Below are 57671 nucleotides of genomic sequence, written 5' to 3' on the forward strand. Positions count from 1 at the left end.
TACTCGCTTACAACTTAATACGTATAATCATGCTTGATGCAACTAAAGAAGAAGATATCTTGCCTACTCAATTAAGCTTTAGCCAATCTATGCGGCAGGTAATCGCTTTCTTCATGTTTACGCCAATACATAGTGCAAGTAAGTTACCTGTTCATTATGATGAGTTACTGAAAACACTTAGGTTGTTTATCTTACCCGATAGGCTACCAGACAGGCATTATCCAAGGGTGATAAGAAGGAAACCAAATAAGTATCCTTACAAAAGAAAATGCCAGTCAGCTCTTAACTGACTGGCATTACGCCAACGGGCGTGCTTTTTACTGCCTTATTAATACACGCTTATTTTTGGCAATTTGCACAAAACACGGTACTTCTTTGGCCTAATCTAATTTCTTTTAACGGCTCTTTACAGGTAACGCACGGCTCACCTTTGCGGCCATACACCAATAATTGCTGAGCAAAATAACCCGGTTTACCATCACTTTGCGCAAAATCTTTTAACGTCGTGCCGCCTTGAGTAATCGCCGCAGCTAGTGTGTCTTTAATTATAGGCACTAATTGTTGATAACGTTTTAAGGATACCTTTCCCGCTTCACGTTTGGGGTGGATCCCCGCTTTAAATAGCGACTCATTGGCGTAGATATTCCCCACACCAACAACCACGGCATTATCCATAATAAATTGCTTAACCGGTACTTTCTTGTTTCTTGATTGCTCGTAAACACGCTCAGCAAAAAAATCATCAGTAAGAGGTTCTGGGCCTAGCTTGGTCAGTAAAGCATGGCATTCGCCAGGTGCTTGCCATAAACATGCCCCAAAGCGGCGCGCATCATTTAGCCTAAGCGCTTTTCCAGACTCTAAAACAAACTCGATATGGTCATGTTTTTTAAGTGGTTCATCGGCATTCACAACGCGTAAATTGCCTGACATTCCCAAATGTAATATGACACTTCCACGCTCACAACCCAGTAATAAATACTTTGCTCTACGTTCAATCGAGGTAACTTTAAGACCTTGTAACTGATATACATCATCAGGCACTGGCCAGCGCATGCTGGCATTATGAATATTCACTTTAGTCACTACGTGGTCGAGCACATGCGGAGTAATCCCCAACCGACTTACTTCAACTTCTGGTAATTCAGGCATCTGTCATTCTCTTAAACGGATATAACGGAAATAACTGAGCGGCATCGGCGTGTTCAAGCGCAAATACACGCTGTAACCGCTTATCGAGTAGGTAGTAATTTCCTTCAATGGTATAAAGTTGATACACCGCAGGTAATTGCTCACCCGCTAACCACACTGAAGCAACATAGTTCGCTGATGTCTTCGAAAGCTTACTTACAGGTATACTTGCAAGATTGAGCTGTTGATGCTGCCACAGCTCAACTAATTGCTCTAACGCTTGTTCATCCCCGTGCCATGTTGTTTCTTGTAAGGTTTGACTACGCCAAGAAGTGCCAATTCGCTCAATTTTAAGTTCGGGAAATGCCATCGCCAAAATAAAACTTTGTTCAGGTAGCAGCGCGTGCATGCCGTCCTCTGCAGGTTGAGTATTGAGCTTTTTATGTAAACCATTGAAGAAAAAAATCATCAATAGCATTGAAATAATGACCACATTATTCCACGCTTTTCTGCTCAATCGCATGTGTATCTTCCTCTACTTTCAATACGTTAAAGTGTAACTAAAATTCTGGTTAATTGGCAGTTGTAATTGATCAACAAAATTTCATGTCTGTTATGTATCAATCTGTAGAGACTTTGCTAAAATATCTGCCAAATTTAAAGGAGTTCCGTCAATGTCAATGTATGTAGTGGGCCATAAGATCCCTGATTCAGATTCAATTTGCGGTGCAATTGCGCTTGCTTACTTAAAAAACCAAATCAATGAACCGGCCATTCCAACGCGTTTAGGTGAAATATCACCTGAAACACAATTTATCTTAGATAAATTTGGCTTCGAAGCACCTGAGCTTAAACTTAGCTACGCAGGTGAAGACGTTTATATCGTTGACCATACAGAAAAAACACAAGCACCTGATGACATCGATGAAGCACGCGTTGTAGGTGTAGTCGATCACCACAAATTAGGCGACTTAACATCATCAACACCTCTTGAGTGTTGGATTCGTCCGGTGGGTTGCTCAAATACCATTATTAAAATGATGTATGATTTTTACAATGTAGAAATCCCGAAAGACATCGCGGGCATCATGTTATGCGCTATTTTAAGCGACACCGTTATCTTTAAATCACCAACATGCACCACTGCTGATATTAAGTGTGTTGAAGCACTTGCTGACATTGCCGGTATCGAAGATTTCAAAGAACTTGGCATGGAAATGTTCAAAGTAAAATCTGCAGTAGAAGGCACGCCAGCTCGCGACCTAGTTATGCGTGATTTTAAAGACTTCAACATGAACGGCAAGCTAGTCGGTATTGGTCAACTAGAAGTCATTGACCTTGCTGTTTTTGATGAGATCAAAGCAGACCTTGAAGCTGACATCGTGAAGCTAAAAGAAGAAGGCGGCCGTCACTCAGTATTACTACTATTAACAGATATCATGAAAGAAGGCTCACAGATGCTGATAAGCTCTGATGACGTTGCTGTTATTGAAGCGGCATATGATGTTAAATCTGAGAATGGCAAAGTATGGTTAGATGGTGTATTAAGCCGTAAAAAGCAAGTTGTACCGCCACTACAAGACGCATTCGCAAAAATCTAATTGTCATTCGCGGTGCCGAATATAGATATGCAAAAGCCGATATTATATCGGCTTTTTTATTGTCGAACGCAAAGATTAAAGCTGCGTCGCATTACGCTGACGTAATACCTCAAATAAGCAAATACCGGTCGCAACCGATACATTTAAACTTGATACCGTGCCTGCCATGGGTATTTTAACGAGTAGGTCGCAGTGCTCGCGAGTTAGACGACGCATACCGTCACCTTCGGCTCCCATCACTATGGCCATTGGGCCTGTTAAGTTAGCATCAAATAATTCGGTGTCAGTTTCACCCGCTGTGCCAACAACCCACACACCTGCGTCTTTAATTTCACGTAATGTGCGTGCAAGGTTTGTCACTTGTACTAAAGGCACTGTTTCCGCGGCACCACAGGCTACCTTACGTGCTGTGCCATTAAGCTTTGCAGACTTATCTTTAGGCACAATAATCGCGTGTACGCCTGCTGCATCCGCACTGCGTAAACACGCACCTAAATTATGCGGATCGGTTATGCCATCTAACACTAACAAGAAAGGCGTATCTTCGCGGGCAATGATTTCGTCGAGATCTTTTTCATTGTACATTCGCGCTGCTTTCACGTTAGCAATGATCCCTTGGTGCTGTTCACCATTGGCTTTGTTATCAAGTGCTTTGCGCTGCATAAATTGCACTGAAATACCGAACTTACGAGCTTCATCAATAATCGGGTTTAAACGCTTATCTTCACGCCCTTTTAGCGCATAAATTTCTAAAAAGCGCTCAGGCTCTTTTGCTAAAATAGCTTCAACAGAGTGAAAACCAAAAATTAATTCATTACTCACGTATTATTTGCTCCTCAGCTAGTACGTTTTCGGGCGTTCTTGCCCGGTCTTTTTGCCTTTTTGGTGGCTTTTTTCTTGCTCTTCTTCTTACCTGCTTTTACAACATCCGCTTGTTTGCTGTTAGGTTTTTTACGCCCTTTTGCATGAGAAGACTTGCCACGCTTTGCATTATCTTTCTCTGAAGATTTAGGGTCTGAGCGACTATCATCCCCTTTTTTGCCAGGGATTTTCCCCGCTTTTAACTGCGCACGAATACTCGGTTTTGCAGGTGCACTTTGCGCACGGCGTCGCGCATAGCGGTCTTGCGGCACATCACCAGCAAACACTAAATTAATTCGACGCTCATCTAAGCTGACAGACGATACCTGAACCGTCACTTTATCGCCTAAGCGATGAACCGTATGAGTTTGCTCACCAATGAGACAGTGTTTTGCATTGTCATAATGGAAGTATTCATTGCCAAGGTTCGTTACGTGGATCATGCCATCTATTTGTAAGTCGTCTATGCGAACAAATAAACCAAAGTTAGTGACCGATGAAATAACCCCGCCAAATTCATCGCCAACATGGTCTTGCATAAACTCACATTTAAGCCAATCGGCGACTTCACGGGTCGCATCATCTGCGCGACGTTCAGTGGTTGAACATTGCTCGCCTAAAATATCAACTTCATCATTACTGTAAGCATACTCGCCCGACGTTTGTTGGCCTTGTGCTTTTAAAACAGCTTTAATCGCACGGTGCACAACTAAATCAGGGTAACGGCGAATTGGCGATGTAAAATGCGCGTAAGCAGGCAACGCCAAACCAAAGTGCCCAATGTTGTCTGGTTGATACACAGCCTGTTTCATCGAACGTAATAACATGGTTTGAATTAACTCGGCTTCAGGACGGTCACCTAGTTTTGCAAGTACATGTGTTATTTCTTTTGGTGTTGGCTCATCTGACAATGTTGACTCAATGCCCAGTTCAGATAAAAAGTTTCTGAAGAAACCAAGCTTTTCAGCATCAGGTTCATCATGCACACGATAAAGTGCACTGGCCTCATGTTTTTCTAATAAACGAGCTGCCGATACATTCGCCAAAATCATGCATTCTTCAATGAGCTTATGCGCATCATTACGCACCACAGGAACGATTGATTCAATTTTTCGGTGAGCATCAAACACAAAACGCGTTTCTAGCGTTTCAAACTCAATTGCACCACGCTCTTGGCGAGCTGCTTTCAGTGCCATGTACATTTGATGTAAATCAGTTAAATGCGGCACCATTGGCGCGTATTCTTCGCACAGCCTTTCATCACCTTGCAAAATTGCATGCACTTTAGTGTAAGTAAAACGGGCATGTGAATTCATCACCGCTTCGTAAAACTTATAATTCTCTAAGGTGCCCTGCTCAGATACGGTCATCTCGGCAACCATACATAAGCGATCAACATTGGGGTTTAATGAACACAAACCATTTGACAACACCTTCGGCAACATGGGGATCACTTGCTCAGGAAAGTACACTGAATTACCGCGTTCTATCGCTTCTTTATTCAGTGGCGTGTTCATACCAACATAATGTGATACATCAGCAATCGCGACCCATAAACGCCAACCACCTGATGGTTTTCGCTCACAGTAAACGGCGTCATCAAAGTCTCGTGCATCTTCACCATCAATTGTTACTAATGGTAAATCACGTAAATCGACTCGGCCTTGCTTTGCTTGCTCATCAACAAATTCACCTAAATGGGCAACTTGCTTTTCAACGGCTTCAGGCCATACATGCGGAATATCATGGTTTCGAAGTGCTACTTCAATTTCCATACCGGGGGCTAAATGCTCACCCAATACTTCCGTTACTTTACCCACTGCATTCATGTGACGACTTGGGTTTTGCGTGATCTGAACTTGAACCATTTGATTATGGCGCGCGCCATTCTCACTGCCAGGCAGTATCATAATATCTTGCGTGATTCGCGGGTCTTCGGCAACAACCACCGCAATGCCATGCTCAACAAAATAACGACCAACAATCGGGGCGCGCTCATTCGTTAACACTTTAATGATACGCGCGTCGCATTTACCACTGCCGCCTTTGCGATTGCCTTTAGCAAGCACAATGTCGCCATGCAGCACCATGTTCATCTGGTGTTTTGCGATAAACCAATCTTTATTTTCGCCTTCAACTTCTAAAAAGCCGAACCCATCACGATGGCCAACTACTTTGCCTTTCACAAGGCCTGATTCATCAATCAACGCGTAGCATTTAAATTTATTGAAATACAACTGACCGTCACGCTCCATAGCGCGCAAACGACGTTTAAACGCAATTTGGCGTTCAGTGTCATCCACGTGTAATTCGTCACAAAGTTGTGTGAAGTTTGCTGGTTTAGCGCGAGATTCTAAGTGAGTAAGTATAAACTCACGGCTAGGGACTGGGTTTTCGTACTTTTCTTGTTCTCGACTGAAATTGGGATCCTGTTTTGTCATTCACTATCTTGTTAGTTGGTTATGTTGTTATTTTAACCCATAACCACGCAATGAGACAGGCAAATGCTATGAAACTTTTAAGAAATTAACTAAATATGCCAAAAATAACACGTTGATATTCTTCGCAGTAAAGAGTCTGTGGTAATATTTTCTGAAAATAACAACAACCTAACAAATTTATATGGATATTAATTTAACCCACTACCTTGCAGCAATGGCGTACAACAGCGCATACATCGCTCTTTTTATCGCGATAATTGCACTCGCTAAGCTGTCGTATAACTTAGCAACCCCCTACAACACCACAAATCAGTTAACAGATAATGCCAATACAGCATTAGGTTTATCAATTGGTGGCTATTTGGGCGCTATTACGATTATTTATGGGTTTGTACTAGCTGGACCAAGCATAGGTCTACTGACCGACTTAATTAATGTATCGCTGTATAGTGTACTCGGCATGGTGTTATTAACATGCTCACGCTTTCTAAATGATAAGTTACTGCTGCGTTTATTCTGCAACCAAGAACAGTTAATTAATCGACAAAATGAAGCCGTTGGCTTAGTACAAGCTGCTAATTACATGGCTGCAGCCTTAATCATTGGTGGCGCTTTAACGGGTGAAGGGATGTGGTTATCAGCCATTGTATTTTACGCACTCGGACAGCTTTTGCTGATCATGTTTGCTAAAGGCTATGATCACCTCACTGCTTTTGACCTGCATGAACAGCTTGAAAAAGGCAATAAAGCTGTAGCGATGAGCTTCTCAGGCACCATGTTAGCGTTAGCAATCATTCTGTGCCATGCCCTGCTTGGTGGCTTTCATACTTGGCAACAAAGTCTTAGTTTATTTTTTATTGATGCGTTGTTTGGCTTCTTAATCTTGCCGATCGTACGTTACTTGGTTGATAAAATTATCTTCAGTAAAATCTCTCTTGACCAAGCTATGCATGACAATAATACCGCTGTTGCCGTTATCGAAAGCAGCATCGCAATAAGTGTTGCAGTGATTATCACGATCGCTATTTAAGCTTATTGGAGTAAGGATGAGCATCTATAAGCTTTTTACTATCGCGTCGATTGCTTTTTTAAGCTGTTTTTTGATACGCGCAGACCTTCAAGAGCCTCTGCAAAATGGCCAATATGGCAACTTCAAAGAATATGATGGCCAAGATAAGCCCTATTTATTTAATGTTCCTGAAGATGGCCAAATGATGCGTTTCGAGATCAAAGGCCGCTTACCTTTGAACTCATGGAAAGCCATCGATATTGAAATTTTTGATCCTGAAGGTAATTACCTATTCAGTTATTCTGATGAACTATGGGCTGAAACGGGTCGAGATTCAGAAGGTAAATGGACCGAGTACCGAGAGAAAGTTCATCACGAGGTGCATTTTCCTAAGAAAGGCCAATACAGTGCTTATGTTAGTAGCAGTTTTGGCCCAAACACACGTGCAGAGCATTTTAGTTATTCGTTTCGCATCATTCCGATTAAAGGCAATAGCAACATATTATTACCCTTTATGTGGCTATCAGGAATAGTAGCGGGCATGTGCATTTTTGTGGTTCTACATCGCTTTGAAGCAGAGCGTGAAGGCTCTGATATTACATATAAGCCAATTAATAAATTAAACCCCGAAGCCATAAAAGCCATGGAAACCCGTGTCGCCGTTTGGCCTATCGTGCTGCTTTTTTTCACCCCCATTGGTCTTGCCTCTATGTATGCTTACAGCAAAAATAATGATGAACGTGATTGGCTTATGTATTCTCTTTATCACAGCAACATCACGGTAGATAAACAATTACGAGAACAGAGTATTGGCAGCCCAGGTTTTCGCTCTCGAGGCGGTTCTGGTGGAAAGTAAAACAATCCGTGAAAGCCATATTTTACTGTTTAGTATTTTTGTTGCGGGTCTGTGCTCTATTATTTATGAGCTATTAATTGCCACAACAGGGGCTTATTTTTTGGGTGACAGCATCACCCAATTTTCTCTCACTATCGGCGTTTATATGGCGGCGATGGGCATCGGGTCGTATTTTTCGCGCTTTGTCCCTGATAACCCCTTATTGGTGTATTTTATAGCCTTTGAACTAGTGCTCGCATTGTTAGGCGGGCTTAGTGTTCCCCTTCTCTACTTTGCTTACGCATACTCTTTGCCGTTACAGGCAATCAGTGTCATATTAACCACATTAATCGGGGTGTTAATTGGTTTAGAAATTCCGCTTTTAAGCCGTTTGATGGAAAAGCACTACGCGTTAAAAGCCAATCTTGCCAATGTATTATCAATAGACTACTTTGGCGCCCTACTGGCGACCTTGTTATTTCCTTTTCTATTTTTGCCGTGGTTAGGTGTATTTAAAACGTCACTTAGCTTTGGCTTAATGAATCTCAGTATTGCACTGTTATTACTGTGGTATTTTGTAGACCATATAAGCCGCAACCGACGGAAAATACTCAGACTAACGCTTGTATTAGTCAGCGCAGTATTAGGATTGAGTTTATATGCCAGTCAACAACTCACACATCATTGGCAGAGCCAAATTTATGATGATCGCGTGGTTCACTCAGCACAAACGCCCTATCAGCAAATCGTTCTAACGCGCCACAAAGATGACATTCGCCTCTATTTGAATGGCGGTTTACAATTTTCTTCGATAGATGAATACCGTTATCACGAAGCGCTTATTCACCCAGCGATGGTGAGGCACGGTAATGCAAAACGCATTTTAATTTTAGGGGGCGGTGATGGTCTTGCTGCCAGAGAGCTGCTTAAATACCCACAACTAGAATCCATTACCCTTGTTGATTTAGACCCTAGCGTCGCAGAGCTTGCTCGATCTAACTACAATCTTACAGAGCTTAATCAACACTCGCTCAGTAACCCTAAAGTCACGGTGGTTCATCAGGATGCATATGTATTTATAGAACAAGATAAAACGTTGTTTGATATTGTTTTTATTGATTTGCCAGATCCTAAAGCAATCAATTTAGCTCGATTATATAGCCAACAATTTTACCAACGAGTAAAACGTCGCTTACCCGACAATGGAATCGTCGTAACGCAAGCTACCAGCCCGTTTTTCGCAAAACGCGCATTCTGGTCAATTAATAATACGATGAGTGCAGCAGGCTTTGCCCATACTTTGCCTTATCACTTGAACGTTCCTTCATTTGGTGAGTGGGGGTTTGTTATGGCATGTAAACTTCAATGTGCTAATCATCAAACACTCAATGTAGATACTCGTTACTATCGGCCAGAAAATGATGCACAGCTATTTATTTTTACGCCAGATATCAGTGCAAATAACGAAAAAGTCTCGACCCTCGATGAGCCCAATGTGCTGCACTATTATTTAAAAGGCTGGAAACACTGGAACTAAACCAATGGATTAGCCCATAGGATGGTTTACAAAGCAAAGGATTACCGTTAAAAAGAGAGTTAAGTATAATAATAACAAGGGTCGCAATGCAGGCGCACAAACAAAGTCTTATGTACTTACACATTGCAGTGTTGCTATTTGGTGGAACTGCGTTGTTTGCCAAGCTCATTAACTTAAGTGCATTAGACATTACCGTATACAGAACAGGTATTGCCGGTTGTGCCTTATTGATCTTACTTTCTATCCAAAAAAAGGCGATTAAACTCCACTCTCGCCGTGATTATCTTATTGCTCTATTACTCGGGGTGACAGTCGGTATTCATTGGTTAACCTACTTTGCAGGAATGCAATTAGCCGGTATTGCTGTTGGCATGATTGCCTTTTTTACTTACCCCGTGATCACTGTATTTTTAGAGCCTCTTTTTCATGGTCGTAAACCGCAACTGAAAGATATTATTAGCGCTGTAGTGGTGATGTTCGGTATTTACTTACTCATCCCAGATGCAAGCCTTGGGAATGATGTTACGCTTGGCATTGCGATCGGTATTTTATCAGCCTTCTTTTTTGCTTTTAGAAATATTATTCATAAGCGTTACTTTAGCCAATACGGTGGCCCACAGACCATGCTTTATCAAACGTGGATTGCCTGTATTATGCTGTGCACCTTCCTTGAAGTACCGCCATTACAAGTTGATACAATTAATTGGCTGCTATTGATCACCGCTGGGGTTATTTTTACAGCAGCGCCGCATTCACTTTTTGCTGCAAGTTTACAACACTTATCAGCCTCAACGGCTGGATTAATTTCTTGCTTGCAACCGCTATACGGCACGTTTTTGGCTTTTTTAATTTTGCATGAGCAACCAACAATAAGCACAATTATGGGGGGCGTTTTGGTTATAAGCGCCGCTTTTTATGAAACATGGTCAGTGACTCGGAAACACACGCAATGATAAAAGTATTCGCTCACAGAGGTGCCAGTGGTACCTACCCAGAAAATACCAAAAGTGCCATATTAGCCGCTGTAGATTTGGCTGTTGACGGTATTGAAATCGACGTACAAAGCTGCCTTGATGATTATATGATTATTCATGACACATGGCTTGACCGGACCACATCAGGTCGCGGTAAAGTGAATGCCTGCAGCAAAGCCCAAATTCAACAGTTCGATGCAGGTAATGGCGAAATAGTGCCAACGCTACAGCAAGCGATTGATTGGGTTAATGATAAAACACTGCTCAATTTAGAACTCAAACATACCTTTTCACTTGATAAGTTTGTAGAGCTTATTGAATCAAACATTAGCACTGGAAAGTTATCAAGAGATAATCTTTTAGTCTCATCCTTTGATCATCATCAACTCATGTGGCTCAAGCAAAAGTTACCCTGGGTGAAGATTGGCGCGTTAACCGCATCAATTCCTATCAATTACAGTGAGTTTGCGCAAAAGCTGCATGCCTACAGCATTCATATTGATAAAAACTTTATAAACCATGAGTTTGTTGCCGATGCCAAACAACGTGGACTTAAAGTCTATGCGTATACGGTCGATAAGGTAGAAGATATCGAGTTAATGCTTGATTATGGCGTGGATGGAATTTTTACTAATTTCCCATGCCATACACAAATGACACTGCAGTCGCTGTGACTCAAAAAGAATAAGCTATACTGTGTCGAATAACGTGGAATTAAATAAGACTAAGAAACGCCCGACATGAATCAACATAACACCTCAATGAGTAGCTATATGCGCATTTATAATTTTATCGAACAAACTTTCTTTTACACCTTAACGCGTAAAATTGTCGGTAACTTGGGGTTTGTGTTTGCCTTTCAGGTCATTACTTTAATTTGGCTTTACAGTAGCTTATCTGAACAGCAAGCAAGCACAGGGCTATTCTGGCTCATGACACTCGTTATTGTTGGCAGTTTTATTTTCACACTTTTTTATATGCGTTTTTTAATTGTGCGGCCCGTACAGGCTATGCGCGATACTTTAGCGCAAATTAATCGTCATGATGCTGACTTATCGGCAAAACTCCCACACTTTACCTTTGATGAATTTCGCGATTTAAGCGAGCAATACAATACTTTTACATCTCATCTAAGCCAGCTACTGGCCACCACATACCAAAGTGCGCAAGCCAGTGCCGATAGTAGTTCAAAAATGACAGAATCGATGCAGCAAACAGCGAAGCTTAGCCATCAACAAATTACGTTTAGCCATACAATTACCGATGCAAGTAATCAAATTACGACAAGTTTAGAGCATATCTCTGCAAACACCGACAGTGTTCATACGGTTAACAGTGAGCATCTAAGTTTTGTACAACATTCAGCTGCGGAACTATCTACTCTGGTAAAAAAAGTGGCCATGATCAGCCAAATTCTTGGCAACTTTTCTGCGACCGTGTCGGGGTTAAAAGAAAACAGTGAAAATATTCGTGCTATTTTAAAAATGGTTGAAGAGTTTTCTGATCAAACAAATTTGTTAGCCTTAAATGCCGCCATTGAAGCTGCACGTGCCGGTGAAGCTGGCCGAGGGTTTGCGGTTGTTGCTGATGAGGTTAGAACTCTTTCTGTAAAAGTGAACGATGCAACCCGTCAAATTAGCGACTTTATTAATCAAATGAATAGCTTGGTAAACGAAACAAATAAAGAGTCTGAGTTATTAATTAGCCATTCAAGTGAAGCTGAAACAGCCATTAGCAATACCTCGGCAGGGTTTAGCAACATGCTGAATGAGTTTGAGCAAAATCAACAGCAGCTGCAACAGATTGTTAGTGCTGTTCATTTACTAGAACAAACACAAACTCAAACACACCAAAGTGTCGAGCAAATTGTGGCGTTAGGTGAGCAAGCGAAACAGCAAATAGATGAATCCCTTGCTGATTGTGAGCAATCACATTTACTTAGCCAACAAACCCAACAACAGCTAAAACGGTTTGTTTAATGGGCGTTGAAACGCTTTTAATTCTAAGCTTTCTTTAACTATGATAAAGTAGCCATTCCTTGGCTACTTTTTTATTCACCGTGACAACACCTATCGATTACCAGCAACTCGCGCAGCAAATTAAGCAATGGGGTAAAGACCTTGGTTTTGCAGAAGTCGGGATCACCGATATTGATCTCACTCAGCACGAAGCCCAGCTTCAACGTTGGTTAGATTTGGGTTACCACGGCGACATGGAATACATGGCTGCGCATGGGATGAAACGTGCCCGTCCAGCAGAATTAGTGCCGGGTACTCAGCGTGTTATCTCGGTTAAAATGAACTACCTTCCACCCGATGCCAGTTTTGCTAAAAACCTCAAGCAAACCGAAAAAGCGTACATAAGTCGCTATGCGCTAGGTCGCGACTACCATAAGCTCATTCGTAATCGCCTCAAAAAATTAGGCCAAAAAATAGAACAACAAGTAGGTCAGCTAGGATTTCGCCCATTTGTGGACTCTGCGCCAGTCCTTGAACGGCAATTAGCAGAAAAAGCAGGGTTAGGCTGGCGTGGAAAACACAGCCTTCTGATAAATAAAGAAGCGGGGTCGTGGTTTTTCTTAGGCGAGTTATTTGTTGATATTCCACTGCCTATCGATAACGAAAATACCTTTGAAGGCTGTGGCAAATGTGTGGCGTGTATGACTCTGTGCCCGACAGGTGCGATTGTTGAGCCGTATGTAGTCGATGCCCGTAAATGTATCTCTTATCTCACGATTGAGCTGCAAGGCCCTATTCCTGAAGAGTACCGTTCATTACTTGGTAACCGAGTGTATGGCTGCGATGACTGTCAACTCGTGTGTCCGTGGAATCGTTATGGACAAATAACCGATGAAGCCGACTTCCATCCTCGAACGCAATTAAAAGATCAAGACTTACTCACACTCTTTGCATGGGATGAAGCTACATTCCTAAAAAACACTGAAGGCAGCCCGATTCGTCGTATTGGCCATGAGCGTTGGCAAAGAAATCTAGCGGTTGGACTTGGTAATGCTGACTATAGCGACACAATTATTATCGCGCTTAAAAAGGCGCTTCAAAGTGCAACGCCACTGGTCGCAGAGCACATAGAGTGGGCGCTTTCACAACAACAGAACAAGCGTCAGCTTAAATTACGTAAAACCGCACGTTTGATTCGTATTGTTGAAAAAGGCTTACCACGAGATGCTTAAAGCGCGGCCAGTACCGCGCGTACTCAATGAGTGTGTCATTGCTTTAATAAGACCGATAAATCGTTTTCAATCTCTTTAAATGCGGCCTTTACTCCCTGCACTGACTCTTCACGTGCTACTGAGTTTTGAATGGTTTCATCGACTTTTTGATAAATAAAGATCTCTTGATCTTCGTCTAATCCCATTGTGGGTATTCGTTGTTCCAAATCCTCTTGTAACTGTTTAAACACCGCTTCGTTATTAATACGATTGTCATTCAAAAGCTCTATGAGCCCCTTAAACTTACTGTGTACTTTAGACACTGCGTCATTCAGTTGCTGTTGCTGTTTAACCAGTTCTTTTTTTGTAATTATCGCTTTAAGCTGCTGCTCGGTCACACTCACTAAAAAGCAAATGTGGTCACGAATACGGCCATGTTTATCGGGATCTTGCTCTGGCATATTCAAAATGAGTAAGCTAATCATTTCATAATTTACTAAAATTCGACTCGAAAACTCATGTAAACGGCCTTTGTTTTTAAGCATTTCAAATAGCTCAACAACAATGGGCGAACAAACACCTGACACTGAAAAGTGCTCGAGACCCGATGCTAAGCGAAATTCAACATTACTTTGTAAGTCAAATGCGCTTAAACAATGAAGTAAAGCTTTACCCAACTCTTTTTCATCATCAATTAAACCGATATGCTCGATATAATTAACAATTTGGCCCATTTCACTACTATTAGCCATTGCATTAAAGGCTGTTGACGTGGCGTCTTCCACTTGTTGTTCAAGCATTTCTTTTTCGATCAGTACTTGGTTTAAGTGTTGTAGCTTGAGCTTTAATTCATCATGCCCAAAAGGTTTTACAATATAATCTTCAGCCCCTACAGAATACCCTTCCATACGCTCTTCAACCGTGCCTCTGGCCGACACAAACATAACGATGATTTTTTCAGTATTCGGGTTTTCTTTTAACTTTCGGCATACTTCATAACCACTCATTTGTGGCATGCTAACATCCAGCAAGATAACTTGTGGATCAAACGCTTCAACAACATCTAAACATTCTGGACCGCTGTTGACCATTTTCAGCTCAAAATCGAGTTCTTCGAGGATCTCTTCAATTATTTCTAAGTTAAATGGTTCATCATCGACGGCTAAAATTCGCTTCAAGGCCATGTCTAGTTCTTCCGTTTTGTTAATTAAGCTTCATAGTTTGCTCTTCAGTCGCTAAATGCTGAGGCAAATCTATATTCAAAGGTAATCGCACTAAAATTGTAGCGCCCCCATATTCGTTGCTATGTGCGGAGATAGTGCCTTGATGTAAGCTCACAAACTCCCGACAAATAGCTAACCCAAGGCCTGTGCCTCCTGCGCCACTATTGGTTTTGCTACTTTGTTCAAACTTGGCAAATACTTTTTCAAGTTCACACTCTGGAATACCAATACCACGGTCAACAACCGCTACTTCAGCGATATTATTTTGCACTGATAACTGAATATCTATCTCGCTGAACGGTTCACTGAATTTCAGCGCGTTTCCGAATAAATTGCGCATAATTTGATTGATCTGTTCTTCATCACAATCCAGAACGATATCTTGCCCAGTTTCCAGTAGACGAATCATTATATTTCGCTCAAGTGCTGTGCCAGACACATCATCAATACTGGTTTTTATAATGTTGATCAGATTGTGTTTTTGAGGGTTAAATGGAAACTTGCCAACATCCAATTTAGATAAGTCGAGTAGGTTATTAAGCAGCGATAACAACCGCTCTCCACTTTGCTCTATCCGCGATAAATACTTGTTTAACTTATCTTTATTTAGATCGTCATTCGCAACTTTTTCAAGCCCAAAGCGTGCAAAACTTAAAATAGAATGCATGGGAGTTCTTAACTCATGAGACATATTAGCTAAAAACTCTGATTTACTCAGATTTGCGGCCTCTGCAACGTTTTTAGCATGCTCAAGTTGTGCTGTACGCGCTTTAACTTCTTCTTCTAGCATGTCTTTTGCTTCAAGCAGCAAGTCTTCTTTTTCTTTCAGGTGGGTAACATTTTTAAAGATAACCGCCAACGCAATTTCACCATGGTGATCTATTTCGTTAAACGAGCCTACCAGAGGAACCTCATTGCCGTTTTCTTTAAGCAGTCTTAAGTCACAGCTAAATTGACGATTTTTATTCAGGGTGCTTATTTTATCTTTAATACGGTTTATTGAAGGTGTATCAAAAAAGTCAAACACCGAGCAGTTTTCAAACTCTTTAAGCGGTTTTTCAAATAACAGTTCACAGGCATCATTGGTTTCAATAATTTTACCCGTGCGATCAAACAATATAATCGCATCAGGAGTGTGTTTAAAAATAACCCTTAACAGGCTGTCTTTTTCTATGAGGGCATCAACGGTATTTTGTAAACGCTCAACTAACTCTGCGTTGTGGCGTTTGAGTAGCTCCGTTTGCCATAATTTATGAACCGACTGTAATAGGCTATTATCATCAATGGGCTTAACCAGCACATCTTCCACCCCCTGGCGAATCGCTTCAATCATCGAAACCTGTTCAGGCTTTGAGGTATACAGTAAACAACGGCTGTTAGGCTGCGTCCCTTTTAGCTTGTTAAACAACTCAAGTCCAGTGCCATCTTCAAAGGTAAAGTCGCTTATTAATAAATCAATGCTGTGTTGATTTATTATTTCAATAGCTGAAAGCTTACTCCCAGCTTGAAAGGTTTTGATGTGCGCGCCTTTTAAGTTTTGAGTAATTTTTTCTAATCGTTCTGGGAGATGGTCAACAACCAATACCGTGGGCAGCTTTAAGATGTTGTCACTACCCAGCTCTAACACCCCTTCTAATAAAGTGCTAATTTCTTTGTTTGCAAAAAATGGGTAAATAACCACTGAATTAGGCAGCAAGCGATTGATTTCACTGAAGTGCTCGAGTAAATCACTACGCTGTGCTTTGGGTGCAAGCAATAAAAAATTTTCTTGCGAAAACACCCCACTCAGCTTCTTTATAGTTTCTGTCGGCACACCATGAGAAGCCGCAACTAAATCAAATTCTTGAGTTAAAACAGTGTCATCTATCATCGAAAAGTGCAATAACTCGACTTTACAGCCAATCAGTTCCAATAACACTTTTACGCGCATTGCTAAAACACTATTACTATCGACAATTAATATTCTTCGCACAGTACACTAGGCTCAAATTAATGATAATTACCTAATTAGAGTAGTCGAAAAAAAACAAAGTCACTAAATTTACACTGCTTTTTTTATTACTTTAAGATCTAAGTGCTTACCTAAAATAACGAGGCTATATGCTTTATCATCCATAATTGCAACTTCAGGCAGTTCTCCCCAAACCTGATAATCAAAACGATTAAACAGTTTAATGCTCGGCAGGTTATGACTAAAAATAAACGCTAGCAAAACTTTTATATTAAGCGTTTTGGCATGCTCCTCTGCAAACGAAAGCAACATTTTGCCTAACCCCTGCCCCTGAGCGTTTGAGGTAATATATATACTAATTTCGACTGTGCCATCATACGCTGGACGCCCATAAAAAGATTTATAGCTGAGCCATGCAAGTACTTTCGAGTTTTGCTCATACACAAAAATCGGCCTTTGTTCTGTATGGGCTGCGAACCATGCTTGTCGCTCAGCCACCGTTACCTCTTCGGTATCTGCGGTTACCATACGCCCAGGAATTGTTTCGTTATAAATAGCGACAATCTGTGTTAAGTCGTGTTCTGTTGCTGTTCGAATAGTCATAAATAACTGAAATTAAATGATCACTTTCTCGCATATTAGCGTATATTCATCACAAATAACTAGCAGGAAATCATTATGAATAAATATGCTTTGTTACTCTGTGCAAGCCTTATGTCTACTCATCTTGCAGCAGAATCTCCCCCGTCAATTCAAGACCCAGTCGCAGAAACTCAATGTGATGACTTTACCAATGTAACGCTGCGTAAATTACGCTCAAAAGAAAGTGTTAATCTTTGCGAATTTAAAGGTAAGCCATTGCTCATAGTGAATACCGCAAGTAACTGTGGATTTACGCCACAGTTTGAGGGTTTAGAAGCAATTCATAAAGAATACAAAGACCGTGGTCTCGTTGTTCTTGGTTTCCCTTCTGATGACTTTTTCCAAGAAGAAGATGACGAAAAAGACACCGCAAAAGTATGCTACATTAATTACGGTGTTACCTTTACCATGTTCGCTACCAGCGCGGTGCGTGGTAGTGACGCAAACCCAATTTTTAAGCACCTAAACGAAGCAACAAGTTCACCTAATTGGAACTTTTACAAATATATTGTTTCGGCAGACCGTAAAACGGTTGAGCGTTTTAACAGTAAAACCAAACCAGAATCAAAAGCTATGCGTGACGCGATTGAAGCGCAGTTAGCTGCAAAATAAATTTAACCTTTCGTTCAGCAAATATTGAACTAAACTCATTATTTAATTTAGAAAAACACACAATGGGGAGTTATTATGGCAGTAGCCAGCGCAAGACATATACTCGTAGACAGTGAAGCACAATGTCTAGACCTTAAACAACAAATTGAACAAGGCGCAGACTTTGCAGAACTCGCGCGTACTCACTCAAATTGTCCTTCAGGCCAAGATGGCGGTGCGTTAGGTGAATTTGGTCCGGGCATGATGGTTCCAGAATTCGATAAAGTTGTTTTTTCAGCGCCAATAAATCAAGTGCAAGGGCCTGTGCAAACTCAATTTGGTTATCATCTACTTGAAGTAACTAGCCGAACAGACTAACTTCATAATGAATCGTTAAAAGCCGCTTTCGCGGCTTTTTTTTTGATAGGAAACTAATCTATGAAACTGCTTGGTTCAACAACTTCACCGTATGTCCGCCGGATACGAATTTGGGCACTGAACAATGATATTGCGCTTGAGTTTATTAATTTAGATATTTTTTCACAGCAAGATAGACACACTATGATTGCACACAATCCCGCTCGAAAAATTCCGGTATTAATTGATAATGGTTTTAGTGTATGCGATTCAAACTCAATTATTCGCTACTTATTAGAAAAGTCAGATCAACCTTTATTGAGCTGGCAGCAAGAAAACCTTTTAACCATTATTAACGCCTGCAATGATTCGCTCGTTGAAATGCTACTGTGCCAGCGCTCAGGATTTGATACAAAAGACGATAAATTGTTCTTTAATTTACAAAATGAACGAATTGCTGAAACATTGCGCTATTTAAATAGTCATTTATCTGAGCCTGCATTTAAAAGCTGTGAATACCTCAACATCAGTTTATACTGCTTGCTAGATTGGATTTGCTTTCGTGAATTAACTGATTGGAGTCAACTCGAGAATTTAGCGGACTTTTATCAACAATTCTCAGCAAAAGCAGCTGTAAAACACACAGATCCACGAAATTAATGATAAGGGTTAAGCAAATGAGCGATATCGAAATAGAATCAGAATTAGTTAACTTTGTTGAAAAAGTACGTTTAAACGAGTCTATGTGGGCACTTGGTGCCGAAGATGGTGGTTTTGTTGTGTGTGAATCAAACCAATTTAGCGACACCGACGTGTTGTTGCTATGGGGCACAGAAGACGCTGCAAAAGCACAATGTAAAGACGAGTGGAATGACTATACACCGGTAGAAATTGGTTTAGACGAATTTTTAGATGAGTGGGTTGAAGACTTAAACGAGGATGATGCGCTCGTTGGTCTAAATTGGAACGACGACCAAGTATGCGTCGAAATAGAGCCTGTAGGTCTTGCTAAGGCCCTTTGCGACTAACTATATTGACAGCAAATGGTACTGTGGTTATAGAGTGCCATTTGCTGGAAACTTTACATTTCTCAGGTATACTCTTCAAGACATCTTTATTATCAAGGTATTAGGTTGAAGTCCCATCTCGGTCGTAGGCCCTTTTCGGCCATGGAGTTACATACCCTGTATACTGGTTACATCTTTAGTGATCAGCTTTTGCCCCGTGAACAAGCAAAACACTGGCATTTTTGGCTTCCTCTTTTTGCTTATTATACTGGCGCTTACAGTGATGAAATTGGCCATCTCACCCTTGATGATATTGTCACATTGTCAGATGTGCGTTGCTTTCACTTTCATACCCACGGCAAGATAAAGTCACGCTTTGTGCCGATTCATGATGCCTTATTCGCAGCAGGGCTTGACCCATACCTAGACTTTTTAAAAGCACAAGGGCATACCCGCTTAATGTTTGACTTACCTTCTAAGTCAGGACGTTACAGTGAAAAAGTCCGTATTTGGTTTTCTGGTGAAGGTGAACGAGCTGGTTATCTACAAAAATGTGCCATTCCCAATGTTGATCAACAAGGGATGAAAACGGCTATCAGCAGTTTAAGACTCAACTTTGAACAACAAGTGCGTATTCATGCAATACAAGCTAACAGTAAAGATGCGTTTAACTATTTAATGGGCTTTAAAGAGTTTTCAGGCTCTTTATTTAACGATATGTCGTTGCTTAACGGCATTCTACAAAATGTGAGACAAATTAATCCACAGTTGCACTGGCAACGCTTCATTGAACGCCATCATTAAATTGACAAACTTTGTTACTAACTAATTATTACTGTTCAATTTAAAACCTGATAGCATGGAAGACAGCACTCAAAGTCAGTGCCTTTCTAACAACAAAAAATCAGGGATACTTATGTTCTTAAAAAGCCTATTAACTGTGAGTGTTGCACTTGCGGTTAGCTCAGCCCATGCCAATGAATATGTAATAGAAAAACTAGCAAAACCTAGCTCACAACAGGTGGAGCTGACACTTGATCCTGCGAAAGACACTTTTTCTGGCCACACTGAAATTGCCATCGAAGTACTCAAAGCAACGAACTATATTGAATTAAACGGTATTGATTACGCGGTCAGTATGGCAAAAATTCTAGGTGACGAAAATTGTGACCTAAGTGCAGACATGCTGAAAACAGGCAAAGTAAAATTTTCATGTGATGAAAAAATCCAACCTGGAAAGTATACGCTAACGGTTGATTTTACTGCGCCTTATAACCGCCAAAGTGTGGGCTTATATAAAACGCTTGATCAAGGTACTCCCTATTTATTTACTCAATTTGAAATGAGTGATGCACGCCGTGCCTTCCCTGTTTTTGACGAACCGAGTTATAAAATTCCGTTTCAGTTAACGATTACTGCACCGACAACACAAAAAGTGTACGCCAACACGCCGGTATTAAAAACCACGGTCAATGGCGATATGACAACACACTATTTTGATAAAACGCCTCCTATTCCCTCTTATCTTGTAGCAATGGCGGTCGGTCCTTTTGAAGAGCTAGAAATTAAAGGCATGCCAATTCCTGGCAGAGTATTAACGCCACAAGGTAAGATTCATCTTGCGGATTACGCCAAAGAAAATATGCCTCGCGTTCTCAAAGCACTGGAAGATTACTTTGGTATCCCTTACGTTTATAAAAAATTAGACTCTGTTGCAGTGCCTGAGTTTCCATTCGGTGCAATGGAAAATGCTGGTCTTGTAACTTATCGTGAAGACATTCTATTAGTTGACTTAGCGACCGCGACTCGTAGCAAAAAAGAACGTAATGTATCAATCATTGCACACGAACTTGCACACCAATGGTACGGTAACCTTGTTACCATGAAGTGGTGGAATGATTTATGGCTAAATGAAGCATTTGCAAGCTGGATGGCGGCAAAAATTACAGCACAAATTAATCCTGAATTTGAATCACACTTAAATTTACCACAAAACTATGTGATGGCATTAGATGCACGCTTAAGCACGAAACCCATTCGTAAACCGATTAAAACTGAAGCTGATATCATGGATGGCCTTGGCCTTGCTTACAGTAAAGGGAGCGCGGTACTGTCTATGGTTGAAAACTGGATAGGCGAAGATGCTTTCCAGCAAGGTATTCAAGCCTACTTGAAAAAATTCTCGTATAAAAATGCTGAAGCAGCTGACCTGTGGCAAGCATTAGGTGAAGCTTCAAATAAAGATGTGGCGAGTGTATTAAAGTCATTTATTGAGCAATCCTCTTTTCCACTTATCAAAGTAACCCAAGACGGTAAGAAAATTACCATCAGCCAGAGCCGTTTTGTGAATGCAGGTGTTGAAGCCCCTGCTCAACTGTGGAACGTCCCTGTTGCTATAAAATATGGTGCAGGTGACAAAGTAAAAACAGCTAACTTGCTGCTAAACAAAGAAACACAACAGCTAACACTTGATTTTGAACCTGAGTGGATTTACCCAGATCAAGGAGCTATGGGCTATTACCGTTGGTTACTAGACGATGCGCAGTTTAATGCCCTGCTAGATAACGCAGCTGACAAATTAACAGTCCGTGAGCGTTTGGCACTCCTTTCTGCCGCTGACTCTTTACTTGATGCAGGTGTTATTTCAGCGGCCCGCTTAATGCAAACCCTAGAAACATTTGTGAGCGATGCACACCCACTTGTAGCGAATACAGCATTGGGTTACTTAGCTTCGCAAAAACGTGTTTTTGAAGATGATAGCAACCGCGACTTATGGCCAAAGTTTATCCGTAAGAGCATTGCTCCTGCCGCGAAGCAATATGGCTTAACAGCCAAAGCTGATGAAGATGCTGCAGTATCTCAGCTACGAGCGCAAGTGATCAGCCGACTAGGTTTTGATGGTGAAGATCGCAAAGTCATTGATACGGCTAAAGCACAAGCTGCACTTTACTTAAACAATCCTGAAAATGTTGACCCATATTTAGCCTCAACCTACTTAAACCTTGCAGCTTATCATGGTGATGAAAAACTACTCGCGAAGTACAAAGAAACGTTCAAAACCACAAAAGATCCGCAAGTACGCACAAAAATGCTTGCTGCAATGGGTTATTTTGGTAAACCAGAGCTACAAAAAGCAGTCCTTGAGTACAGCCTAACTGATGAAGTAACGGCCTCAGATATGCGTACTTTATTAGGGGGTCTAAGTTATGGTAAAGAACGCCAAGCGTTGTTCATTGATTGGATTTATAACAACTACGATGCCATCACTAAAAACTTACCGCCATTTTTTGTACCGAACTTACCGTTTTTCACAACGGCAAGTTGTGATGCTCAAAGCTTAGCCACAACAAAAACCTTCTTCACTGATAAAATCTCTGAAGTACCAGGGTATGAGCGCTCACTCAGCAAGCTTGAAGAAAGCGTCAATGACTGCCTTTCGCTTAAAAAGCGCGAGCTGGCCTCGGTGAATAGTTTTCTTAAACGTTAACAGCACAATGTAAAAAAGGGTCACACTGTGACCCTTTTTTATTACCATTACTCTTAACGAGTCCGCACTTATAGCCGTGTCTGTCATTAACTTATAATGCAATTAACCAACTTGCGTTCATTAAAATAGCGACACTATTATTGCGTTAAAATTATTGCGCTAAAATTATTGCGCTAAAATTATTGCGCTAAAATTATTGCGCTAAAATTTTATTAAATTGCTTAATAAACTGTTCTGCCGCTAACACTGAAGTAACTTTAAATGCGAGCCCATAATGAATAGGCTGGGCACTTTTATAAATACGTGTAGGAAAACGTGTCATTTCACTGCTATGGAAATAATCTTTAATGCGAGAGATGCCGTCCAATGCTTCAAAGTCGTCACTAAACACCTCAAAAACAGGCCTAATGACTAATTTAGCCTGCCCGCTTTGTTCATGCACATAAAATGCTTCTTTGGAATTAGCGGGCATAAACTCATTAATATTTTTTATTTTAAAGTTACTACGACAGCCAAGTTTTATCAGTTGTTCCGTAAGTTGTTCTGCAGAGAAAGACAAATGCGCGCCTAATTTAAAACGAGAAGTAGTAGCCACATTACAGTAATCCCTTAAAAAGCGTTACTTATTTATCACAAACAAAGGCAAGTTTTTTATTATGGTAACTCAAACGTGTTATCTTGGTTTCACAATAAGACGTTAAATCTAACCATTGAGAAACCGGCTCTGGATTCATTAAATCTCGCTTATAAACGCGATTATTAATCGCATAAATAACCGTCTGCTCATCCAACAAGGTGAAATCTTGTAATTGTGCCGGTAGACGTAAAATATCTGTTACTTGCTCAAATTGTGGTGTAAAACGCGCCAGCCAATGTTGCTTATCTTTGTGGTAGCTAAATAAGTAGCTATTCGTTTGCGCATCAAAAAGTAAGGTTCGGCCAATGGCATTCGCAACGACCTTCGGTTTAGCAGCTGCAACCGTGGTATATTGTAAGGTATGTGGTTCGCCCAAAATAAACATAACAAGGTCGTTGTCGGCGCCCCATGCATGGTAACCTACAGGCTCAATCCACTCGAAGATACGCGCAGCAGATTGTTCACCCTGCAACGGATATTGCCAGAGCTTTTGCTTACCATCTTCTTCCACAACGATGGCTGATAACGCCTGCTTGTTAGGCATTAATGTGGGTGAATATTCGCTAACAGCAGAGTGCGTTAAATTTGTTGCTTGCTGAGTTGTAAAATTATAGAAATATAAATCTGTTTGCGATTGTCCATCATCGCCAAGCACCTCATGCGTGTAATAAAGCCCCTCATCAATTAAGAACGGTTGGTTATTGTAACTTTTATTATCCGTAATTCTTGTTACCTTCATACCATAAGGGGTCTCAAGATCAGCCAGTAACACTTCGCTTTTAGGCATAGCTGCGTCCGCTTGGCTGCTTAAAAACGTTCCAAATGCGCCAAAAAGGAAAGAGGTAAGTAATCTCATTATGTTCTCTCGTTTTAATTTTTATTGGCTCATGATAGCGTTATTTAATCAGGCAGTCACTTGACCTTACTATGCTCGACCTTTATAACTAGGACGTGTTCGTTTTTTATCAGTTTTTCTGATTGGTAAAAGTAACACTGCACGGCTTAACAAATAACGAGAACAACTATGTCAGCTAAACACCCTATCATCGCAATTACCGGCTCATCTGGCGCTGGCACCACCACCACCACCAATGCCATTAAGCATATTTTTAGAAGCTTAAATATAGATGCGGCCTTTATTGAAGGCGATAGCTTTCATCGTTATACACGACCAGAAATGGATAAAAAAGTGCGAGAAGCACAGCAAGAAGGCAAACATATCAGTTATTTTGGCCGTGAAGCGAATGACTTTGGTGCGCTTGAGCAACTGTTTTATCAATACGGCGAAACAGGCCAAGGTAAAATCAGACGTTACTTACATACCTTTGATGAAGCCGTTCCTTATAATCAGCTACCGGGGACTTTTACACCCTGGCAAGACTTAGAATCGAATACAGATATACTCTTTTATGAAGGCTTACACGGCGGTGCAGTAGACCAAGATCACGATGTTGCAAAGCATGTTGATTTATTGATTGGTATGGTGCCAATTATCAATCTTGAGTGGATCCAAAAACTAATCCGCGACACCTCAGAGCGAGGCCACACGCGTGAAGCGGTAATGGGGTCTATTATTCGTAGTATGGATGACTATATAAACCAAATCACCCCTCAGTTTTCTCGTACTCACATCAATTTCCAGCGCGTACCGACTGTAGACACTTCAAACCCATTTAGTGCAAAAGATATTCCCTCGCTTGATGAAAGCTTTGTGGTTATTCGCTTTAGAGGTATTGAAGATGTGGACTTCCCCTATTACTTACGCATGATAGAAGGCAGCTTTATGTCACGTATCAATACGCTAGTGGTGCCTGGAGGAAAAATGGGCTTAGCCATGGAGCTGGTACTAACACCACTCATTAAAGATATTATTCTAAAAAAACGTGCCCTTGAAAATTTAGCCCCCGTTGACTTGCCGATTTAAATGACTCGGGTACACTGCTGACTCAGCCTGGAATGATGGAGTAGTCAGCTTGAAAACGACATTAAATGTAATAGTGGGATCTAAAAATCCTGTAAAAGTGAATGCTGCTAAACATATTTTTAGCCTTTACTTTCCTGAGCACACCATTCAATGCCAAGGTGTTCACGCACCGTCTGGCGTCCCCGACCAACCTTTAGGTGAAGATGAAACCCGCATAGGGGCAGAAAATCGCGTAAAATACTGCCAAGCGCATTACGAAGCCGATTTCTACACAGCAATGGAAGGTGGCGCAGAGCAATTTAGTTACGGCGCAGCAACGTTTGCATTCGTCGTTATTGCCAATAGCGAACAATTCAGTGTCGGTCGCAGCAGCAACTTACCTTTACCCCCTCCTTTCTTCAAGGCATTACTTGCGGGTAAAGAGTTGGGCGATGTGATGGATGAAGCTTTCAATACCGTCAATATCAAACAGCAAGGTGGTGCAATTGGCTTATTAACCAATCACAATGCAACACGCGAAAGCACCTATATACAAGCGCTTACATTGGCTATGGCACCGTTTTTACACCCTACACTTTATAACCAATAAACTTGGAATATCATGAAGTATACACATGTTTTATTTGATGCCGATGAAACCCTGTTTAGTTTTAACGCATTTGCAGGTCTTAAAGTAATGTTCGCCAATTACGGCGTAGACTTTACAGAGACAGATTATCATGACTATCAATTAACCAATAAACCACTATGGGTTGCCTATCAAAAGCATGAAATTACTGCCAATGAGCTACAGATAACCCGTTTTACCGAATGGGCAAACAAACTCAATGTGCCCGCTCAAACGCTTAATGATGCCTTTTTAGAAGCGATGGCATCTATTTGTGTGCCATTGCCCGGTGCCGTTGAGCTACTCAATAAGCTAAAGCCTCACGCAAGATTGGGTATCATTACCAATGGTTTTGCCAAACTTCAGCAAAAGCGCCTAGAGCATACAGGACTGCAAGACATGTTTGATTGGCTGGTGATTTCTGAGCTAGTGGGTAAAGCCAAACCCGCACCCGAGATTTTTCAACACACTTTTCAGTTAATGGGTAATCCACCGAAAGAACAGATTTTAATGGTGGGTGACACCGCAGCCAGTGACATTCTCGGTGGCCATAATGTTGGCATTGATACCTGCTGGCTTCAGCACCCTGGCGTTGAGTTACCTGAAGGGATTACACCCACCTACCAAATAAATCAGTTATGTGAACTGGAAGCTATTCTTGGTTTATAGCAACTCAAAATGATTAAGTATTTTTGCGGATTGGTAATACAAGTTATGCTTATCGTAAAGCAAAAAAAATGACGCTTTAAAGCGTCATTTTTTATAACTGTAATATGCGTGCGATTAAGCTGTTGCTACTTCAAGGCCTGGTGCTGGCATCGTCACTGGCGTATCGAATGTTGCCCATTCCCATGCTGACTCAGTTGCCATAATTTTACGAAGTAACTTATTGTTTAAATCATGGCCTGACTTATAAGCCGTGATTTTACCTAGAATGTTATGGCCCGTCATAAACATGTCGCCCACACAGTCTAAGATTTTGTGTTTAACAAACTCATCGCTGTAACGTAAGCCGTTTGGATTCAATACTTTAAATTCATCCAAAACAACTGCGTTATCCATGCTACCACCTAAGGCTAGGTTGTTTGCATGCATATATTCAATGTCTTTCATAAAGCCAAAAGTACGCGCACGGCTGATTTCTTCAGTGAAGCTTTGTGCCGTAATATCTAAACCAATACGTTGGCGACTTTCATTGATAGCAGGATGATCAAATGCGATCTCGAAATCGATGTGAAAACCATCGTATGGTTCGATCTCAGCCCATTTATCACCTTCTTCAATACGTACTTTTTCTTTAATACGAATAAAGCGCTTAGCTGCATTTACTTCTTTAATGCCGCCTTTTTGTAACAAGTAAATGAATGGTAATGCACTACCATCCATAATAGGCACTTCTGAGCTGTCTAATTCAACAATTAGATTATCAATACCCATTGCCGCTACCGCAGCAATTAGGTGCTCAGTCGTTGATAAGCGAACACCATCTTTGTTTGTTAAACAGGTACACAATTGCGTATCACCAACGGCTTCAGGTGTTGTTTCAAAATCAACAACCGGATCAAGGTCCACACGACGAAATACTATCCCAGTATTTGCGCTCGCAGGTCGGAGAGTAATAGTGACCTTCTCACCTTTATGAAGTCCAATTCCTATGGCTTTGACTACTTCTGCAATCGTACGCTGTTTAATCATAGGTTCGCTCACTTATAGTTACAGTTAGACGGCGGATTGTATCATAAATACATCCAGCTGCCAAATTTGTTTATTTATCGAACAAATTATCAGTAGAAAGTCTTAGTCAGCTTGCTTTCTTAAGAAAGCGGGGATGTCAAAATAATCGCCACCCTCTGATTTATCAGACTTTTTATTGCTCTCAGCTGTCTTTGACGAGACAGAGCTGCTTGTTGTGCTTTGCTTTACAGGCTCTTGCTTTTCAGATGTAGCTGACATGCTCACATCATCACTGCTGCCTTGACTTGCAAAGCTTGGTACATACATGCTGCTAGTCGTTTGGTTCATTGAGCTTTGTACATCAGAGCCTGATGCTTTCTTAAAGCCATTATCAACGATGCCAAACTGTGGACGACGATCGCCCCCTAAACCTGTTGCAACAACAGTTACACGTAACTCGTCGCTCATTTCTGGGTCAATTACCGCACCAACAACCACGGTTGCATTTTCAGACGCTAATGCTTTAACGTGGTTACCCACAATTTCAAATTCTTCAATCGCAATATCCATGCCCGCAGTGATATTAACAAGAATGCCTTTAGCACCTGTTAAATCAACATCTTCAAGTAATGGACTTGAAATAGCGGCTTCTGCTGCTTCTTGTGCACGGTCTGGGCCAGATGCTGACGCTGTGCCCATCATCGCAGTTCCCATCGCTGACATTACAGTACGTACGTCGGCGAAATCCACGTTGATTAGACCTGAGCGTGTGATTAATTCTGCAATGCCTTGAACAGCACCAAATAACACGTCATTTGCTTTTGCGAAGGCATCTAATAGTGTAGTCCCTTTGCCTAAAACTTTAAGCAATTTATTGTTCGGAATTGTAATAAGAGAGTCTACAATTTCTGACAATTCATTAATGCCTTGTTCAGCCGCTGCAGCACGCTTTTTACCTTCAAAATCAAACGGACGAGTAACCACTGCAACCGTTAAGATCCCTAACTCTTTTGCAATTTTTGCAACCACAGGCGCAGCCCCCGTACCTGTACCGCCACCCATACCGGCTGCGATAAAGACCATGTCAGCGCCTTCAAGGCTAGCACGGATAGTTTCAGCGTCTTCTTCTGCTGAATTACGGCCTACTTCAGGGTTTGCACCCGCACCTAAACCAGAGGTGATCTGTGTACCTAGTTGCACGGTTACATCGGCAGATGAATTACGTAATGCTTGTGCATCCGTATTTGCCGCAATAAAACGTACACCTTCAATTTGTTGTTTTACCATGTGTTCAACAGCGTTACCGCCGCCGCCGCCCACACCAATTACTTTAATGACAGCTTCTTCGCTGTGCTGTTCCATCATATCAAACATCTTTACTCTCCGACTTGAGCTTTAAAACTCACCTTGGAACCACTTCGTAATACGGTTCCACCAATTATTATCACCTTCAGCTTTCGATTTTTGTGCATTCATCGATTGCATAGTACGGCCGTATTGTAACAAACCAACCGCGGTCGCGTACGAAGGATCATCCACATAATCTGTCAAACCAACAATCCCGATTGGTTTGCCAATTCTGACTGGCATTTGGAAAATGTCTTCTGCCACTTCCATTGCCCCTGTCATTTTTGCTGTTCCGCCAGTGATGACGAGACCCGCAGCAATTTGGTCTTCTAAACCTGAGCGGCGTATTTCTTCCATAGCCAGCTCAAATAATTCTCTAAAACGCGGCTCAACAACCTCAGATAAGGTATGACGAGACATAATACGCGCAGGTCGCCCACCCACACTTGGCACTTCAATCGTGTCTTCGTTGCTCGCCATTTGGCTGCTTGCACAGGCATATTGTACTTTGAGTGACTCTGCATGTGATATAGGTGTTCTAAATATTTTTGCAATATCACCCGTTACTTGATTACCCGCAACAGGAATAACGGCTGAGTGACGAAGCGCACCATTAATATAAATGGTGATATCCATTGTACCGCCACCAATATCCAGCACCGCTACCCCTAACTCTTTTTCATCATCAGTCAGTACGGAATAACATGACGCTAATGCAGTAAAGATAAGTTGGTCCACTTCAAGACCACATCGCTCTACACATTTTTCAATATTTTTTGCCATGTCGTTTGAGCAAGTAATAATGTGGGCTCGCGCTTCCATTCTCACGCCACTCATACCCAATGGGTTTTTAATGCCTTCTTGCATATCAATGCTGTATTCTTGCGGTAATGCATGCAGCATTTTGCGCTCTGCCGAAATTGGCACTGAACGCGCAATATGAATCACATTTTCAATGTCTTCATCTGTCACCTCGGTGTTGTTAATAGCAACCACACCGCTTTCATTCTGACACTGAATATGCTTACCAGAAATACCTAAGTACACTGAACTAATGCGGCAATCGGCCATCAGTTCTGCTTCGTCAATAGCACGACGAATCGATTCAGAAACAAGGTTAAGGTCGTTTACGCCACCTTTATCCATACCATGCGATACCTGGCTGCCTACCCCCACAATACTGAGCTTATTATCTGCGGTGATTTCACCAACGGTGGCCACTACTTTTGAGGTGCCAACGTCTAATCCAATCACTAGGTTTCTTTCTGCTGACTTAGTCATGCCTTACTCTTATTTTCTAATTGTTCTTCTTGAAGTGGCTTCCAGCTCACTGCAAGACCGGTATCGTACCGTAAATCAACAACATCAATTTGTGCATCTGCACGTTGTTCCATGCGCGGATAAACGTCAATAAAACGTTGTACACGCTTCGCTTTTTCTTTGCGGCCTAAATTCAGGCGTATGCCGTTATCAAGCCATAACTGCCACGAAAAACGCTCAGAGAGCGCTAAACTTGTCAGCTCTAAATCATTCACCCTTAGCATTGCTTGAAACTGACGAAAAGCCGTCCAAGCTTCTATTTCACTGCCTTCAGGGCCATATAGCTGCGGTAGCGTATCAGGTAATTTATCACTACTTGCTTGGAACACTTCCCCTGATTGATTCAAGAGTAAATCACTGTTCCAATGGGCTACCGCTTGGTGCTCAACCACATACACTTGTAAGGTATCTGGCCACTGTTTTCTTACCGATGCCGTTGCGACCCATGGCAGACTTTGTACCAAGCGTTGCACATGTTTGACATCCAATTCAAAAAAACTCGATAAGTCGGCTTTTTTTATCGCACTAATAATTGCTTTTTCATCAGTGTATTGAGGCTGTCCAAGCACTGATAAATGCTTAATTTGCGCATCTTTGTTTTCAACCAACCAATCAGACACCCCTGTGGTAATCTTTACTAAAGAAAAAATGACCACCAGAAAAAAGCTCACACCAAAAATCAGCGACCAATTAAGTTGCTGTTTTAACTGTTGCGCTTTCTTCAAAAAAGGATGCATATTAAAGTGTTTGCTCCAGAATGCGAACAACTAATTGTTCAAAACTTGCACCATTGGCTTTAGCCGCCATTGGCACCAACGACTTTTCGGTCATGCCTGGGACTGTATTCACTTCTAATAAGTAAAAATTCCCCTGTTCATCACGCATTGCATCAACACGCCCCCAGCCACTCGCGCCAACCAAATCAAAGGCTTTAAGAGCCATATCTTGCAATAATTGTGTTTCTTGCTGAGATAAATCTGCAGGGCAATGGTACTGCGTGGTATTTGATTGATACTTAGCCTGATAGTCGTAAAAACCATTCGGTGTTGTCATTTCAATAACAGGCTGAACATCTTGACCTAAAACAGCAACGGTAAATTCACGACCCGTAATCCATTGCTCTACGAGTACTTGGCTGTCAAATTTAAAGGCCGCATTTAAAGCGGCATCTAACTGCTCAGCCGTATGCGCCTCAGCCATACCAATGCTTGACCCTTCATGTGATGGCTTAACCATCACCTTACCAAATTCGTTTATGATTGCTTGGCTATCAAACTCATGGCGGCTATCGACAACGGTGTAAGGTGCTGTGCTTAAGCCCATTGCTTTAAATAAATGCTTACAACGCACTTTATCCATAGCCAATGCAGAGCCCAATACATCACTGCCAGTATAAGGAAGTCCCATAAATTCAAGCGCACCTTGAATCGTACCATCTTCACCGCCTCGGCCATGAAGTGCGATAAATACTCGTTCAATATTGCGCTCTTTTAATTGCCAAAGAGGCTGCTCTTTAGGATCAAATGCGATGGCATCAACGCCAACATTCTGCAATGCGTTCAATACGGCTTGGCCCGATTTAAGCGAGACTTCTCGTTCAGCTGATGTACCGCCAAAAAGAACTGCTACTTTGCCAAATTTGTCGCTTGTCTGGCTCATACATTTACCTGCTTAAGTTGTTCAATAGACAAGTTGCTTGCTGCTAACTTTTTCACTAATTGGCCTATGTTACCAGCGCCTTGCGTTAAAACTAAATCATTATCTTGCATTACATCAGCAAGCACACCCGCAAGCTCTGCACTGCTTGCTACATGCAATGGCTCTTTGCCGCGTTGGCGTAAACTACGACATAAACTCTTACTGTCGGCACCGACTATGGGCTCTTCACCTGCAGCATAAACATCAAGCAGTAATAACTGATCGACATCGGCAAGTACTTTAACGAAATCTTCGTATAAATCTCGAGTACGGCTATAACGATGCGGTTGGTACACCATGACTAACCGTTTATCTGGCCAGCCTTCACGTACAGCAGCAATGGTTGCGGCAACTTCAGATGGGTGATGCCCATAATCATCGACTAACATCACATTACCGCGTTCATTTTCAAATGTGCCGTAATGTTGAAAACGACGGCCTACACCTTCAAATTTTACCAGCGCTTCTAAAATTGCATTATTTGCAATATTTTGATCTTTTGCCACCGCAATCGCAGCGGTTGCATTTAATGCATTGTGCTTGCCTGGCATATTCAAGCTAACAGCTAAGCTTTCTCCGTGTTTATTCACTACATTGAATGAACAGGTATTGGCTGTCTGGCTAAAATCAACCATGCGGTAATCAGCATCGGCCGATTCACCGTAGGTGATCACTGGGCGACCAAAACGAGGAATAAGCTCTGCAGCCACCTCAGAATCTATGCAAACAACCGCTAAACCGTAAAATGGCAAGTTATGAATAAAGTCGACATAGGTGTCTTTCATTTTCTCAAAACTGCCACCATAGGTATCCATATGATCTTCTTCGATATTCGTGATCACCGACACCATCGGCTGTAAGTGTAAAAACGACGCATCACTCTCATCGGCTTCGGCAATTAAAAAATCACTTTTACCAACCTTCGCATTACTACCCGCACTGTTTAGCAGGCCGCCAATAATAAAAGTGGGATCAAGCCCTGCTTGTGCATAAATGCTCGCAATTAAACTTGTTGTCGTGGTTTTACCATGTGTTCCTGCCACGGCAATGCCATGACGAAAGCGCATTAATTCTGCAAGCATCTCTGCGCGGCGAACAATCGGAATACGCGCCGCTTTTGCTGCTTTAATTTCTGGATTTTGATCGTTAATCGCACTTGATACCACGACCACGCTGGCATCTTTGACATTATTTTCATCATGCCCGATAAACACTTCTGCGCCGACATGAATCAAACGTTCTGTCATGGCACTGTGTGCGATATCTGAGCCGGTAATACGGTAGCCTTCAAAAGCAAGTACTTCGGCAATGCCACCCATCCCAGCGCCACCAATACCAATAAAGTGGATGGTGTCAATTCGACGCATCGCAGGACGAGTGCTGTTTTCTTTCATCGTGCTTTCTTTCACTACTTATCTCTTCTATTTGCTAGCTGCTCACAGCACTTCGCAACATTGGCTGTGGCATCTAAAATGGCAAGCTGTTTCGCTTTACTTGCCATAGTTGAAATTTTTTCTGGTGCGTTTAAGTAAGGTGATAACACATTCACAACCGCATCTTTTGTAAACTCACTTTGCGGCATCAGCAAAGCGGCTTGCGCGGCGACTAAATACCCTGCATTAGCCGTTTGATGGTCATCCACTGCATGTGGAAACGGCACAAATAGAGCCATTCGACCCGCCGCAGCGATTTCACTTACTGTCAATGCACCAGCACGGCAAATTACCAAATCGGCCCATTGATAAGCGCTATCCATATCATCAATAAATTCAGTCACTTTGCTAAAATCAGCTAACCCTAACTGTTGATAGCTCGCGGTGACATTAGGTTCATTATTTTTACCCGTTTGGTGCCATATATTAAGCGTTGTTTGCGCTGAAAGCTCACTGAATACAGCCGGTAAAGTCTGATTCAATACTTGCGCCCCCAGCGAACCACCGACCACTAGCACATTAATCGGCGTTTGCGTTTGCTTAGCCGTTACCGTCGCAACACTATCGCGCACTGGGTTACCAACGATTTCACACTGCCCTTTAGCAAAAGCCGAAGGAAAAGCAGCCAAAACCTTATTCGCACACTTTGCTAACCAACGGTTACTCATACCTGCCACTGCATTCTGTTCATGAATAACCAGAGGGATCCCTAAGCTTTTTGCGGCAATTCCTGTTGGGCCTGTCACATAGCCGCCCATGGCGAGTACGACATCAGGCTTTTGCGCTTTTAAAATTTTACGCGCCTGCAAAATGGCATTTATCACCATAAAAGGGGCTTTAATCAAGCGCTTTATACCATTACCGCGCACACCTTTTACGTTAATAAAGTCAATTTCAATATTGTGTTTGGGCACAACATTGGCTTCCATTCTATCGGGTGTTCCAATCCAGCTTACCTGCCAACCTTGCTGCTTTAAAAAATCTGCAACCGCAATGCCAGGGAAAATATGCCCACCGGTGCCACCAGCAACTACAAGTAATTTTTTACTCATCGTTTGCCTCCGCGTGAGGTAGCTTGCTTTGTCGCCATTTTGGTTTCAAAATCAATTCGCAAAAGTACACCTGTTGCGATGGTCATAATTAATAAACTAGAACCACCGTACGAAATAAACGGCAAGGTTAAGCCTTTGGTCGGTAAGATCCCCGCACTTGCGCCGACATTTACCATGGTTTGAAAGGCAAACCAAATACCAATCGCAAAGGCAAAATAACCTTCATACTCTTTACCGCACTTCAACGCTTTTTGACCAATAAGCAAGGCTCTAAAAACAAATATTGCAAGCACCACTAAAATACTTAACACCCCAAAAAACCCTAGCTCTTCACCTATAACAGCGAAGATAAAGTCATTGTGTGCTTCGGGAAGGTACTGTAGCTTTTGCACACTATTACCTAAGCCTTGACCAAACCAACCACCTTGACTGTATGCCATTAGCGACTGTACTAATTGGTAACCTTTTCCGAACGGGTCTTCCCAAGGTTCAAGAAAGCCTGTAACACGTGCCATACGATAAGGTTCAGCAATAATCAGCACGACTACAGCAGCAATCCCCGTTAATATAAGACCAAAGAATTGCCATAGTTTTGCACCCGCTAGAAAGAGTAAGCCCACCGTCGTAACAAACAGAACCACTACGGTGCCTAAGTCAGGCTGCATCAATATCAATAAAGCATACACACCAAACACGGCTAACGGCTTAAAGAAGCCTTTCAGGTTTTCTTGTACTTCTGCGCGCTTACGCACTAAATAGCCAGCAATATAACTAAAAAAATACAGCTTAGCGGCTTCTGCTACCTGAAAACCAATGGGTCCCACTGGTATCCAGCGCTTTGCACCATTGACCTCACGACCAACTATCAATACCAGTACCAGTAAAGCTAAGCCCAGCAAGAGTAAATAAGGGTTACTGCGTTTCCACCAATCCATTGGGACATTGGTGGCTATCCAGAATAGAAAAAAGCCCATAATTAAGAACATGCTATGGCGAATAATGATGTGATAAGGATTATCAAATAAACGCTCAGCGGTGGGCATCGATGCACTGGTCACCATCACAAAGCCAACCCCAATCAACATCAACATGCAATACATCAACGGCACATCATAAAGTTGTGCAGATTGTTTAGGTGTAAGCGCGTCACGAATATCAGCAAATGCAATCATACTGCCTCCGCCAATACGCACTGGGTAAAATCATCCCCACGCTGCATATAGTTGTTATACATATCTATGCTGGCACAAGCGGGGGCAAGTAATACGATATCGCCCTGATCACTCAGCTGTTTTGCAAGTAGCACTGCTTCATGCATGTTGCTAGTAAGGTGGCCTTTATCTGAAAGCGCCACTAATGCTTTTGCATCTTTACCAAAGCAGACCAAGGCTTTTACTTTGTCGTTCAAATACGGTTTTAGGGCATCTAAATCAGCCCCCTTCGCATCGCCACCGGCAATAACAACTAATTGCTTTGCTTGATCAGCCAGGCTTTCAATTGCGGCGATAGTCGCGCCAACATTCGTTGCTTTTGAGTCATTAAAATACTTTACACCACTAATTTCAGCGACAAACTGACACCGGTGCGCAAGTCCAGTAAAGGCACTAAATGCTTGCTGATAGTGCTCGGCTGTGATTTCAAATGGGCTTAATAACGCCATCACTGCCAATGCATTTTGTTGATTATGCGAGCCCACAACATTTAAGCTGCTTACAGGTAACAGAGGCTTACCTTGTGCTGCAAAATATTGTTCACCCTGTTGTTCAACTAAAGAGTAATCGGCATTACGAAGTGCAAAGCTTAACTGCGGCTGCTTTGCAGTGTGTGTTGCCGCATCAATGGCATTCACAACACAAAGCGCTGCGCCATTATAGATACGTTGCTTCGAGTCGATATAAGCTTGATAGCTTGGGTAGCGATCTAAATGATCTTCACTGACATTGAGTACACACGCACTGTGTGCTTTTAAGCTCTGGGTGGTATCAAGCTGAAAACTGGATAACTCAAGCACAAAAACATCGTAGTCATGCGCTAATAAATCAAGTACAGCCGTGCCTATATTGCCGCCAAGGCCCACTTTATAACCCGCAGCTTTGAGTACCTCAAATGCCAGCGTCACCACAGTTGATTTTCCGTTTGACCCCGTCACTGCCACAATAGGCTTATCTGTTAAGCGCGCGAAGAGCTCAACATCGCCAATCACTTCTACCCCCGCAGCCATTGCTTTTGCGACTGCTGGCGTTGTTAAACTAAGCCCAGGGCTGATAATAATGATGTCGGTATTGCTAAGCGCTGCATTATCTAAATCACCAAAGTGGGTAACCAGCTCACTCGCATGCTCAGCTAGCCAATCAGCACCTGGCGGCTGCTCTCGGCTATCCACAACCTTTGGCTGAATATTCTGAGACAATAAAAAACGCACAATGCCCAGACCGGTTACACCGAGTCCGAGCACTGTTATGTGTTTATTTTTAATCTCGTTAATTACTGTCATTTACCTGATCTTCAATGTCGCAAGGCCCGCAAGCACGAGCACAATCGAAATAATCCAAAAGCGCACAATCACACGTGGTTCTGGCCATCCCTTTAACTCATAATGGTGATGAATAGGCGCCATTCTAAAAATGCGCTGCCCACGTAACTTATATGAACCGACTTGTAAAATTACCGATAAAGCTTCCATCACAAACACACCGCCCATAATAATGAGCACTAATTCTTGGCGAACTAATACCGCAATAATGCCCAGTGCGCCGCCAAGCGCAAGCGAGCCCACATCGCCCATAAATACTTGTGCTGGGTATGTGTTAAACCATAAGAAACCAAGCCCTGCCCCCACAATCGCGGTGCACACTACAACCAGTTCGCTTGCCAGCGGTAAATGAGGAATATGTAAGTAGCTAGAGAAATTCACGTTACCCGTTAAATAAGCAATAATGGCCAGAGCCGACGCGACTAAAATAGTCGGAACAATTGCTAAACCGTCAAGCCCATCCGTTAGGTTTACCGCGTTAGATGTGCCGACAATAACAAAGTAAGTCATGACGATATAAAACAAGCCAAGTTGTGGCAGTACATCTTTAAAAAACGGCACTACTAACGATGTTTCAGTACCTTGCTGCGCAGTAAAATAAAGTGCGCTTGCCACAACTAAGGCGATCACTGACTGCCAAAAGTACTTCCACTTAGCGATGAGACCTTTGGGGTCTTTACGAATTACTTTGCGATAGTCATCAATAAAGCCCACTACGCCTAATGATCCCACAACAAATAACGTTGCCCACACATATTTATTTGATAAATCAGCCCACAACAACGTACTGGTAAAAATCGCACCAAGAATCAAAATTCCGCCCATAGTAGGCGTGCCTTTTTTAGACAGATGAGACTCCGGACCATCATGGCGAACCACTTGACCAATCTGCATTTTTTGTAAACCGCGAATAAGCTTAGGGCCATAATAAAGTGAAATAAGTAAGGCGGTTAAAATACCTAAAATCGCTCGCAGCGTCAGGTATGAAAACACATTAAAGCCGCTATAATACTGTGTTAAATACTCTGCCAACCACACTAACATGACGTTACCCCATTGTTGCCATCTTGCTGGCTGTTAACTAAATCTGCTACCACAAGTTCCATACGAGAACTTCGCGATCCTTTCACTACAATGGTGGTCTTTTGCTGAGATTCAGCGAGCACACTTTGTAATTGTTGTAATAATTGCTCACGGCTTGAGAAATGACGATTTGGCTTTTCAAAAACATCACTGGCCGACTTACTCAATACGCCAAGGCTGTAAAGTTCATCAATGCCCTTTTGCTGAGCATACTCACCCACTTGTTGGTGATAAAAACGTGCTTCTTCACCAAGTTCGCCCATATCACCCAAGGCGAAAATACGGCGTCCGGGCATATCGCTCAATAAATCAATGGCTGCTTTAACTGACTGCACATTTGCGTTGTAAGTATCATCAATTACCGTTAGCTTATCTGATACTTTCAGTACGTTAACACGTCCCTTTACTTCGCCCATGGATGCAAGCGCAGTTGCAATACTGTCTAAACTCACACCTAATTCAGTGGTTAACGCGGTAGCGATAAGCGCATTAGCAATATTGTGCTTACCAGGCAAAGCAAGCGTTACAGGGACTTTGTGCTCTGTTGTACACAGCATAAATGAAGCGCGCGCTTGTTCATCAAGCACTACATCTTCAGCCCAATAATCTAACTGTTGTGTGGTAGAAAAACGCTTTACTGTTCGGTGAGTCAGTTTATCTAACCAATAATCAGCAAAGTCGCTATCACAATTAACAATGGCAACCCCATCCGGTTTTAAGCCATCGTAAATTTCCCCCTTCGCTGTCGCTACACCTTGTAACGAGCCAAAACCTTCTAAGTGCGACGCGGCAACATTACACACAACAGCCACATCTGGTTTTGTCATGGCAACAGTGTAAGCAATCTCACCAATATGATTAGCACCCAATTCAATCACGGCATATTCATGCTGAGGCTCAAGGCGCAACAATGTTAGCGGCACACCAATATCGTTATTAAAGTTGCCTTTAGTCGAGAGCACTTCACCGTGGCCTGACAGAATTGCTGCACACATTTCTTTTACGGTCGTTTTACCAACACTGCCTGTTATTGCGATGGTTTTTGGTGAGACTTCTGCCATCACCGCCGCCCCAATATGACCCAGCGCAATGCGAGTATCTGTGACAACAAACTGCACAATATCAACGTTAACAGGGCGCGCAACAATGGCTGCAATCGCCCCTTTTTCTTTTGCTTGCGCTACAAATTTATGGCCATCAAAGTTAGGCCCTTGTAATGCTAAAAATACTTCACCCTCGCACAGTGTGCGCGTGTCGGTATTTATATTTTTCACTTTGTGATTACCACCGTGGTAATCGGTTGCTAGAACCTGTGCTAGCCAATCAAAATCCATCGGGATCATAACTGCGCCCCTTGCGATTTTTCTTTTAGTTGTTGTTGTACATATTGGCGGTCGCAGAAGTCGATACGCTGATCGCCAATAATTTGATAGTCTTCATGGCCTTTGCCTGCAATAAGAATCACATCATCGGCATTTGCTTGCTCTATTGCATAACTAATTGCACGAGCACGGTCTGCTTCGCAGTGCGCGCGCTCTGGGTGCTCAAGTCCTGCGACCACGTCAGCAATAATTGCATTTGGGTCTTCACTGCGTGGGTTATCGCTGGTGACGATAATACGATCAGCATTACCTTCAGCCGCTTTTGCCATCATTGGACGCTTGCCTTTATCGCGGTCACCGCCACAGCCAAACACACAGCTCACGCCCCCGGGGACATGCTTTTGTAAAGCCTGCAATGCCAGTGCAAGTGCATCTGGTGTATGTGCATAGTCAACAATACAAGTTGGTTGACCCGGTGCGCTAAACGCTTGCATGCGCCCAGCAACCGGTTGCAATGATTTACATGCGTCTACTAACTGTGAAAGCGGGTAACCCATACCTAATAGCGTGGCCATTGCTGCTGCTAGGTTATAGAGGTTAAATTCACCAAATAATGCAGATTGCACCTCAGCGTGACCCCAGCTTGTTTCGAACGTTGCCGAAATACCGGTGTTGCTATAAACGACATCGCTAAAATAGACATAGCGTGCGCCTTTCGGTGCTAAATTTTTATGGCCATAACAAATTAGGTTATTGAAGTCGTACTTTTCTAACCACTGTTCGACTTGTGCATCGTCTTGATTAAGCACAACAGTTTCTGGATTATGATCACGCAGCAACATCAATTTGGCATCGCCATACGCATCCATTGTGCCATGATAATCTAAGTGATCACGCGACAAATTGGTAAAAACGGCGGCTTTAAACTGACAATGATCAACGCGCTGTTGCACCAGACCATGCGATGAAACTTCCATTGCAACCACATTCATGTGTTGGTCACGTAGTTCAGATAAAATACGTTGTAAATCAACACTTGATGGAGTGGTATTGGCTAAGGGTGTTAGCTGTTCAGGGTGACCATAACCCAGCGTACCAATAACCGCTGCAGATTTATGGCATTGCTGCGCTAAATGCGCGATCATTGCCGTCGTTGTTGATTTGCCATTGGTGCCTGTTACGCCCACTAAATCTAACTCAGCAGAGGGCTGTTGGTAGAATGCAGCAGCGAGTGCTGGCAGCTTTTTAGCTAAGTCAGACACTAAGTAAAGTGGTTCGAAATGACTTTCAAACTCACATAAGCGATCAGCAATCACAGCAACCGCACCATTTTCAATGGCTTTCTTTATAAACTGGCCGCCATCAAGCTGATGGCCTTTAATTGCCACAAATACATCACCGGGATGAACATCGCGACTATCTAGACGCAGTTGATTGACTAATAAAGAATTAGCCTCCACGTCAATATGATTAAGAATGGGTTTTAAATCACGCATCGTTATCTTTGCCTTCCACGTACGCAACCGCATCTTTGTCCGGTGCGACGTTTAAAATTCTTAAGGCATTGGAGACAATCTCTGCAAATGCAGGACCTGCCGTCGCTCCGCCATAATAAACATCTCCACCCGGTTCATTTATCATTACCACAACAGCTAAACGAGGATTGCTGGCTGGCGCTATACCTGCAAAATAACCGACATATTCGTCACCATAACCACCCACAGCGGCCTTTTTAGAGGTCCCTGTTTTACCCGCTGCACGGTAGCCATCTACGTGAACTTTTTGTGCCGTACCGCCTTTTTCAAATACACTTTCCATCATGTGAACAACGGCTTCAACATCCTTTTGTTGAAAAACACGCTCGCCTTCAGGAATTGAATCTTGCTTCAGCACAGTCAAAGGACGCATAACGCCACCCGACCCTAACATGGCATAAAAACGCGCCATTTGTGCCGTGCTTACCGCTAAGTTATAACCAAACGATAAAGCGGCAATTTCGTGATCAGACCAACGACGGTGTGGATAAAATAAGCCACTACTTTCACCGACCATTCCGGTGCCGCTGTCACTGCCAAAGCCAACTTTTTCATAAAGGCCCACAAAATAGTCTTTCGGTACGGTTTGGCTGACCTTCGTCACACCCATATTACTTGAGTACTTTAAGATTTCTCTTAAGCTCATTTCGCCGTGATTACGCGTGTCTTGTACTAAGCTCCCGCCAACGCGCATCCAGCCTGGGTAAGTATCAATAATTTCATCCGGTTGGATTGAGCCGTAGTCTAAACCAGCCAAAATGGCTAGTGGCTTAACAGTCGAACCCGGTTCAAACAAATCGGTAATGGCACGGTTACGGCGTTTGTGTGGTGCTGCGTCTGATAAATTATTCGGGTTGAATGAAGGGCTATTAACCATTGCCAGTACTTCACCGGTTTTTACATCTACGACCATAGCCGAGCCCGATGTTGCTTTGTAAGATAATACGGCTGACTTCACCGCTTTATAAGCAATGGCTTGAATACGTTGATCAATACTTAAATGGATATTCTCTGGTTCTACACGCTCACGCTCATCAAGTACTTCAACTTCGCGGCCTTGGGCATCTTTACGAATAGTACGCTGGCCTTCAACACCGGTTAGTTGTTGTTCGTATAGTTTTTCGATTCCTTCGATTCCATGACCGTCGATATTCGTAAAACCAATCACGTGCGCAGTCACTTCGCCAGCAGGATAATAACGTTTTGATTCGTCGAGTAAATGAATACCAGGCAAACGTAAATCACCAATATAATTAGCAACCGCAGGCGTTACCTGACGCTTTAAATATACAAATCGGCGTTTCGGATTATCGCGCAGGCGCGCATTGATTTTAGTTGGCTCAATACGCAGTACATCCGCCAGCTCACGCCAACGAATATCATTGCTGTAATAAGCGGCAATGCGTCTATTTAATTCTGCGGTGTTCTCTGCCAGTGCATTTTGATCTTCACCATTTTTACGCGCTTGGCGAAGCACTTTGCTGACCAACGATTTATGCAATGCTTTGGGGTCTGCATACACACTAACCACAGGCACACTTACCGCCAGCTCTTTGCCATTGCGATCAAAGATCATACCGCGTTGTACATGTTGTTTTTCAACACGTACTGTGCGTTTATCACTTTCTGAACGCGCTTTGTCTGGTTCAATTACTTGCAAAAATGCGGCACGCGCTACCAGCGTCATAAAGACTAAAAATACAACCGAGCACACCAGCATAAAGCGCCATGTGATCAAGGTATTAGTTGGCTTTTTCCTTCTGCTTATCATTGCAGTATTACCACCTTTTCGTCTTGGCTGGTTGGCCGTTTCATTTCTAATTGCATGGTTGCAACTTCTTCGATACGTGCATGCTGTGAATAAAACTCTTCTTCTACCAACAAGTAGCGCCATTCAAGGTCTAGTTCATCACGCTCTTGCAATAACTTATCTTGTTCTATTAACTGTTGACGAGCTAAGTGAGTTACCTGCACGACACTCAAGCTCGATGCGAGAATCACAACCAACAAGGCCAAGGTCAGCTTATTAGCTCCTAGGCCTTTGAAAATCTCTAAAAATAAATTTGGTTGGCGATGTGTCGCTTTTGCTTTCATTACAACCTCTGTGCAACCCTTAGCACCGAGCTGCGCGAACGAGGATTTAATTCAATTTCTTCCTTGCTCGGCTTAATGGCTTTACCCACTGCTTTTAACGTCAGGTTTTTATTTATTTGTGCATCTGTTAAAGGCAGACCTCTGGGTATCGCCTCTCCCTTACTCTGTTTCTTAATAAACTGCTTAACAATACGATCTTCGAGTGAGTGGAACGAAATAACCACCAGCCGTCCACCCGGCTTTAATACTTCAACAGCAGCTTGAAGCGCCGTTTGAATTTCTTCGAGCTCACTGTTGATATAAATTCGAATCGCCTGAAAGGTGCGTGTTGCAGGGTGCTTATGTTTATCTTTTACTGGCACGGCTTGATCAACTAAATCAGCCAATTGTTTGGTACTCGTAATCGGTGTGTGCTCGCGAGTTTCAATAATTTTATGAGCAATACGACGACCAAATTTTTCTTCACCAAAGGTTTTGATCACATGGGTAATGTCTTCAAGTTCCGCTTCGGCTAACCACTGTGCAGCACTGCGACCACTGGTTGGGTCCATGCGCATATCAAGCGGGCCATCTTTCATGAAACTAAAACCGCGTTCTGCATCGTCTAGTTGAGGTGATGACACACCAATGTCTAATAAAATGCCATCGACTTTACCAATTAAGTCATTGTCTTCCGCCACCGTTTTTAAATTAGAAAAACGGGTATGAGCAATTGAAAAACGGGCATCATCAGCAAATTTTTCGGCAGCTTTAATAGCTTGCGGATCTTGGTCGATTGCTTGTAAGCGACCGTGATCATTTAGACGCGCTAAAATTTGTCCTGAGTGTCCACCGCGACCAAATGTGCCATCCATGTAAATACCTTCGGGCTTTATGTCCAAAGCATTTATGGTTTCTTCCATCAGTACAGAGACATGTTCAAATTGCGCTGTCATTAGCTATTTTTTGCCTTTTTTATTTGTGGTTAGAGTGAGAAATTATCGAATTCGGGATTCGCCTCAAAATCGCCTAGGCGTTCTATCTCAGTATCTTGGCGCATTTGTTCATGCCAACGATCTTCATCCCAAATCTCAAACTTATTCATCAAGCCAACCAACATGATTTTTTTTCCAAGTTCAGCATGTGCACGTAAAGACGGTGCAAGCAAAATTCGGCCATTTTTATCGAGTTGATACTCTGTAGCGTTACCAAGCAACATACGTTGCATTCGGCGTGCACGTGGATTCATATTAGAAATTTTTAATAACCGCGATTCAATTTCAAGCCACTCAGCCAACGGATATAACCACAAACAAGGCTCATTAAGTGCTACGGTGCAAATAACGGTGCCCTGATCTTCAGACAAGATCGCATCTCGGTACTTAGTCGGTACCGCAAAGCGTCCTTTATCATCCAAACTCAGAGAGCTCGCACCCCGAAACATAGCTTGCCTTAAAATTAGGTTGTAAATCGTTAACGATTATTACTGATCCAATTTGATCCACTAAAAACCACTTTTTACCACAGTGCTCCAGTTTAGGGCTTGACAAGCTATTTTGTCAAGTAAGCAGATCATCATAACTTGCTTGTAAAGCCAGAAAAAATAAGGCTTCAAGCAAAGCTACTGAATTACGTGGGAAAAAGTGGGAAACAAAGAAAAAAATCTTTTTTGCAGTTTTCTTGGCAAGCTATTGGGTAAAAATGGCTAATGAATGACCAATGAATAATTACAAATTAGTAGAATAAAATCGAATTCGGTAATTTTTACGCAATAACCCTGCAATAGTTACGGGTAATACCGACTTACATGAGCCATTAATTTCATAACAACCTGATATTAAATAATATTATTTGTTGGTACGAAGGTTGCGACAGTGTACTTACCAATTTAATGGCAATTTTTAAGGAATGATTATGACTACCGCAACAAACAAATCGAATTCAAGCACCACAAGCAGTGCAGATACGAAAGCGGCTCAAGTAGAGGCGCCATTTACTGAAAAAGCAACCGAAGCAGCGCATCATGCCGTTGATGCTCTATCATCACGTGCAGCAAGCGCTGAACACAGTGTTCGAGAGGGAGCTACTAATTCGGCAAAAACATTGTCTGAAAAACAAGCGGTTGCGCGTGAAAAAATAAATGAATACAGCGGCAAAACACGTCAACTAGCATCTGAAAACCCATTAGCGACAGCAGGTATTGCATTTGCAGCAGGTATGCTAGTGAGCGCACTAATCCGTCGTAATAAGTAACGATTATGTCGCACTCTCACCCTACTGATGAGAAAACGCAAGAAACCACTGATCAGCAACTCCATGCTGATCAGTGGCAAGATCATCTTGCCAAACTCACTGACTACACTAAACAGCTTTACGTTGATTACCGTCAACAAATGGGGATCTGCAAAGATTTAGCTGCTGCTGAATGGCGTTTGTCAATGCGTTCACTGGCACTCACCATAATATTGATCGTCTGTTTTGCTGGGGGATTGGTGTTACTTTGGGCTGGACTATTAGCATCCATCGGTCTTGCTATATTTAGTCTAAGTGAATCAATTTGGCTGTCAGCGGTGTCGCTGTTTACCATGCAAATACTTTGCTTAATTTGGCTGTGGAAAAATATTGGTTATATCAGCAGCAAAATTGGCTTTGATAAAACCATAACAAGTATTCGACAGTTACTAAACCTCAATAAGGAAAAATGATGTTTATTGATTACTTCATAAAAAAACCGCAGAAAAAGGTTAATAACTTAAGCCAGCAAATGGATTTACTCGATGAATTGAAACGCCAACATCACCAAGCATTTAATTATCGCTTAAAGCGATTCGCCGTTACTAAAGTCGGGCTTGCGAGTGCCTTTTCGGCGGGTGTAGGTTATGGGGCTTTAAAAAATGATGATCATCAGCATGGAAAGCTTAAACAACTCAGTCAATTTAGCTGGCTGTTACGACTGTTGTGATCTTTATCACAAAAAATACGCTTTTTACTTCTCATTTGTTAGTCTTTTCTTTACCGTGTAAATAAGTTTTGCGTGTTAACAGGATAACCTAATTGAAAAAACGGATTGTATTAACCGGTGGCCCCGGTGGCGGTAAAACAACAGCAATCGACTTATTACGACGCGAGTTCTCGAAACAAATTGTGGTAGTGCCTGAATCGGCAACCATGTTATTTGGCGGCGGAATAGAACGGGGTAATGCCCCTCACCTTGTAAAAGCTCACCAGCAAGCTATCTTCAGCTTACAGAAACACCTTGAACATATTCAACGTACTATACACCCTGATCGTTTAATGCTGTGCGATCGTGGTAGCTTAGATGGTCTCGCATATTGGCCAGGTGATCAGGCGGAGTTTTTTCAATGCTTAGGGACCGATCTTCACACTGAACTTAATCAATATGATGCTGTGATTTTTTTTGAAACCGCGGCCAAGTCAGGGCAAAGTATCCACAGTAACAACCCTGTTCGTAACGAGTCTGACCAGCAAGCAATTTTGCTAGATGATAAATTACAAGCAGTATGGTCACAGCACCCGCATTTTAATCTCGTAAAAAGCGCTGAGTCGTTTATTCAAAAAGTCATGTTTGGTATCGACACTATTCGCGACGTAATGAAAGGGTATCAGTAGCAGCTCACATGAGCTGCTACTCTGAGTACTATAATTGGTCACGATTGTGCGCTCGGCCATAGTCTATATCGGGTCCTTTTGGCACCACTTGCGTCGGATTTATCATCGTATGGCTGAAGTAATAGTGACGTTTTATGTGGTAAAAATCGACCGTCTCACTCACCTTTTCAATTTGGTATAACTCGCGTAAATAATGACTAATTGCAGGGTAACTTTCGATGGTGCGTAAATTACATTTAAAATGACCCACATAAACACTGTCAAAGCGAATTAAGGTCGTGAATAAACGCCAATCAGCCTCTGTGAGTGTGTCGCCCACTAAGTAGCGATTATGAGTCAAACGCTGTTCTATTTTATCAAGAGCGGCAAACAAATCATCAAACGCTTCGGTGTACGCTTCTTGCGTTGTTGCAAAGCCTGCACGGTACACACCGTTATTGATATTGTGATAAACAAACTCGTTTATTTCATCAATTTCAGTACGTAGCGCTGCAGGGTAAAAATCGCGTTCATTGTTAGTAAGTTCATTGAATGCACTATTAAACATCCGAATAATCTCTGCAGACTCATTACTGACAATGCGCTGGGTCTGTTTATCCCAAAGTACAGGTACCGTCACTCTGCCAGAATAATCAGCTTTGTTACGTGTATAAATTTGATGCATATAGTCGCTATCAAATAAAGCATCACCTGTGCTGTGATTATCTTTATCGAATGTCCACCCATGCTCTAGCATGTCAGGACTCACAACCGAGACACTAATGTAGTCTTCAAGGCCTTTTAAATGGCGAAAAATCAGCGTGCGATGAGCCCATGGGCACGCTAATGAAACATACAAGTGATACCGACCTTTCTCAGCCTTGAATCCCCCATCGCCACTTGCCCCTTTGCTACCATCAGCCGTTACCCAGTTACGCAACTGCGCTGATTCACGCTTAAATTCACCTTGGTTGTTGTCTGTGTCGTACCATTTATCTTGCCATTGGCCGTTTACAAGTAATCCCACGATAACCTCCTAGAGTGTGCCAAATTTACCTTGTTGATAATCTCGTACAGCCTGATGTAACTCTGCTTGCGTCGTCATAACAAAAGGTCCCATATGAGCAATCGGCTGCTTTAGTGGTTCGCCCGCAAGCACCAAGACACCCGCCCCCGTTTGCGAATTAAATTCAATGTCACTGCCAGGCTCTAAAATTAACAAGCTCCCCGCTTTAACAGGCCCTCCCTGTTCAGTATTAATTTCTCCCGTGTGTATATACAACATCACTTTAGTTTGCTTAAGAGGCGCGTGTTTAAATTCAGTGCCGGCAGGCAAAGTCACATCAGCTAACATGCCATTAGCGGCTAAATCTTGTAAGCTTGAAACCTGCTCTTCACTGGCAAACTGCCAACTACCTGCAAGCGCTTTTAACTCAACCCCTTGATCATTACGAGTCACCGGTGCGGGGGCTTCTGTTGTATCTTGGTAACGCGGTGCTCTGAGCTTTTCTGCACTTGGCATATTTAACCAGATTTGGAATCCATGCATGCCTTCTTTTGCATCTGCTAACGGCATTTCACTGTGGATCACACCAAAGCCAGTACTCATCCATTGCACATCACCTGCACGAATCGCTTTTTTGTTACCCATTTGATCTTGGTGCTCAAACCCTCCTTTAATAATATAAGTGAAGGTTTCAATGCCACGATGAGGGTGTGCAGGAAAGCCCCCCATAAAATCACTGTGATCGTCAGACTTAAGCTCATCGATCATTAAAAATGGATCTAAGTATTTTCCATCAAAGCCTGGGATACGGCTAATATTGACACCATCACCATCTTGAGTGGCATGGCTATTTAATTGTTGAATCACTTTCATAACGTTACTCCCGTAAATTATATGAAATGATTGTAGACGCCAATTTAACTAACAACCATGCGTAAAATTAGCGCCAATCGTTCTATTCAGAAGAATGTTTAGTCTGCTGTGTCATCAATGTATCTGCTACGGTTGCTCCGCGCTCTCCGACTTCTTTTTCGGGGCCGACAGTACTATCAATGACCGTTTGCTGTTCAGCACTGGCATTAATTGCCGCCCCAAAAATAATGATATAAGCACTGATATAAAGCCACATCAGCATAATAACCACGCCCCCTAAAGAGCCATAGGTTTCGTTATAACGTGCAAATTGCGAGACATAAAATGAAAAACCAACCGATGCCCCGATCCATAATACAGTCGCGAGCATTGAACCCGGTGTGATCCAACGCCACTTAGCGGGGTTTCGATGAGGTGCGTAGCGGTATAAAAATGCCAATGCACCGTTAAAAATGATTGCCAGCAGCGGCCAAGTTATCAGCGTGATCATTAAATCTATTAGCTCTGTTAGGCCAACCAGGTTAAGCACAATAGGTAAAATACCAATAATTAATAACGCCACGAGAGCGACGATTATAGCACCCAACGAAAATAAAAAACGGACCAGTAACGCCACAAAAAATTGCCGTTTGTTATGCTGATGGTATGTAATATTACAGGCCGTGATCAGCGCTTGGCAGCCCTTACTGCTACTCCAGACTGTTAACAATAAAGTGCCTATAGCACTCATACTCAAGACTTTTTGCGATTGCTGCGTCACTTCACTCACTTGCAGTAAAATAATATCGCGACTACTGGCAGGTAAAATTGCAATCACTTTAGATAACTGCTCATGAATGTCCGTTGGTGAAGCAAAATAGGCATAAATAGACACAATGGCAGCCAGTGCAGGAAAGATTGCTAGCAGTGCATAAAATGCGACACCTGCCGCAACAAACGATAAATTATCTTGTGATAAATTATGATATACCCGTTTGCTTATATCCCACCAACCCCGTAATGGAATTTCCAGCGGCGAGCGAGCCTGAAAACCGCGATTGCCATGAGACATATTCTTCCTCTCTTTCTACTTAGCTTAAGGTGTCGTTGCAAACTACTTGCCACTAATAATGGCGTCTAACTTGCATTGAGCTACGCTTATAACTGCCCGGCTATAATCCATGGAGTGGTGCAATGAATTTTTATTTATATCTTACTAATCAAGTAACTAATTTAATCACACCCATACTATCAACCACGACGTCGACGCCAATTGAAAGCCTTACGTGGTACGATTTAAACTCACAAGTTACGCAGTTTTTACACACTGCTTGGCAAATGTTACCGGCTCTCACACTCGGTATTGTCGCCATTATTATTTGCTACTTACTGGCTCGCCCTTTGTCATATGTACTGATTAAACCACTGGGTTTTGTGAGTGAAAGTAAGCTTTTACATGTCGTTACACGGCGCTTTTTTAGCATCGTTATTATTTTGTTTGGGGTGTACTTATTTTTACGTCTTGCAGGGCTAACCAGTTTTGCCGTCGCTATCATGAGTGGTACAGGATTGGTGGGCTTGATCCTTGGCTTCGCATTTCGTGATATCGCCGAAAATTTTATCTCGAGTATGCTACTCAGCGTACAGCGACCGTTTCGGATTGACGATGTAATAGAAGTAGATGGCCGCTTAGGGGTAGTAAAAAAAGTCACAGCTCGCGCCACTACTTTGGTGGATTTTGATGGTAATCATATTCAAATACCGAATGCTACCGTCTATAAAAATGTCATTAAAAACCTTACTGCGAACCCCAAAATGCGCGGCCATTTTACAGTAGGCATTGGCTACGATAATGACATTCGCTATGCTCAGCAATTAGCCATGCAAGTCGTAAGTCAAAACCCTGCCGTTATTAATGATCCCCCCAGTCAGGTTCTCATTGAATCGCTTGGATCTGCCACGCTTAATTTAACCATTTATTTTTGGGTAAACAGCAGTGAACATAGCACGGTTAAAGTAGCATCTCAGCTAATGCGAATGTTAGTAAACACCTATTTAGCAGAAAAAATTAGTATGCCAGATGATGCTCGCGAACGAATTATTTTAAATACCGATGCCGAGCACACCAGTCATCACACCACTTCGCCCCCACAAACATCAAACACTCTCGACGACCATAGCTTGGATGATATAAGTAGTGATGCAGATGATATTCGTGAACAAGCCGATCAGTCTCGCGATCCTGAGCAAGGCAGTAATATTATTTAATACTTATCCTGTAAATTAAATACATCTATTACACCAAGATTGAACTGTGTTAGTTGTATATATTATTGCGGACATGCTGCAATTTTGATTACCTGTTAACTTTTGTAATTGTCTTTCAATTAAGATAAAAAGAAACAACTGAAACCCACTATTAAAATAATCTCAGTGATTTAGGTATCGTTATGACAATAGATAGACGACGTTTTTTAAAATCTGCCGCAGCTATTACCGCCGCGACAGTCGTGACTGGCTGTGCGAAAAGCCAACAAGGTGATAATCAAAGCACACCACTTGCGTCACAAGGTAAAAGCGTAATGGGCTTAGCTGTGCCTGCGATGGATGTGGTACGTGTTGGTTTTATTGGCGTTGGTCAACGTGGTAGCGGCCATGTAAAACACCTTTGCCACATTGAAGGTGTTGAAATTAAAGCTATCTGTGACACAGATCAGCTAATGCTCGAGAAATCAATTAACTATGTTGTTGAAAAAGGCTTACCTAAACCAACTGCTTACACGGGGTCTGATAAAGCCTATTTAGACATGCTGGCTCGCAATGACATCGACATCGTGATCATTTCAACACCTTGGCGTTGGCACACACCAATGAGTGTTGAAACCATGGAAAGTGGTAAACATGCCTTTGTTGAAGTACCCGCAGCAACCACTATGGAAGAGTGCTGGCAACTAGTAAACACTGCTGAGCGCACTCAAAAGAACTGCATGATGATGGAAAACGTTAACTACGGCCGTGACGAGTTAATGGTTCTAAACATGGTTCGTAAAGGCGTATTTGGCGAGTTACTGCATGGTGAAGCCGCTTATATTCATGACCTGCGTTGGCAAATGAAAGAAATTGACCGCAGTACCGGCTCGTGGCGTACTTACTGGCATACAAAAGTAAACGGTAACTTATACCCCACTCATGGCTTAGGCCCCGTTTCTCAATATATGAACATCAACCGGGGTGATCGCTTTGATTTCGTAACATCAGTCAGCTCACCTGCACTTGGCCGTGCAGCCTACGCAGAACGTGAATTTCCTGCAGGCCACGAACGTCGTTCACTGAAATTTACTGCTGGCGACATGAACACCAGCATTATTAAAACAGTGAAAGGCCGAAGCATTATGGTTCAGCACGACACCACAAGCCCACGCCCGTACAGCCGCCATAACCTAATTCAAGGTACTAATGGGACATTTGCAGGTTTTCCTAACCGCATTGCCCTAGAGGATGTACCACCAGCCATTGCAAAAATCTACCAGCAGCAATATGAAGCTGAAGTAGCAGCATGGGAAAGTGCGGGCTCACAAGGTCGTAAACCACATATGCAAAATTTCCATAGCTGGGATCACGATATGGAAAAATGGCGTGCAGAGTTTGATCATCCATTATGGCAACGTATGGGTGAAGAAGCCGTTCGCAACGGTGGTCACGGCGGCATGGATTTCATAATGTTATGGCGCATGATTTACTGCTTGCGTAACAATGAACCACTGGATCAAGATGTTTACGATGCTGCAGCATGGTCATCTATCTTCCCACAAAGTATGGCATCAGTTGCAGACAGAAGTAACAGCAAAACGATACCAGACTTTACCCGTGGCGCTTGGCAAACCGGTAAGCCACTCGGGATTGTGTCTTAACACTTCCTCTCCATGGAACACTAAAAAGCCCGCCCTTTGCCCTGCGGGCTTTTTTATTTTAGATGTTGAGAGAAGCTTTAAACACGAAAAAGCCCGCAACTTGGCCGGGCATTTCGATTTGTTCTAAACCTTACTGAGCATGAGCTGCAGCACGGAAAATCGTGTTAGTGAGCAATACATTCATGCCTTCAAGGTAGGCGCGATACGTCGGTGATTGTGTAAAGCCTATCACCATGCCTTTACCTAGTGGTTGATGAACAAGGAGCGGCTTGTAAGCTAGCTGAGCTTTGTTTTGCTGCCACAAATAACCACTCGCCAGTACATCGTCTTTACCTGTGAACCACGCTAAGTTTTTGCCTGAGTTAAGTTTAATTGGCGTGTAAATATCATTACCGTAAGCCACCGCCACTAAATTTTTATCGACGCCTGCGGTTAACCAATGCTCTTGGTCTACTTCAACATTAGCAAGTACACCGGCTACATAGTCTGGCGAGGTGTGTGGTTTGATGCTCGCTGCTTTTAAATCATCACGAGAAGCGAATAACTGCCCTGCCACTTTACTGCTTTTATCATCGCTGCTGTCGGCTTTTTCTTCTCGGTAGGCTTGCTCGCGCTTAACATCTAATAAGCCGTAATCAGCATGGGTGGTAAAGCGGTTTGCATTACCGAGTGCAATCAACACGCCACCAGCTTCAACCCAGCTTTTTAAATTAGCCGCGCCCGATTTACCTAATGATTGCTCGTAATTACCTTCCGGTAAAATCAACACTTGGTAATCACTTAAATCAGCCCATGCAAGCATTGGTGTACGAATAGCCGTTACCGGATAGCCGAGCTGTCTTTCTATAACAAAACGGGTGTTACCAGCGCTTAGCTCACTGGTAGGTACATCCCATGCAATCGCCACTTTTGGCGCCACCATTGGCACTGTTTTATTACTACCAAAACTGGGGCCATCAATCACCCAGCTTGAATCAACACCATCGACTATGGCACCTGTTTGCTCTGCAATTTGACTAATTTTAGTCAGTAAGTCTTTATCGTTTAAGCGCTTTTCAATCACTAAACTGCCCGCTGGGTAGTTAGTTTTATCACCTAATATAAATGCTTGGTCAGCACTTTTAAGCTTAACGCCTGCTTGCAGCGCTGCGGTTAAAAAGCGTGCAGCGGCCGTGTCGCCCCAAGCAACAATATAAGCCACTGAGGCTTCTGGGTTATTCACTTTACCAATCAGTGTGTCGTTAGCCTGAACCGCTTTACTGTCAGCGCTCACAGCCTTACTACAGCTATCGCTATCAACATTAAACATCATTGGCAGCGACCAGCCTGTGACATCATAAATTTCGTCGCCTAGGTTACGAGCACGGCGTCTTTCTTGTTCTTTTACAAAGGCTTCAGCCATATCAACTTGGTCTGTAAATGTGGTACGAACAAATACACCACGCGGCTGCGCTGTATCAATAAAGTAGCTACCCGCTTTGTATTTAACACCGCATGCTTTGAAATCTTCATTTGCTTGTTGAACTTCTACGCCGTGTTCAGCCATTAACGTAGCAAGTTTATGCGTTCCTTCACGGTTACTTTGGTTCGGTAAAATATACACACGTTCTTTACTCTTCTTACCTGAATCAATTGCATCAACTTGATATTGGTAAAAGTCATTAAGTAGCTTCTCACGTTGATTAGCTGCACCTTCGGCGGTAGAAATTGATGCCACAAACTGACGCTTCACTGTATTAAAATAAGTAAGAAGTTCACCGGTGTTTTTTTCAAAAACATGGCCGCGAGCAGAGCCTACTTCGTAGGTTGATGCTGACGCACCATAAAATACAGGCCAACTATCACCGTACCCAGGATAAAAAGCATCAAAAATTTCGCGGGTAAAATAATCAAAGCCAAACTCATCAAAATATTTAGCATGATTTTGGCCAATGGCATCCATATTGGCTATTTGCGTTTTTGTCATATGGGGATTGAATGGCTGAGCAGCCGGCGCAAAATAATATGATTGATCGCCGCCCATTTCATGAATATCAACCACCACTTGAGGTTTATATTTATTAATTGCAGCTACTCTCCCCTTTGTTTCAGGCTGAGTAAGTGCTAACCAATCACGATTCATATCGAACAGATAATGATTAACTCGACCTCGAGGCCAAGGCTCATTATGCTCTGCACTTAAACGGTCTGCGCTGTGCTCTAATCCGACAGTGGCATAATAGCGAGAAACAAAGCGCTCACGGCCATCAGGGTTTTGTAGGGGATCAATAAATACAACGGTATTCTCTAATATTTTACTGTTAATGGTATCGTTCGGTGCCGCTAATAAATGGTAAGCGGTGAACAGTGCCGCATCGGTCGAGCTAATTTCATTACCGTGTACTGCATACTGCAGCCACACTGAAGTGGGTAAGTTTTTGATGAGTGACTTTGCATCTTTCGCAGATGTACTTCGCGGGTCTGCCAGCGCTTGCGTGTTGTTTGCAAGGGTTTCTAATGAGCGAATATGCTCAGCGGTGCCAACAACCGCATAAACAAGCTCACGACCTTCCCAGCTGTTTGCATACTTAAAAACTTTAATACGCTCAGGAGCGGCTTGCTCAAGGGCTGTTAAATAACGACGCATATCGTTGTAATTAGTAATGCGCTCACCTACATCATAACCAAGAACCTGCTTAAATGTAGGTATATCCGTGTTGTAAACCGTGCCTGGCCACATAGTCTCTGTATTGTTGATACTTGCTGCGGCACTCAGGCTGACAGACATAGCCATAATACACAGTGAGACGGCTTTGATTGCTCCCTTCGCAAACATATAAATTCCACCCATTTAAAAAATCTGAATAAACAGTTACTAACATATAAAACTATTGAAAATAAGGGAATTAAAAGCGTTAGAAAGGTATAAATTAGGGTTAACTGGGAAATAACACCCCTTGTCAGCGAGAGTCATAAGAGCAAGGGGCATTAGGTGTCATTTTCTGTTTTATGCTTTCGCTTTTAAGAAATCATAAAGTTCGTCTTTAAGCGCAGCTCTTTGGTGTTTCTTTTCATGCATTTCACTGTCATCAATCGGAGAACTATTAAGCTCAAGCTCTCTAATTTCTTTATCCATGTCATCGTATCGTTGCATGGTATTTTTAAAATGGGCATCGCTTTTGGCAAGGTTGTGGATTAATTCATTAAACTCTGGGAATTCATTCAATAACGAGTGTTTTTCGCCTAGCATGGGCAGCTCCTTTGGCTAGAATTAAAGTTCAAATTCACTGTATCATTCTGTGAAACAGAGTCAACGTAGCAACCTTGTTCAAGATCAATAATGACAACGATAAGGCACTGATACCCTATTGCCCCCAATACAGATGAATCAATAGATCGGTTGCTTTAATTTATATAAGAATAATTCCTAGACATAACTTATTGAATTAGATGTATAATAAAAACTCTAAGGAGAGAGTCATGCGTATAGGTATTATCGAAGATCATCAATTGGTAAGAGATAGTTTTAAAAAACTATTGGAGCTGCAATCTGGGTGGCACGTTATCATCGAAGCCTGCTCAGTCAATGAAGCAAAACTTGCTGTCGAGATAGAACAACCTGACGTGTTTATTGTCGATATTTCAATGCATGAAGGTGAGAATGGAATGGCGTTTTTATCTTATTTAAACACGACATTTCCTGAAATAAAAACCATCGTTGCCTCCATGTATGATTACGAACCCTATGTGAGTAATGCTTTAAAACTTGGTGCATTAGGCTATGTGTCTAAACGCTCAGCATCGGAAGCTTTAATTGATGCAGTCAATTCGATTATGAAAGGAGGCAGATACATTAGTGAAGATGTAAAATTCAATGCGACCTCTGCATCAAACAAACTCGATTTACTCACACCAAGAGAAAGAGAAGCCTTCCCCTTATTTGCCAAAGGATTAAATGCTAAACAAGTTGCTCAGCAACTTAATATGATGCCCAAAACAGCTCATGTCCATAAAACCAATATCTACAATAAACTAGAATCTACGAGTTCTTTTGATTTACTAAAAATTGCCATCGACTCTGGGGTAATAGCGCTTGATGAACTGGCGTAACTGCATGCCAATACACGTAAACTCAGTCAATGTAGTGATTGAGTTATCGAAGCAATTATTAACATTTATCCTGTATTTTGTCGGTTTATATTGCTCATCGTTGATAAGTAACTATTTAGAAACCGTAGCTCAAAGTAGTGCAATTTACTTACCTGCAGGAGTAAAACTTGCGTTTTTCGTAATTTTTCCCCTGAGGTTTTGGCCCATACTGTGGTTCACGTCTCGGCTTTATGCAGCCTATTTAGGTGTCTATTATAATAATGAATGGGACTTCGATTTGTTTCACGGCTTTTTACAAGAGCTAACCTATATGGCTATTGTGTATGGTTTTAAAGAGAACCGCTGGCCACCCAAAATTGACTCTAATTCTGGCGTTTTATCTCTCATATTACTCGCCGTATTCACGGCTGCATTTAAATGGTTTTTATTTTCGAGCGCCTTTGAATTTACAACGTGGCTTAAGGATAGCCAGTTATTACAATACAAACTCAATATGACATTAGGCGATCTGACAGGTGCACTATTAATCGCTCCCGCCCTATTGCTACTGAGTAGTAACTATAAACGCATACTCTCTTACTATAATAGCTTGATTTTAATCAGCTTATTAACACTCACTCTCATTTACTTACTTATCTATGTAAACCATGCTGACTTATATTCGCTTTTACGCCTCTGCTCGCTCCTTCCTATTATTTGGTTTTCTTATAAGTTTGGCATTACGGGCGCAATTTCTAGCGCATTTGTCAGTAATTGCTTAATTGTCGCTGAAGCGGCTATTGTTCAAGACACAACCAATACATACATAAGCCAGCTTTTTATTATAGTTAATTCAGTGACAGGGCTATTAATAGGCACAGCAACAAGCGAGCTAAAACTAAAAAATAACCAACTACAAGACAGCAATGAAAAGCTCACGGCATTACTGGAAAAAAATAGACAACTTGCCAAACGCATGGTGACAGTCCAAGAAAATGAACGCAAATATCTGTCTCAAGAGCTGCACGATGAACTAGGTCAGAGCCTGACAGCCCTTAAAACTGATCTCACCATTTTATCAATCGAGCAGCAAAACGATACAAGTCCCCTTGTAGCAGGACTAAAAGAAAATGCCAAAGCGATGTATGACTCAGTCTATCAGATCATGCATCAC

The 57671-nt window shown here is 42.4% G+C and carries 55 protein-coding genes and 1 pseudogene (1 of these 56 running past the window's edge); 26 read left to right on the forward strand and 30 right to left on the reverse strand.

Annotated elements, in window-relative coordinates; genetic code table 11:
- Positions 1-290 (forward strand): annotated as a pseudogene (locus BWD47_RS20210) (IS4 family transposase); the annotation flags it as partial.
- Between the two features lie 49 nt (positions 291-339).
- On the opposite strand, the gene mutM reads toward BWD47_RS20210, so the two are convergent.
- Complete coding sequence (gene mutM, locus BWD47_RS18300; protein WP_075594451.1) at positions 340-1149, reverse strand: bifunctional DNA-formamidopyrimidine glycosylase/DNA-(apurinic or apyrimidinic site) lyase; 810 nt, start codon at positions 1147-1149, stop codon at positions 340-342.
- A complete protein-coding gene (locus BWD47_RS18305; protein ID WP_075594452.1) occupies positions 1142-1651 on the reverse strand; it encodes a hypothetical protein in 510 nt (169 codons plus the stop codon). The genes mutM and BWD47_RS18305 overlap by 8 nt, the downstream gene beginning before the upstream one ends.
- Positions 1652-1802: 151 nt before the next feature.
- Between BWD47_RS18305 and BWD47_RS18310 the strand changes: the two genes are divergently transcribed.
- Complete coding sequence (locus BWD47_RS18310) at positions 1803-2729, forward strand: manganese-dependent inorganic pyrophosphatase (protein ID WP_036971127.1); 927 nt, start codon at positions 1803-1805, stop codon at positions 2727-2729.
- 75 nt (positions 2730-2804) lie between these two features.
- On the opposite strand, the gene rlmB is transcribed toward BWD47_RS18310, so the two are convergent.
- Both rlmB and rnr read right to left on the reverse strand, forming a co-directional pair.
- Positions 2805-3551, reverse strand: coding sequence for a 23S rRNA (guanosine(2251)-2'-O)-methyltransferase RlmB (gene rlmB, locus BWD47_RS18315; protein ID WP_075594453.1), 747 nt, complete (start codon positions 3549-3551; stop codon positions 2805-2807).
- A 14-nt stretch (positions 3552-3565) separates the two neighbouring features.
- Positions 3566-6031 (reverse strand): ribonuclease R, encoded by a 2466-nt coding sequence (rnr, locus tag BWD47_RS18320; protein WP_075594454.1) that lies wholly within the window; start codon positions 6029-6031, stop codon positions 3566-3568.
- A 181-nt stretch (positions 6032-6212) separates the two neighbouring features.
- Here rnr and BWD47_RS18325 point away from each other — a divergent pair, with 181 nt between their 5' ends.
- The 7 genes from BWD47_RS18325 (at position 6213) to queG (ending at position 13576) form a co-directional block, all read left to right on the forward strand.
- Positions 6213-7061 carry a DUF350 domain-containing protein gene (locus BWD47_RS18325; protein ID WP_256719435.1) on the forward strand — a complete coding sequence of 283 codons (849 nt, stop codon included), beginning with the start codon at positions 6213-6215 and terminating at the stop codon, positions 7059-7061.
- Between the two features lie 16 nt (positions 7062-7077).
- A complete protein-coding gene (locus tag BWD47_RS18330) occupies positions 7078-7896 on the forward strand; it encodes a hypothetical protein (protein ID WP_075594455.1) in 819 nt (272 codons plus the stop codon).
- Positions 7886-9412, forward strand: coding sequence for a polyamine aminopropyltransferase (locus tag BWD47_RS18335; RefSeq protein WP_256719436.1), 1527 nt, complete (start codon positions 7886-7888; stop codon positions 9410-9412). Before BWD47_RS18330 ends, BWD47_RS18335 begins: the two co-directional genes overlap by 11 nt.
- An 86-nt stretch (positions 9413-9498) precedes the next feature.
- Positions 9499-10365, forward strand: coding sequence for a DMT family transporter (locus BWD47_RS18340; protein WP_075594457.1), 867 nt, complete (start codon positions 9499-9501; stop codon positions 10363-10365).
- Positions 10362-11060: a glycerophosphodiester phosphodiesterase family protein gene (locus BWD47_RS18345; RefSeq protein ID WP_065978148.1), complete on the forward strand. Its 699-nt coding sequence runs from the start codon at positions 10362-10364 to the stop codon at positions 11058-11060. The genes BWD47_RS18340 and BWD47_RS18345 overlap by 4 nt, the downstream gene beginning before the upstream one ends.
- A gap of 87 nt (positions 11061-11147) precedes the next feature.
- Positions 11148-12365: a methyl-accepting chemotaxis protein gene (locus BWD47_RS18350; RefSeq protein WP_075594475.1), complete on the forward strand. Its 1218-nt coding sequence runs from the start codon at positions 11148-11150 to the stop codon at positions 12363-12365.
- Between the two features lie 59 nt (positions 12366-12424).
- Entirely contained in the window at positions 12425-13576 is a 1152-nt protein-coding gene (gene queG / locus BWD47_RS18355) for a tRNA epoxyqueuosine(34) reductase QueG (protein ID WP_206770709.1), read from the forward strand.
- Between the two features lie 35 nt (positions 13577-13611).
- Here the strand turns inward: queG and BWD47_RS18360 are convergent, their stop codons facing one another.
- The 3 genes from BWD47_RS18360 to BWD47_RS18370 all read right to left on the reverse strand — a co-directional run bounded on the left by BWD47_RS18360 (position 13612) and on the right by BWD47_RS18370 (position 17332).
- Positions 13612-14739, reverse strand: coding sequence for a PleD family two-component system response regulator (locus tag BWD47_RS18360; RefSeq protein WP_036971147.1), 1128 nt, complete (start codon positions 14737-14739; stop codon positions 13612-13614).
- A gap of 19 nt (positions 14740-14758) precedes the next feature.
- Positions 14759-16708: an ATP-binding protein gene (locus tag BWD47_RS18365; protein WP_075594458.1), complete on the reverse strand. Its 1950-nt coding sequence runs from the start codon at positions 16706-16708 to the stop codon at positions 14759-14761.
- Between the two features lie 111 nt (positions 16709-16819).
- Positions 16820-17332 carry a GNAT family N-acetyltransferase gene (locus BWD47_RS18370; RefSeq protein WP_075594459.1) on the reverse strand — a complete coding sequence of 171 codons (513 nt, stop codon included), beginning with the start codon at positions 17330-17332 and terminating at the stop codon, positions 16820-16822.
- Between the two features lie 111 nt (positions 17333-17443).
- Between BWD47_RS18370 and BWD47_RS18375 the strand changes: the two genes are divergently transcribed.
- From BWD47_RS18375 to BWD47_RS18400, 6 genes are all read left to right on the forward strand, one after another.
- The gene (locus BWD47_RS18375) at positions 17444-17983 is read left to right on the forward strand and encodes a glutathione peroxidase (RefSeq protein ID WP_371915649.1); all 540 of its coding nucleotides are present in this window, start codon (positions 17444-17446) and stop codon (positions 17981-17983) included.
- Between the two features lie 75 nt (positions 17984-18058).
- On the forward strand, positions 18059-18340 hold the full coding sequence (locus tag BWD47_RS18380) for a peptidylprolyl isomerase (protein ID WP_036971157.1): 282 nt from the start codon (positions 18059-18061) through the stop codon (positions 18338-18340).
- Positions 18341-18400: 60 nt separating this feature from the next.
- A complete protein-coding gene (locus BWD47_RS18385) occupies positions 18401-18979 on the forward strand; it encodes a glutathione S-transferase family protein (RefSeq protein ID WP_075594460.1) in 579 nt (192 codons plus the stop codon).
- Between the two features lie 17 nt (positions 18980-18996).
- Positions 18997-19347, forward strand: a complete 351-nt coding sequence (locus BWD47_RS18390; protein WP_036971160.1) for a DUF2750 domain-containing protein — start codon at positions 18997-18999, stop codon at positions 19345-19347.
- Positions 19348-19452: 105 nt separating this feature from the next.
- The gene (locus tag BWD47_RS18395) at positions 19453-20130 is read left to right on the forward strand and encodes a hypothetical protein (RefSeq protein WP_065978154.1); all 678 of its coding nucleotides are present in this window, start codon (positions 19453-19455) and stop codon (positions 20128-20130) included.
- Positions 20131-20242: 112 nt separating this feature from the next.
- Positions 20243-22813: a M1 family metallopeptidase gene (locus BWD47_RS18400; RefSeq protein ID WP_065978155.1), complete on the forward strand. Its 2571-nt coding sequence runs from the start codon at positions 20243-20245 to the stop codon at positions 22811-22813.
- A 193-nt stretch (positions 22814-23006) separates the two neighbouring features.
- Here the strand turns inward: BWD47_RS18400 and BWD47_RS18405 are convergent, their stop codons facing one another.
- Entirely contained in the window at positions 23007-23372 is a 366-nt protein-coding gene (locus tag BWD47_RS18405) for a hypothetical protein (protein ID WP_065978156.1), read from the reverse strand.
- 64 nt (positions 23373-23436) lie between these two features.
- Positions 23437-24306 (reverse strand): hypothetical protein, encoded by an 870-nt coding sequence (locus tag BWD47_RS18410; RefSeq protein ID WP_065978157.1) that lies wholly within the window; start codon positions 24304-24306, stop codon positions 23437-23439.
- A gap of 168 nt (positions 24307-24474) precedes the next feature.
- Between BWD47_RS18410 and BWD47_RS18415 the strand changes: the two genes are divergently transcribed.
- From BWD47_RS18415 to yjjG, 3 genes are read left to right on the forward strand one after another with little or no spacing between them, the layout of a single operon-like run.
- Entirely contained in the window at positions 24475-25374 is a 900-nt protein-coding gene (locus BWD47_RS18415) for a phosphoribulokinase (RefSeq protein WP_036971173.1), read from the forward strand.
- A gap of 49 nt (positions 25375-25423) precedes the next feature.
- Positions 25424-25963 carry an inosine/xanthosine triphosphatase gene (gene yjjX / locus BWD47_RS18420; RefSeq protein WP_065978158.1) on the forward strand — a complete coding sequence of 180 codons (540 nt, stop codon included), beginning with the start codon at positions 25424-25426 and terminating at the stop codon, positions 25961-25963.
- A gap of 12 nt (positions 25964-25975) precedes the next feature.
- Positions 25976-26650, forward strand: a complete 675-nt coding sequence (gene yjjG, locus BWD47_RS18425; RefSeq protein WP_075594461.1) for a pyrimidine 5'-nucleotidase — start codon at positions 25976-25978, stop codon at positions 26648-26650.
- A gap of 114 nt (positions 26651-26764) precedes the next feature.
- Here yjjG and lpxC read toward each other — a convergent pair whose 3' ends face one another.
- The 16 genes from lpxC to mraZ form a co-directional block, all read right to left on the reverse strand.
- Positions 26765-27676, reverse strand: coding sequence for a UDP-3-O-acyl-N-acetylglucosamine deacetylase (lpxC, locus tag BWD47_RS18430; RefSeq protein ID WP_036971181.1), 912 nt, complete (start codon positions 27674-27676; stop codon positions 26765-26767).
- 102 nt (positions 27677-27778) lie between these two features.
- Positions 27779-29029 carry a cell division protein FtsZ gene (gene ftsZ, locus BWD47_RS18435; protein WP_036971183.1) on the reverse strand — a complete coding sequence of 417 codons (1251 nt, stop codon included), beginning with the start codon at positions 29027-29029 and terminating at the stop codon, positions 27779-27781.
- A gap of 21 nt (positions 29030-29050) precedes the next feature.
- Positions 29051-30283 carry a cell division protein FtsA gene (ftsA, locus tag BWD47_RS18440; RefSeq protein WP_036971185.1) on the reverse strand — a complete coding sequence of 411 codons (1233 nt, stop codon included), beginning with the start codon at positions 30281-30283 and terminating at the stop codon, positions 29051-29053.
- Positions 30280-31059 (reverse strand): cell division protein FtsQ/DivIB, encoded by a 780-nt coding sequence (locus tag BWD47_RS18445; RefSeq protein WP_065978161.1) that lies wholly within the window; start codon positions 31057-31059, stop codon positions 30280-30282. The genes ftsA and BWD47_RS18445 overlap by 4 nt, the downstream gene beginning before the upstream one ends.
- Before the next feature lies 1 nt (position 31060).
- On the reverse strand, positions 31061-31981 hold the full coding sequence (locus tag BWD47_RS18450; RefSeq protein WP_036971189.1) for a D-alanine--D-alanine ligase: 921 nt from the start codon (positions 31979-31981) through the stop codon (positions 31061-31063).
- The gene (gene murC, locus BWD47_RS18455) at positions 31978-33414 is read right to left on the reverse strand and encodes a UDP-N-acetylmuramate--L-alanine ligase (protein ID WP_206770699.1); all 1437 of its coding nucleotides are present in this window, start codon (positions 33412-33414) and stop codon (positions 31978-31980) included. Before murC ends, BWD47_RS18450 begins: the two co-directional genes overlap by 4 nt.
- Positions 33415-33428: 14 nt before the next feature.
- Entirely contained in the window at positions 33429-34505 is a 1077-nt protein-coding gene (gene murG, locus BWD47_RS18460; RefSeq protein WP_075594462.1) for an undecaprenyldiphospho-muramoylpentapeptide beta-N-acetylglucosaminyltransferase, read from the reverse strand.
- Positions 34502-35677, reverse strand: a complete 1176-nt coding sequence (gene ftsW / locus BWD47_RS18465) for a cell division protein FtsW (RefSeq protein ID WP_036971195.1) — start codon at positions 35675-35677, stop codon at positions 34502-34504. Before ftsW ends, murG begins: the two co-directional genes overlap by 4 nt.
- Positions 35674-36999 (reverse strand): UDP-N-acetylmuramoyl-L-alanine--D-glutamate ligase, encoded by a 1326-nt coding sequence (gene murD / locus BWD47_RS18470; protein ID WP_075594463.1) that lies wholly within the window; start codon positions 36997-36999, stop codon positions 35674-35676. The genes ftsW and murD overlap by 4 nt, the downstream gene beginning before the upstream one ends.
- Positions 37000-38082, reverse strand: coding sequence for a phospho-N-acetylmuramoyl-pentapeptide-transferase (gene mraY, locus BWD47_RS18475; protein ID WP_036971198.1), 1083 nt, complete (start codon positions 38080-38082; stop codon positions 37000-37002).
- Positions 38076-39464 carry a UDP-N-acetylmuramoyl-tripeptide--D-alanyl-D-alanine ligase gene (murF, locus tag BWD47_RS18480; protein ID WP_036971200.1) on the reverse strand — a complete coding sequence of 463 codons (1389 nt, stop codon included), beginning with the start codon at positions 39462-39464 and terminating at the stop codon, positions 38076-38078. The genes mraY and murF overlap by 7 nt, the downstream gene beginning before the upstream one ends.
- Positions 39461-40939, reverse strand: coding sequence for a UDP-N-acetylmuramoyl-L-alanyl-D-glutamate--2,6-diaminopimelate ligase (gene murE, locus BWD47_RS18485; RefSeq protein WP_075594464.1), 1479 nt, complete (start codon positions 40937-40939; stop codon positions 39461-39463). The genes murF and murE overlap by 4 nt, the downstream gene beginning before the upstream one ends.
- Positions 40932-42749 (reverse strand): penicillin-binding transpeptidase domain-containing protein, encoded by a 1818-nt coding sequence (locus BWD47_RS18490; protein ID WP_036971205.1) that lies wholly within the window; start codon positions 42747-42749, stop codon positions 40932-40934. The genes murE and BWD47_RS18490 overlap by 8 nt, the downstream gene beginning before the upstream one ends.
- Complete coding sequence (ftsL, locus tag BWD47_RS18495; RefSeq protein WP_036971208.1) at positions 42746-43072, reverse strand: cell division protein FtsL; 327 nt, start codon at positions 43070-43072, stop codon at positions 42746-42748. Before ftsL ends, BWD47_RS18490 begins: the two co-directional genes overlap by 4 nt.
- On the reverse strand, positions 43072-44007 hold the full coding sequence (rsmH, locus tag BWD47_RS18500; protein WP_036971210.1) for a 16S rRNA (cytosine(1402)-N(4))-methyltransferase RsmH: 936 nt from the start codon (positions 44005-44007) through the stop codon (positions 43072-43074). The genes ftsL and rsmH overlap by 1 nt, the downstream gene beginning before the upstream one ends.
- A gap of 29 nt (positions 44008-44036) precedes the next feature.
- On the reverse strand, positions 44037-44495 hold the full coding sequence (mraZ, locus tag BWD47_RS18505) for a division/cell wall cluster transcriptional repressor MraZ (protein ID WP_036971213.1): 459 nt from the start codon (positions 44493-44495) through the stop codon (positions 44037-44039).
- A gap of 470 nt (positions 44496-44965) precedes the next feature.
- Here mraZ and BWD47_RS18510 point away from each other — a divergent pair, with 470 nt between their 5' ends.
- The 4 genes from BWD47_RS18510 to BWD47_RS18525 all read left to right on the forward strand — a co-directional run bounded on the left by BWD47_RS18510 (position 44966) and on the right by BWD47_RS18525 (position 46681).
- Complete coding sequence (locus BWD47_RS18510; protein ID WP_074988822.1) at positions 44966-45304, forward strand: DUF883 domain-containing protein; 339 nt, start codon at positions 44966-44968, stop codon at positions 45302-45304.
- Between the two features lie 5 nt (positions 45305-45309).
- Entirely contained in the window at positions 45310-45756 is a 447-nt protein-coding gene (locus BWD47_RS18515) for a hypothetical protein (protein WP_075594465.1), read from the forward strand.
- Positions 45753-46013, forward strand: a complete 261-nt coding sequence (locus BWD47_RS18520; RefSeq protein WP_371915648.1) for a hypothetical protein — start codon at positions 45753-45755, stop codon at positions 46011-46013. The genes BWD47_RS18515 and BWD47_RS18520 overlap by 4 nt, the downstream gene beginning before the upstream one ends.
- Positions 46014-46105: 92 nt before the next feature.
- Positions 46106-46681, forward strand: coding sequence for an AAA family ATPase (locus BWD47_RS18525; protein WP_075594466.1), 576 nt, complete (start codon positions 46106-46108; stop codon positions 46679-46681).
- A 28-nt stretch (positions 46682-46709) separates the two neighbouring features.
- On the opposite strand, the gene BWD47_RS18530 is transcribed toward BWD47_RS18525, so the two are convergent.
- The 3 genes from BWD47_RS18530 to BWD47_RS18540 all read right to left on the reverse strand — a co-directional run bounded on the left by BWD47_RS18530 (position 46710) and on the right by BWD47_RS18540 (position 49590).
- Positions 46710-47687, reverse strand: coding sequence for a glutathione S-transferase family protein (locus BWD47_RS18530; protein WP_065978171.1), 978 nt, complete (start codon positions 47685-47687; stop codon positions 46710-46712).
- 9 nt (positions 47688-47696) lie between these two features.
- Entirely contained in the window at positions 47697-48539 is an 843-nt protein-coding gene (locus BWD47_RS18535; protein ID WP_036971229.1) for a pirin family protein, read from the reverse strand.
- 82 nt (positions 48540-48621) lie between these two features.
- The gene (locus BWD47_RS18540; protein WP_075594467.1) at positions 48622-49590 is read right to left on the reverse strand and encodes a YihY/virulence factor BrkB family protein; all 969 of its coding nucleotides are present in this window, start codon (positions 49588-49590) and stop codon (positions 48622-48624) included.
- Positions 49591-49712: 122 nt separating this feature from the next.
- Between BWD47_RS18540 and BWD47_RS18545 the strand changes: the two genes are divergently transcribed.
- Both BWD47_RS18545 and BWD47_RS18550 read left to right on the forward strand, forming a co-directional pair.
- A complete protein-coding gene (locus BWD47_RS18545) occupies positions 49713-50786 on the forward strand; it encodes a mechanosensitive ion channel family protein (protein ID WP_036971234.1) in 1074 nt (357 codons plus the stop codon).
- 182 nt (positions 50787-50968) lie between these two features.
- The gene (locus BWD47_RS18550) at positions 50969-52429 is read left to right on the forward strand and encodes a Gfo/Idh/MocA family protein (RefSeq protein WP_075594468.1); all 1461 of its coding nucleotides are present in this window, start codon (positions 50969-50971) and stop codon (positions 52427-52429) included.
- A gap of 130 nt (positions 52430-52559) precedes the next feature.
- Here the strand turns inward: BWD47_RS18550 and BWD47_RS18555 are convergent, their stop codons facing one another.
- Positions 52560-55244 (reverse strand): M14 family metallopeptidase, encoded by a 2685-nt coding sequence (locus BWD47_RS18555; RefSeq protein WP_075594469.1) that lies wholly within the window; start codon positions 55242-55244, stop codon positions 52560-52562.
- A gap of 171 nt (positions 55245-55415) precedes the next feature.
- Positions 55416-55658, reverse strand: coding sequence for a YdcH family protein (locus BWD47_RS18560; protein WP_036971241.1), 243 nt, complete (start codon positions 55656-55658; stop codon positions 55416-55418).
- A 230-nt stretch (positions 55659-55888) separates the two neighbouring features.
- Here BWD47_RS18560 and BWD47_RS18565 point away from each other — a divergent pair, with 230 nt between their 5' ends.
- Positions 55889-56518: a response regulator transcription factor gene (locus BWD47_RS18565; protein ID WP_075594470.1), complete on the forward strand. Its 630-nt coding sequence runs from the start codon at positions 55889-55891 to the stop codon at positions 56516-56518.
- 4 nt (positions 56519-56522) lie between these two features.
- Positions 56523-57671, forward strand: the 5' portion of a protein-coding gene (locus tag BWD47_RS18570; protein WP_256719440.1) for a histidine kinase. The gene runs 399 nt beyond the window's last position; only the first 1149 of its 1548 coding nucleotides appear in the window; it begins with the start codon at positions 56523-56525; the stop codon falls past the right edge of the window.

Origin of the sequence: Pseudoalteromonas sp. PAB 2.2, from assembly GCF_001938575.1 — a bacterium.
Taxonomy (GTDB): domain Bacteria; phylum Pseudomonadota; class Gammaproteobacteria; order Enterobacterales; family Alteromonadaceae; genus Pseudoalteromonas; species Pseudoalteromonas lipolytica.

Excerpts from the sequence above, each read along its gene's own strand:
- murC (WP_206770699.1), bottom strand. The coding sequence starts at position 33,414 with ATGAAAGAAAACAGCACTCGTCCTGCGATGCGTCGAATTGACACCATC.
- rnr (WP_075594454.1), bottom strand. The coding sequence starts at position 6,031 with ATGACAAAACAGGATCCCAATTTCAGTCGAGAACAAGAAAAGTACGAA.
- mraZ (WP_036971213.1), bottom strand. The coding sequence starts at position 44,495 with ATGTTTCGGGGTGCGAGCTCTCTGAGTTTGGATGATAAAGGACGCTTT.
- BWD47_RS18520 (WP_371915648.1), top strand. The coding sequence starts at position 45,753 with ATGATGTTTATTGATTACTTCATAAAAAAACCGCAGAAAAAGGTTAAT.
- BWD47_RS18310 (WP_036971127.1), top strand. The coding sequence starts at position 1,803 with ATGTCAATGTATGTAGTGGGCCATAAGATCCCTGATTCAGATTCAATT.
- mutM (WP_075594451.1), bottom strand. The coding sequence starts at position 1,149 with ATGCCTGAATTACCAGAAGTTGAAGTAAGTCGGTTGGGGATTACTCCG.
- BWD47_RS18550 (WP_075594468.1), top strand. The coding sequence starts at position 50,969 with ATGACAATAGATAGACGACGTTTTTTAAAATCTGCCGCAGCTATTACC.
- murG (WP_075594462.1), bottom strand. The coding sequence starts at position 34,505 with ATGAGTAAAAAATTACTTGTAGTTGCTGGTGGCACCGGTGGGCATATT.
- mraY (WP_036971198.1), bottom strand. The coding sequence starts at position 38,082 with ATGTTAGTGTGGTTGGCAGAGTATTTAACACAGTATTATAGCGGCTTT.
- BWD47_RS18410 (WP_065978157.1), bottom strand. The coding sequence starts at position 24,306 with ATGAGATTACTTACCTCTTTCCTTTTTGGCGCATTTGGAACGTTTTTA.
- murD (WP_075594463.1), bottom strand. The coding sequence starts at position 36,999 with ATGACAGTAATTAACGAGATTAAAAATAAACACATAACAGTGCTCGGA.
- BWD47_RS18415 (WP_036971173.1), top strand. The coding sequence starts at position 24,475 with ATGTCAGCTAAACACCCTATCATCGCAATTACCGGCTCATCTGGCGCT.
- BWD47_RS18345 (WP_065978148.1), top strand. The coding sequence starts at position 10,362 with ATGATAAAAGTATTCGCTCACAGAGGTGCCAGTGGTACCTACCCAGAA.
- BWD47_RS18510 (WP_074988822.1), top strand. The coding sequence starts at position 44,966 with ATGACTACCGCAACAAACAAATCGAATTCAAGCACCACAAGCAGTGCA.
- BWD47_RS18515 (WP_075594465.1), top strand. The coding sequence starts at position 45,310 with ATGTCGCACTCTCACCCTACTGATGAGAAAACGCAAGAAACCACTGAT.
- BWD47_RS18330 (WP_075594455.1), top strand. The coding sequence starts at position 7,078 with ATGAGCATCTATAAGCTTTTTACTATCGCGTCGATTGCTTTTTTAAGC.
- yjjG (WP_075594461.1), top strand. The coding sequence starts at position 25,976 with ATGAAGTATACACATGTTTTATTTGATGCCGATGAAACCCTGTTTAGT.
- BWD47_RS18370 (WP_075594459.1), bottom strand. The coding sequence starts at position 17,332 with ATGACTATTCGAACAGCAACAGAACACGACTTAACACAGATTGTCGCT.
- BWD47_RS18340 (WP_075594457.1), top strand. The coding sequence starts at position 9,499 with ATGCAGGCGCACAAACAAAGTCTTATGTACTTACACATTGCAGTGTTG.
- murF (WP_036971200.1), bottom strand. The coding sequence starts at position 39,464 with ATGATCCCGATGGATTTTGATTGGCTAGCACAGGTTCTAGCAACCGAT.
- BWD47_RS18540 (WP_075594467.1), bottom strand. The coding sequence starts at position 49,590 with ATGTCTCATGGCAATCGCGGTTTTCAGGCTCGCTCGCCGCTGGAAATT.
- BWD47_RS18375 (WP_371915649.1), top strand. The coding sequence starts at position 17,444 with ATGTCTACTCATCTTGCAGCAGAATCTCCCCCGTCAATTCAAGACCCA.
- BWD47_RS18535 (WP_036971229.1), bottom strand. The coding sequence starts at position 48,539 with ATGAAAGTGATTCAACAATTAAATAGCCATGCCACTCAAGATGGTGAT.
- ftsW (WP_036971195.1), bottom strand. The coding sequence starts at position 35,677 with ATGATTGCATTTGCTGATATTCGTGACGCGCTTACACCTAAACAATCT.
- ftsZ (WP_036971183.1), bottom strand. The coding sequence starts at position 29,029 with ATGTTTGATATGATGGAACAGCACAGCGAAGAAGCTGTCATTAAAGTA.
- BWD47_RS18490 (WP_036971205.1), bottom strand. The coding sequence starts at position 42,749 with ATGATAAGCAGAAGGAAAAAGCCAACTAATACCTTGATCACATGGCGC.
- BWD47_RS18390 (WP_036971160.1), top strand. The coding sequence starts at position 18,997 with ATGAGCGATATCGAAATAGAATCAGAATTAGTTAACTTTGTTGAAAAA.
- BWD47_RS18325 (WP_256719435.1), top strand. The coding sequence starts at position 6,213 with ATGGATATTAATTTAACCCACTACCTTGCAGCAATGGCGTACAACAGC.
- BWD47_RS18400 (WP_065978155.1), top strand. The coding sequence starts at position 20,243 with ATGTTCTTAAAAAGCCTATTAACTGTGAGTGTTGCACTTGCGGTTAGC.
- BWD47_RS18545 (WP_036971234.1), top strand. The coding sequence starts at position 49,713 with ATGAATTTTTATTTATATCTTACTAATCAAGTAACTAATTTAATCACA.
- BWD47_RS18305 (WP_075594452.1), bottom strand. The coding sequence starts at position 1,651 with ATGCGATTGAGCAGAAAAGCGTGGAATAATGTGGTCATTATTTCAATG.
- BWD47_RS18445 (WP_065978161.1), bottom strand. The coding sequence starts at position 31,059 with ATGCATCCTTTTTTGAAGAAAGCGCAACAGTTAAAACAGCAACTTAAT.
- rsmH (WP_036971210.1), bottom strand. The coding sequence starts at position 44,007 with ATGACAGCGCAATTTGAACATGTCTCTGTACTGATGGAAGAAACCATA.
- lpxC (WP_036971181.1), bottom strand. The coding sequence starts at position 27,676 with ATGATTAAACAGCGTACGATTGCAGAAGTAGTCAAAGCCATAGGAATT.
- BWD47_RS18555 (WP_075594469.1), bottom strand. The coding sequence starts at position 55,244 with ATGTTTGCGAAGGGAGCAATCAAAGCCGTCTCACTGTGTATTATGGCT.
- ftsA (WP_036971185.1), bottom strand. The coding sequence starts at position 30,283 with ATGACTAAGTCAGCAGAAAGAAACCTAGTGATTGGATTAGACGTTGGC.
- BWD47_RS18360 (WP_036971147.1), bottom strand. The coding sequence starts at position 14,739 with ATGGCCTTGAAGCGAATTTTAGCCGTCGATGATGAACCATTTAACTTA.
- murE (WP_075594464.1), bottom strand. The coding sequence starts at position 40,939 with ATGCGTGATTTAAAACCCATTCTTAATCATATTGACGTGGAGGCTAAT.
- BWD47_RS18565 (WP_075594470.1), top strand. The coding sequence starts at position 55,889 with ATGCGTATAGGTATTATCGAAGATCATCAATTGGTAAGAGATAGTTTT.
- BWD47_RS18385 (WP_075594460.1), top strand. The coding sequence starts at position 18,401 with ATGAAACTGCTTGGTTCAACAACTTCACCGTATGTCCGCCGGATACGA.
- BWD47_RS18365 (WP_075594458.1), bottom strand. The coding sequence starts at position 16,708 with ATGCGCGTAAAAGTGTTATTGGAACTGATTGGCTGTAAAGTCGAGTTA.
- ftsL (WP_036971208.1), bottom strand. The coding sequence starts at position 43,072 with ATGAAAGCAAAAGCGACACATCGCCAACCAAATTTATTTTTAGAGATT.
- BWD47_RS18380 (WP_036971157.1), top strand. The coding sequence starts at position 18,059 with ATGGCAGTAGCCAGCGCAAGACATATACTCGTAGACAGTGAAGCACAA.
- BWD47_RS18560 (WP_036971241.1), bottom strand. The coding sequence starts at position 55,658 with ATGCTAGGCGAAAAACACTCGTTATTGAATGAATTCCCAGAGTTTAAT.
- BWD47_RS18450 (WP_036971189.1), bottom strand. The coding sequence starts at position 31,981 with ATGAGCCAGACAAGCGACAAATTTGGCAAAGTAGCAGTTCTTTTTGGC.
- BWD47_RS18350 (WP_075594475.1), top strand. The coding sequence starts at position 11,148 with ATGAGTAGCTATATGCGCATTTATAATTTTATCGAACAAACTTTCTTT.